Source organism: Propionicimonas sp. T2.31MG-18, from assembly GCF_964266745.1.
In the GTDB taxonomy this organism is placed as follows: domain Bacteria; phylum Actinomycetota; class Actinomycetes; order Propionibacteriales; family Propionibacteriaceae; genus Propionicimonas.
Genome location: NZ_CAXWGX010000001.1, coordinates 55,426 through 113,096, shown reverse-complemented (window position 1 = coordinate 113,096; position 57,671 = coordinate 55,426). Strand labels below are relative to the sequence as shown.

41 protein-coding genes (1 of these 41 running past the window's edge) are annotated in these 57,671 nt (G+C 72.4%); 30 read left to right on the top strand and 11 right to left on the bottom strand.

The window, feature by feature from the left end:
* Positions 1 to 100: 100 nt before the first annotated feature.
* Both sucC and sucD read left to right on the top strand, forming a co-directional pair.
* On the top strand, positions 101 to 1,276 hold the full coding sequence (gene sucC, locus ACFQQJ_RS00475; RefSeq protein ID WP_377103096.1) for an ADP-forming succinate--CoA ligase subunit beta: 1,176 nt from the start codon (positions 101 to 103) through the stop codon (positions 1,274 to 1,276).
* An 11-nt stretch (positions 1,277 to 1,287) separates the two neighbouring features.
* Entirely contained in the window at positions 1,288 to 2,175 is an 888-nt protein-coding gene (sucD, locus tag ACFQQJ_RS00470; RefSeq protein ID WP_377103095.1) for a succinate--CoA ligase subunit alpha, read from the top strand.
* 62 nt (positions 2,176 to 2,237) lie between these two features.
* Here the strand turns inward: sucD and ACFQQJ_RS00465 are convergent, their stop codons facing one another.
* Complete coding sequence (locus ACFQQJ_RS00465; protein ID WP_377103094.1) at positions 2,238 to 4,340, bottom strand: hypothetical protein; 2,103 nt, start codon at positions 4,338 to 4,340, stop codon at positions 2,238 to 2,240.
* Positions 4,341 to 4,447: 107 nt separating this feature from the next.
* Between ACFQQJ_RS00465 and ACFQQJ_RS00460 the strand changes: the two genes are divergently transcribed.
* The 8 genes from ACFQQJ_RS00460 (at position 4,448) to ACFQQJ_RS00425 (ending at position 12,176) form a co-directional block, all read left to right on the top strand.
* Positions 4,448 to 5,680 (top strand): DUF6350 family protein, encoded by a 1,233-nt coding sequence (locus ACFQQJ_RS00460; RefSeq protein ID WP_377103093.1) that lies wholly within the window; start codon positions 4,448 to 4,450, stop codon positions 5,678 to 5,680.
* A gap of 61 nt (positions 5,681 to 5,741) precedes the next feature.
* Positions 5,742 to 6,317, top strand: coding sequence for a phosphoribosylglycinamide formyltransferase (purN, locus tag ACFQQJ_RS00455; protein WP_377103092.1), 576 nt, complete (start codon positions 5,742 to 5,744; stop codon positions 6,315 to 6,317).
* Complete coding sequence (gene purH, locus ACFQQJ_RS00450) at positions 6,314 to 7,873, top strand: bifunctional phosphoribosylaminoimidazolecarboxamide formyltransferase/IMP cyclohydrolase (protein WP_377103091.1); 1,560 nt, start codon at positions 6,314 to 6,316, stop codon at positions 7,871 to 7,873. Before purN ends, purH begins: the two co-directional genes overlap by 4 nt.
* A gap of 7 nt (positions 7,874 to 7,880) precedes the next feature.
* Entirely contained in the window at positions 7,881 to 8,732 is an 852-nt protein-coding gene (locus ACFQQJ_RS00445) for a bifunctional methylenetetrahydrofolate dehydrogenase/methenyltetrahydrofolate cyclohydrolase (protein WP_377103090.1), read from the top strand.
* The gene (locus ACFQQJ_RS00440; RefSeq protein ID WP_377103089.1) at positions 8,729 to 9,031 is read left to right on the top strand and encodes a DUF3017 domain-containing protein; all 303 of its coding nucleotides are present in this window, start codon (positions 8,729 to 8,731) and stop codon (positions 9,029 to 9,031) included. The genes ACFQQJ_RS00445 and ACFQQJ_RS00440 overlap by 4 nt, the downstream gene beginning before the upstream one ends.
* 142 nt (positions 9,032 to 9,173) lie before the next feature.
* A complete protein-coding gene (locus ACFQQJ_RS00435; protein ID WP_377103088.1) occupies positions 9,174 to 10,562 on the top strand; it encodes an aspartate aminotransferase family protein in 1,389 nt (462 codons plus the stop codon).
* Positions 10,563 to 10,668: 106 nt separating this feature from the next.
* Positions 10,669 to 11,268, top strand: a complete 600-nt coding sequence (locus ACFQQJ_RS00430) for a TetR/AcrR family transcriptional regulator (RefSeq protein WP_377103087.1) — start codon at positions 10,669 to 10,671, stop codon at positions 11,266 to 11,268.
* A complete protein-coding gene (locus ACFQQJ_RS00425) occupies positions 11,265 to 12,176 on the top strand; it encodes a hypothetical protein (protein WP_377103086.1) in 912 nt (303 codons plus the stop codon). Before ACFQQJ_RS00430 ends, ACFQQJ_RS00425 begins: the two co-directional genes overlap by 4 nt.
* 18 nt (positions 12,177 to 12,194) lie before the next feature.
* On the opposite strand, the gene ACFQQJ_RS00420 is transcribed toward ACFQQJ_RS00425, so the two are convergent.
* Positions 12,195 to 13,913 (bottom strand): AMP-binding protein, encoded by a 1,719-nt coding sequence (locus ACFQQJ_RS00420; protein WP_377103085.1) that lies wholly within the window; start codon positions 13,911 to 13,913, stop codon positions 12,195 to 12,197.
* 193 nt (positions 13,914 to 14,106) lie between these two features.
* Here ACFQQJ_RS00420 and ACFQQJ_RS00415 point away from each other — a divergent pair, with 193 nt between their 5' ends.
* Positions 14,107 to 17,682 (top strand): hypothetical protein, encoded by a 3,576-nt coding sequence (locus ACFQQJ_RS00415; protein WP_377103084.1) that lies wholly within the window; start codon positions 14,107 to 14,109, stop codon positions 17,680 to 17,682.
* A 6-nt stretch (positions 17,683 to 17,688) separates the two neighbouring features.
* Here the strand turns inward: ACFQQJ_RS00415 and ACFQQJ_RS00410 are convergent, their stop codons facing one another.
* Positions 17,689 to 18,288: a hypothetical protein gene (locus ACFQQJ_RS00410; RefSeq protein WP_377103083.1), complete on the bottom strand. Its 600-nt coding sequence runs from the start codon at positions 18,286 to 18,288 to the stop codon at positions 17,689 to 17,691.
* Between the two features lie 190 nt (positions 18,289 to 18,478).
* On the opposite strand from ACFQQJ_RS00410, the gene ACFQQJ_RS00405 reads away from it, so the two are divergent.
* Positions 18,479 to 21,268, top strand: a complete 2,790-nt coding sequence (locus tag ACFQQJ_RS00405) for a FlgD immunoglobulin-like domain containing protein (protein WP_377103082.1) — start codon at positions 18,479 to 18,481, stop codon at positions 21,266 to 21,268.
* A 63-nt stretch (positions 21,269 to 21,331) separates the two neighbouring features.
* On the opposite strand, the gene ACFQQJ_RS00400 is transcribed toward ACFQQJ_RS00405, so the two are convergent.
* Entirely contained in the window at positions 21,332 to 22,321 is a 990-nt protein-coding gene (locus ACFQQJ_RS00400) for a malate dehydrogenase (RefSeq protein WP_377103081.1), read from the bottom strand.
* A 280-nt stretch (positions 22,322 to 22,601) separates the two neighbouring features.
* On the opposite strand from ACFQQJ_RS00400, the gene ACFQQJ_RS00395 reads away from it, so the two are divergent.
* The 3 genes from ACFQQJ_RS00395 to ACFQQJ_RS00385 all read left to right on the top strand — a co-directional run bounded on the left by ACFQQJ_RS00395 (position 22,602) and on the right by ACFQQJ_RS00385 (position 31,364).
* Positions 22,602 to 25,496 carry a FlgD immunoglobulin-like domain containing protein gene (locus ACFQQJ_RS00395; RefSeq protein ID WP_377103080.1) on the top strand — a complete coding sequence of 965 codons (2,895 nt, stop codon included), beginning with the start codon at positions 22,602 to 22,604 and terminating at the stop codon, positions 25,494 to 25,496.
* Between the two features lie 171 nt (positions 25,497 to 25,667).
* Entirely contained in the window at positions 25,668 to 28,433 is a 2,766-nt protein-coding gene (locus ACFQQJ_RS00390) for a hypothetical protein (RefSeq protein WP_377103079.1), read from the top strand.
* A 108-nt stretch (positions 28,434 to 28,541) separates the two neighbouring features.
* Positions 28,542 to 31,364: a FlgD immunoglobulin-like domain containing protein gene (locus ACFQQJ_RS00385; protein WP_377103078.1), complete on the top strand. Its 2,823-nt coding sequence runs from the start codon at positions 28,542 to 28,544 to the stop codon at positions 31,362 to 31,364.
* Between the two features lie 27 nt (positions 31,365 to 31,391).
* Here the strand turns inward: ACFQQJ_RS00385 and ACFQQJ_RS00380 are convergent, their stop codons facing one another.
* Complete coding sequence (locus ACFQQJ_RS00380) at positions 31,392 to 32,063, bottom strand: hypothetical protein (protein ID WP_377103077.1); 672 nt, start codon at positions 32,061 to 32,063, stop codon at positions 31,392 to 31,394.
* A 221-nt stretch (positions 32,064 to 32,284) separates the two neighbouring features.
* On the opposite strand from ACFQQJ_RS00380, the gene ACFQQJ_RS00375 reads away from it, so the two are divergent.
* Positions 32,285 to 32,938 (top strand): histidine phosphatase family protein, encoded by a 654-nt coding sequence (locus ACFQQJ_RS00375; RefSeq protein WP_377103076.1) that lies wholly within the window; start codon positions 32,285 to 32,287, stop codon positions 32,936 to 32,938.
* 36 nt (positions 32,939 to 32,974) lie between these two features.
* On the opposite strand, the gene purU is transcribed toward ACFQQJ_RS00375, so the two are convergent.
* On the bottom strand, positions 32,975 to 33,826 hold the full coding sequence (gene purU, locus ACFQQJ_RS00370; RefSeq protein ID WP_377103075.1) for a formyltetrahydrofolate deformylase: 852 nt from the start codon (positions 33,824 to 33,826) through the stop codon (positions 32,975 to 32,977).
* Between the two features lie 196 nt (positions 33,827 to 34,022).
* Between purU and ACFQQJ_RS00365 the strand changes: the two genes are divergently transcribed.
* Both ACFQQJ_RS00365 and ACFQQJ_RS00360 read left to right on the top strand, forming a co-directional pair.
* Positions 34,023 to 35,240, top strand: a complete 1,218-nt coding sequence (locus ACFQQJ_RS00365; protein WP_377103074.1) for an NADP-dependent isocitrate dehydrogenase — start codon at positions 34,023 to 34,025, stop codon at positions 35,238 to 35,240.
* A 238-nt stretch (positions 35,241 to 35,478) separates the two neighbouring features.
* Positions 35,479 to 36,546, top strand: coding sequence for a glycosyltransferase family 2 protein (locus tag ACFQQJ_RS00360; protein WP_377103073.1), 1,068 nt, complete (start codon positions 35,479 to 35,481; stop codon positions 36,544 to 36,546).
* Positions 36,547 to 36,762: 216 nt separating this feature from the next.
* Here ACFQQJ_RS00360 and ACFQQJ_RS00355 read toward each other — a convergent pair whose 3' ends face one another.
* On the bottom strand, positions 36,763 to 38,016 hold the full coding sequence (locus ACFQQJ_RS00355; protein WP_377103072.1) for a CDP-glycerol glycerophosphotransferase family protein: 1,254 nt from the start codon (positions 38,014 to 38,016) through the stop codon (positions 36,763 to 36,765).
* Between the two features lie 174 nt (positions 38,017 to 38,190).
* Between ACFQQJ_RS00355 and ACFQQJ_RS00350 the strand changes: the two genes are divergently transcribed.
* Positions 38,191 to 39,522, top strand: a complete 1,332-nt coding sequence (locus ACFQQJ_RS00350; protein ID WP_377103071.1) for a hemolysin family protein — start codon at positions 38,191 to 38,193, stop codon at positions 39,520 to 39,522.
* A 109-nt stretch (positions 39,523 to 39,631) separates the two neighbouring features.
* Positions 39,632 to 40,846, top strand: a complete 1,215-nt coding sequence (locus tag ACFQQJ_RS00345) for a phosphotransferase (RefSeq protein WP_377103070.1) — start codon at positions 39,632 to 39,634, stop codon at positions 40,844 to 40,846.
* A 12-nt stretch (positions 40,847 to 40,858) separates the two neighbouring features.
* On the opposite strand, the gene ACFQQJ_RS00340 is transcribed toward ACFQQJ_RS00345, so the two are convergent.
* Positions 40,859 to 41,176, bottom strand: a complete 318-nt coding sequence (locus ACFQQJ_RS00340; protein WP_377103069.1) for a DUF1905 domain-containing protein — start codon at positions 41,174 to 41,176, stop codon at positions 40,859 to 40,861.
* Positions 41,177 to 41,559: 383 nt separating this feature from the next.
* Between ACFQQJ_RS00340 and ACFQQJ_RS00335 the strand changes: the two genes are divergently transcribed.
* From ACFQQJ_RS00335 to meaB, 4 genes are all read left to right on the top strand, one after another.
* A complete protein-coding gene (locus tag ACFQQJ_RS00335) occupies positions 41,560 to 42,525 on the top strand; it encodes a helix-turn-helix transcriptional regulator (protein WP_377103068.1) in 966 nt (321 codons plus the stop codon).
* 145 nt (positions 42,526 to 42,670) lie between these two features.
* Positions 42,671 to 44,509: a methylmalonyl-CoA mutase small subunit gene (gene mutA, locus ACFQQJ_RS00330; protein ID WP_377103067.1), complete on the top strand. Its 1,839-nt coding sequence runs from the start codon at positions 42,671 to 42,673 to the stop codon at positions 44,507 to 44,509.
* The gene (gene scpA / locus ACFQQJ_RS00325) at positions 44,506 to 46,665 is read left to right on the top strand and encodes a methylmalonyl-CoA mutase (protein WP_377103066.1); all 2,160 of its coding nucleotides are present in this window, start codon (positions 44,506 to 44,508) and stop codon (positions 46,663 to 46,665) included. The genes mutA and scpA overlap by 4 nt, the downstream gene beginning before the upstream one ends.
* Before the next feature lie 108 nt (positions 46,666 to 46,773).
* Entirely contained in the window at positions 46,774 to 47,892 is a 1,119-nt protein-coding gene (meaB, locus tag ACFQQJ_RS00320; RefSeq protein ID WP_377103065.1) for a methylmalonyl Co-A mutase-associated GTPase MeaB, read from the top strand.
* 60 nt (positions 47,893 to 47,952) lie between these two features.
* Here meaB and ACFQQJ_RS00315 read toward each other — a convergent pair whose 3' ends face one another.
* The gene (locus tag ACFQQJ_RS00315) at positions 47,953 to 48,810 is read right to left on the bottom strand and encodes a YjjW family glycine radical enzyme activase (protein WP_377103064.1); all 858 of its coding nucleotides are present in this window, start codon (positions 48,808 to 48,810) and stop codon (positions 47,953 to 47,955) included.
* On the bottom strand, positions 48,807 to 50,348 hold the full coding sequence (locus ACFQQJ_RS00310) for a YjjI family glycine radical enzyme (protein WP_377103920.1): 1,542 nt from the start codon (positions 50,346 to 50,348) through the stop codon (positions 48,807 to 48,809). The genes ACFQQJ_RS00315 and ACFQQJ_RS00310 overlap by 4 nt, the downstream gene beginning before the upstream one ends.
* Positions 50,349 to 50,505: 157 nt before the next feature.
* Between ACFQQJ_RS00310 and ACFQQJ_RS00305 the strand changes: the two genes are divergently transcribed.
* The 6 genes from ACFQQJ_RS00305 to ACFQQJ_RS00280 all read left to right on the top strand — a co-directional run bounded on the left by ACFQQJ_RS00305 (position 50,506) and on the right by ACFQQJ_RS00280 (position 57,113).
* Positions 50,506 to 51,558 carry a BMP family protein gene (locus ACFQQJ_RS00305; protein ID WP_377103063.1) on the top strand — a complete coding sequence of 351 codons (1,053 nt, stop codon included), beginning with the start codon at positions 50,506 to 50,508 and terminating at the stop codon, positions 51,556 to 51,558.
* A gap of 154 nt (positions 51,559 to 51,712) precedes the next feature.
* Positions 51,713 to 53,275, top strand: a complete 1,563-nt coding sequence (locus ACFQQJ_RS00300; RefSeq protein ID WP_377103062.1) for an ABC transporter ATP-binding protein — start codon at positions 51,713 to 51,715, stop codon at positions 53,273 to 53,275.
* Positions 53,272 to 54,387 (top strand): ABC transporter permease, encoded by a 1,116-nt coding sequence (locus ACFQQJ_RS00295; protein WP_377103061.1) that lies wholly within the window; start codon positions 53,272 to 53,274, stop codon positions 54,385 to 54,387. The genes ACFQQJ_RS00300 and ACFQQJ_RS00295 overlap by 4 nt, the downstream gene beginning before the upstream one ends.
* The gene (locus ACFQQJ_RS00290) at positions 54,384 to 55,643 is read left to right on the top strand and encodes an ABC transporter permease (RefSeq protein ID WP_377103059.1); all 1,260 of its coding nucleotides are present in this window, start codon (positions 54,384 to 54,386) and stop codon (positions 55,641 to 55,643) included. The genes ACFQQJ_RS00295 and ACFQQJ_RS00290 overlap by 4 nt, the downstream gene beginning before the upstream one ends.
* Positions 55,639 to 56,052: a cytidine deaminase gene (locus ACFQQJ_RS00285; protein ID WP_377103918.1), complete on the top strand. Its 414-nt coding sequence runs from the start codon at positions 55,639 to 55,641 to the stop codon at positions 56,050 to 56,052. The genes ACFQQJ_RS00290 and ACFQQJ_RS00285 overlap by 5 nt, the downstream gene beginning before the upstream one ends.
* 2 nt (positions 56,053 to 56,054) lie before the next feature.
* The gene (locus tag ACFQQJ_RS00280) at positions 56,055 to 57,113 is read left to right on the top strand and encodes an adenosine deaminase (RefSeq protein ID WP_377103916.1); all 1,059 of its coding nucleotides are present in this window, start codon (positions 56,055 to 56,057) and stop codon (positions 57,111 to 57,113) included.
* Positions 57,114 to 57,139: 26 nt separating this feature from the next.
* Here the strand turns inward: ACFQQJ_RS00280 and pflA are convergent, their stop codons facing one another.
* Positions 57,140 to 57,671: the 3' portion of a pyruvate formate-lyase-activating protein gene (pflA, locus tag ACFQQJ_RS00275; RefSeq protein WP_377103058.1), read on the bottom strand. 341 nt of this gene lie beyond the right edge of the window; 532 of the gene's 873 nt are visible here — the last part of the coding sequence; its start codon lies beyond the right edge, outside the window — the gene reads right to left on this strand; the stop codon is at positions 57,140 to 57,142.

The following is a 57,671-nucleotide window of genomic DNA, read 5'->3' as shown; positions in this document are numbered from 1 at the left end:
TTTCCGGCGGGGGCTGGACGCCCTGCGTGCGCGGTGCTGGCCCTGCCTACTAGGCTCGGGACGGCAGCCGGAGCGGCGATCAACCAGGGACGGAGTCGGAGTGGATCTGTTCGAGTACCAGGCGCGGGACCTGTTCGAGGCGCACGGTGTGCCGGTGCTGGGAGGAATCACGGCGCGCACCCCCGAGGAGGCACGCGCCGCCGCCGAGCAGCTGGGGACCCCGGTCGTCGTGGTGAAGGCGCAGGTGAAGACCGGCGGGCGCGGCAAGGCCGGCGGCGTGAAGCTCGCCCGCTCGCCGCAGGAGGCCGCCGAGCGCGCGTCCGAGATCCTCGGGCTGGACATCAACGGCCACCGCGTCGAGACGGTGATGGTGGCCGAGGGTGCCGACATCGCCGAGGAGTACTACTTCTCCCTGCTGCTCGACCGTTCCACGCGCCACTACCTGGCGATGTGCTCCACCGAGGGGGGCATGGACATCGAGACGCTCGCGCGCGAGCGTCCCGACGCACTGGTGAGGGTCGAGGTCGACCCGCTCGCCGGGCTGGACGAGACCGTCGCCCGCGAGATCGTCGACGCCGCAGGGTTCCGCGAGTCCGACCGCGAGGAGCTGGTCCGCGTCCTCGTACTGCTCGGCGAGGTGTACCGCGAGAACGACGCCACGCTGGTGGAGGTGAACCCGCTGGTGAAGACCGGGGAGGGGCGGATCGTCGCGCTGGACGCGAAGGTGACCCTCGACGACAACTCCGCCTTCCGGCACCCCGACTGGACGGCCTACGCGGACGAGTCCTCCGACGACCCGCTGGAGATCCGCGCGCGGGAGAAGCACCTCAACTACGTCAAGCTCGACGGCTCGGTGGGCATCATCGGCAACGGTGCGGGCCTGGTGATGAGCACCCTCGACGTGGTCGCGGCCGCGGGCGCCGACCTGCCCGGCCAGCCGCGCCCGGCCAACTTCCTCGACATCGGCGGCGGCGCGTCCGCCCAGGTGATGGCCAACGGCCTCGACATCATCCTGTCCGACCCGCAGGTGAAGGTGGTGTTCGTCAACGTGTTCGGGGGCATCACCGCCTGCTCCGAGGTGGCGAAGGGCATCATCGACGCCCTCGGCATGCTGGGGGAGCGGGCCACGAAGCCGATCGTGGTGAGGCTGGACGGCAACGCCGTCGAGATCGGACGACACATGCTGGCCGAGGCGGCCCACCCGCTGGTGCAGGTGTCGGAGACCATGGACGATGCGGCCCGCCGGGCCGCCGAGCTGGCCGCCGCGGCCGAGTAAGGACCCCGCACATGTCGATCTGGTTGGACCAGCGCTCCACCGTCATCGTCCAGGGCATGACCGGCTCGGAGGGACGCAAGCACACACAGCGGATGATCGGTGCCGGCACCCGTGTCGTCGCCGGCGTGACCCCCGGCAAGGGCGGCCAGTCGGTGACCTTCGAGGAGGCGCCGGTGCCGGTGTTCGACACGGTCGCCGAGGCCAGGGAGGCCACGGGCGCGACCACGTCGGTGGTCTTCGTGCCCGCGGCCTACACCCGCCAGGCCGTCGTCGACGCCGTGGACGCCGGGCTCGACCTCACCGTCGTGATCACCGAGGGCGTCCCGGTGCGGGACACAGCGGAGTTCGTCGCGTACGCCCGCCAGTCGGGCCACACGCGCCTGATCGGCCCGAACTGCCCTGGCCTCATCTCCCCCGGGAAGTCGAACGTGGGCATCATCCCGCCCACGATCTCCGGTCCCGGGCGCATCGGCCTGGTGTCCAAGTCGGGGACGCTGACGTACCAGATGATGTTCGAGCTGCGCGACATCGGCTTCTCCACCGCCGTCGGCATCGGCGGCGACCCCGTGAACGGCAGCACCCACATCGACGCGCTCGAGGCGTTCGAGGCCGACCCGGAGACCGAGGCGATCGTGCTCATCGGTGAGATCGGCGGGGACGCGGAGGAGCGCGCCGCCGCCTACATCGCCGACCACATCACCAAGCCGGTGGTCGGCTACGTCGCGGGTTTCACCGCGCCGGTCGGAAAGACCATGGGCCACGCGGGGGCGATCGTCACCGGCTCCGCAGGCACGGCCAAGGCCAAGAAGGCGGCGCTGGAGGCCGCCGGCGTCGCCGTGGGGCGGACGCCGAGCGAGACCGCCTCACTCATGCGCGAGATCGTCGCCGGCCTGGCCTGAGGGCGCTGCCCCGAGCGCGGCGGGAGGACCGCTGCGCGGGTTCCAGCCGGACCGGTGAGGGGTCAGCCCTGCGCGGCCCGCTGGCCGGCGCGCAGCGCGATGGCCTTCCACTGGCTGTCGGTGAAGTCGAAGCTTGAGCTCGGGTTGCCGAGCAGGTAGACGACCTCGTCGTCCACCGTGAGCACGGCCACGCGGTACAGCACGGTGGTGGTCTCGGTCTTCTGGCTGATCAGGAACGTCGAGCCGGCGACGGAGGAGTCGGCGTCCGCGTTCCCCTTCACCGACGGGCCGTCCTTCACGGTGGCGGTCGGCGCGCGGTCGGCGCAGCCGTTGATGTTCTTGGTGAGCTTGGCGGCCAGCTTCGTCGCGGCGTCGGGGCTCGAGAACGCGTAGGTCACCATGTCGACGCCGAAGCCGTTCGGTGCGGCGGTGTCGTCGGCGAGCAACAGCGTCCGCTGGCCCTGGGCGACGGTTCCGGTCACGGCCTCGAGGTTCATCGCCTCGCACTGGCTGCCCGGGATCACGAGGGTCGTGGACGGGTCGGTGGCCCCCCAGCGTCCGGCGCCGGCGGTGATGCGCGGCAGGTCGGCCTCGACCAGCCAGCCCTTCGGCTCGCCGGCCGGAGGCGGGACGTTGGCGGTGGTGATGCTGCTCGGGCAGGTGCCGAGCTCGTTGCCGCACTGGCGGCTGAGCGCCGTCGCGGTGGCCCGGGCCAGGTCGTCGGCCGGAACGGCGGCGTCGGTGGTGGTGATGTCGACCAGGCTCACCGAGCGTCCCGTCCGGCTCAGCAGCAGCGTGTGGAACTGGTCGGGCGTCTCGTGGGCGACGAGCCGGACGGCCATGGCGCTGTCGGCGAGGCCGCTGACGTCGTTCGCTCCGCTGATCCAGGCCGTGCCGTCCTTGCACGTGCCGGCCTGGGTGAGCCGCAGGTCGTAGGCGGTCGTTGCGGCGGCGACGTCGGCGTAGGTGTCGACCACCTGCACGACCGAGGCGGCCGGGTTGGTGGCCGAGGTGGTCTTGCGGGACGCGGTGCGCAGGGCGTTCGGGAGGCCGGCGGCGTTCGTCGGCAGGCAGGTGGGGCGGACGCTGTCCGTCGTCCCGGTGGACTCCGTCCAGGTCTGGCCGGCCAGCGTGCCGAGGTCGGCCGTCGTGAGCAGCGGGTCGAGGGCGGAGGCGGTGGACGGGTTGGCCGTCGTGCCGCTGGGCGCGCCGGAGCGCAGGGTGAGCAGCCAGACCGCCGCGGCGACCAGCACGGCGACGACGGCGACCGAGGCGATGATGATCAGGGCCGGCCGTCCGCTGCGGTCCCGCGGGGCGGCTGCCCGGCCGGGCCGGGTGGGACGTTCCGGGGCGTCGGGGGTGCCGGTCGCCGGCGTCGTGGCGGGGGTCGGCTCCGCGGGAGCTGCGGGGGCTGCGGCGACGGTCGCCGTGGCCGGGGCGGGGCGCGCGGTGTCCTCCCCGGTCGCGGCCGGTCGCGGCTTCCGTCCGAAGAGCCCCTTCTTGCGGGGAGCCGCTGCGGCCGGGGCGTCGTCCGGCTCGGGCGTGGGTTCGGGGGGCGCGGCCGGGGCTGCCAGGGAGGCGTTGGAGGACGCCGGCGTCGCCCAGTCCGACGGCAGTGGCGCGGTGGCCACGGAGCGGGGGCCCTCCTCCGCGGCGCCGGGACGGGGCGGGGTGGGAGTCTTCGCTGGAGCCTCCGGGACGGGTGCGGCCAGGGCGTTGCGACTGGCGGAGGCTGCCGAGGCCGGCGCGGGGATCGTCACCGGCGGCGGAGCGGTCGGCCGCGGCTGGGGAGGGAACCCGTCGATGGGGGAGAGCGGCGACGTGGCGCTCACGGCGGAGCGGCGCGGCACGTAGGTGAACTCGCTCGGCTCCGCGCTCGCGGAGAACCGCCGCCCGGCCGAGGCGGGAAGCGCCGATTCCGGCTGCGGCAGCACGGGAGCCGGCGGCGGTACCGGGGTGGTCGCCGGCACGTCCAGCGGGTCGTCCGGGCTGTCGGGGCTCGACGGGGTGAGGGCGAGCCGGCGCAGGCGGGCGGTCGAGGTCAGGGGAGAGGGCTCGTCGGGGGAGAACGCGCGGGCGAAGCGGCCGCCGGACGGCGCGTCGTCGCCGTCGTCGGGGAGCGGGCCGAGCGCCCTGCGGGGCGTGGGCGAACCCTCGTCTGCCACTGCTCTACCTTGCCGTCGACGCCTGATGACCGGGCCAGTGTAGCGACGGCGGGCGTGTCCCCACGACCTTCGCGGGGCGTGTGGGTGAGCATGGACGCACCATGCCGATGCCCAGATCCAGGGACCGCCGACGGGTGAGGCTCACCGTTTCCACTGCCCGGACGGTCCGCCTGCCCACCACGCCGGACGGCCCGCCGCTGCTGCCGTGGCCCGTCGCCGCGCTCGGCGGGGGGCTCCTCGCGGGGCTCGCCGGCTCGCTGCTGGTGGCCGGCGTCCTGCTGGTCGCCTGGCTCAGCGCGATCGCGATCCCGCTGTCCACGGTGCTCGGCTTCGCCGGGGGCGTCTGGCTGCTGGCCCACGGCGGCGTCCTGGTCGTGGGCACCGACCAACTCACGCTGGTTCCGCTCGGGCTCACCCTCGGCTTCGGCGCGCTGTGCGTCTCGGCGGGCCGGTTCGCCTACCAGCAGGGGCGCCTCGCCCACGCCGGTGAGGTGGACGGCCGGCAGCGCCGCCGCCTGTTGTGGGGGTCGGTCGGCCAGGTCGCCGCCGGCTACACGCTCTTCGCCGCGGTGCTGGCAGCGCTCGTCTCCGGCGCGGCCCAGCTGTGGCGCCCCGCCCTCGGCGCCCTGGTCGTCAGCGCGTGCGGCAGCGCGATCGGCGCCGCGCTCGCCGCGGGCCTGCGTCCCTGGGCCGCCGGGCCGGACTGGCTCCGCAGGGGCGTGCGCGGCACGGCAGTGGGCGCGCTGGGCCTGGTCGCGATCGCCGGCGCGACCCTCGCCCTCGCCGTGCTGTTGGGCGAACAGCGGGTGGCGGCGCTGGAGGACCCGCTCGTCCTCGACCCCGGCGGCGTGTTCGTCTGGTCGGTCCTCGTGCTCGCGTACCTGCCCAACCTGCTGGCCTGGGTGCTGGCCTGGCTGTTGGGCGCCGGCTTCACCGTCGGCAGCGGGTCGCTGGTCTCGCTGTCCACGACCCAGCTGGGCATGCTGCCGTCGCTCCCGGTGCTGGGGGCGCTCCCCCCGGTGGGCGCCGCCGACCCCTGGATGCTGGTCTGGCTCGCCGCGGGGGTGGCCGTCGGCGTCCTCGCCGGTGTCGTGGCGGTGCGCCGCGGCCGCGAGGAGACCGCCGGTGGACTGCTCGCCGCGGCCCTCGCCGGGCTCGGGACGGGACTCGTCGCGCTGGCCTGGGCCGCCGCCAGCCGGGGCGGCCTGGGCAGCCTGCGCCTGGCGGAGCTCGGGCCCCGCCTGCTGGAACTGCTCGCGATCGGCGTCCCGCTGCTGCTCCTGAGCGCCTGCGCAGGTGGCATGGGGGCCTGGCTGGTGGCTCGCCGCGCCGCCGCCTGAGCCGCGTCCGCGGACGACGACCGACGCCGGGCCGGACGTCCGCGTTCGGTAAGGTCTGGCCATGCCGATGCGCCTGGTGGTCCTGGTCTCGGGCTCCGGCACCCTGCTGCAGGCACTCCTCGACGCCGCCGCGTCGGGGGACCTCGACGCGCGCGTGGTCGGCGTCGGCTCCGACCGTGCGGGCGCCCCTGCCCTGGCCCGCGCGGAGGCGGCAGGCGTCCCCACCTTCGTCCACCCGCTGGCCCCCGGCGCCGACCGCGCCGCCTGGGACGCGGAACTCACGCGGCTGGTGGTCGCCTTCGAGCCGGACCTGGTGGTGAGCGCCGGCTTCATGAAGCTGGTGGGCGCGGCGTTCCTCGCCCGGTTCGGCGGGCACATGATCAACACCCACCCGGCGCTGCTCCCGGCCTTCCCGGGCACCCACGCCGTGCGCGACGCGCTCGCCCACGGGGTGCTCGTGACGGGCTGCACGGTGTTCCAGGTCGACGCCGGCGTCGACTCCGGCGAGATCCTCGCCCAGGAACCCGTCCGCGTCCTCCCCGGAGACGACGAGGACGTCCTGCACGAACGCATCAAGACCGTCGAGCGGCGCCTGCTGGTCGACACCGTGAACCGACTGAGCCGAGGGGACAGATGACCGACCTGCTACCGATCCGCCGCGCGCTGGTGTCCGTGTACGACAAGACCGGGCTGGTCGAGCTCGGCCGGGCGCTGGCCGACGCCGGTGTCGAGATGGTGTCGACCGGGTCGACCGCGGCCACCCTGGCCGGCGCCGGGCTCGCGGTGACCCCGGTGGAACAGGTGACCGGCTTCCCCGAGTGCCTGGACGGGCGCGTCAAGACCCTGCACCCCCACATCCACGCCGGCCTGCTCGCCGACCGGCGGCTGGCGTCGCACCGCGCGCAGCTGGACGAGCTCGGCATCGCCCCGTTCGACCTGGTGGTGTCGAACCTGTACCCGTTCACGCAGACCGTGGCCTCCGGCGCCGGCCCCGACGAGTGCGTCGAGCAGATCGACATCGGCGGCCCGTCGATGGTGCGGGCCGCGGCGAAGAACCACCCGTCGGTGGCGATCATCACCTCGCCCGCCCAGTACCCGCAGCTCGTGGACGCCCTTGCGGCCGGGGGCTTCACCCTCGCCCACCGGCAGGCGCTGGCCGCCGCTGCGTTCGTGCACACCGCCACCTACGACGTCGCGGTCGCGTCCTGGATGGGCAACGTGCTCACCGACTCCTCCGGTGGCGACGGGTTCCCGGCCTGGGTGGGTGCCACCTGGGACAAGCTCGGCACGCTGCGCTACGGCGAGAACTCCCACCAGCGCGCCGCGCTGTACCGCAGCGGGTACGGCCCCGGCGGCCTGGCGACCGCCCGCCAGCTGCACGGCAAGGAGATGAGCTACAACAACTACACCGACGGCGATGCCGCCTATCGGGCGGCCTACGACTTCGCCGAACCTGCCGTCGCGGTGATCAAGCACGCCAACCCGTGCGGGATCGCGGTCGGTGCCGACATCGCGGAGGCGCACCGCAAGGCCCACGCCTGCGACCCGGTGTCGGCCTACGGCGGGGTGATCGCTGCCAACCGTCCGGTCAGCGTCGAGGCGGCACGACAGATCGCGGAGATCTTCACCGAGGTCGTGATCGCGCCCGGCTACGAGGACGGTGCCCTGGAGGTGCTCCAGGCGAAGAAGAACGTGCGCGTCCTCGAGGCGGGGCCCTACCCCGGCGGCGGCGTCGAGTTCCGTCCGGTCAGCGGGGGCCTGCTCCTGCAGGCGGCGGACCGCATCGACGCCGACGGCGACGACCCGCAGAACTGGCAGCTCGTCTCCGGGGAGCCCGCGGACGCCGCGACGCTGGCCGACCTCGTCTTCGCCTGGCGGGCGTGCCGCGCGGTGAAGTCCAACGCGATCCTGCTCGCCTCCGGCGGCGCCTCGGTCGGCGTGGGCATGGGCCAGGTCAACCGGGTGGACTCGTGCCGGCTGGCGGTCGAACGGGCCGGTGCCCGTGCGGCCGGTTCCGTGGCCGCCTCGGACGCGTTCTTCCCGTTCAACGACGGGCCGGCGATCCTCATCGAGGCCGGGGTGAAGGCCATCGTCCAGCCGGGCGGGTCGGTGCGCGACGCGGACACGATTGCCGCGGCCCAGGCCGCCGGTGTCACCATGTACCTCACCGGAACCCGCCACTTCTTCCACTGAGGACCCGATGACCGCGCAGATCCTGGACGGCAGGGCCGTCGCCGATGCCATCAAGGGGGAGCTCGCCGTCCGCGTCCGGGCGCTCGCCGCGCGCGGCGTCCGTCCGGGGCTGGGGACGGTGCTCGTCGGGGACGACCCGGGCAGCCGCAGCTACGTCGCCATGAAGCACCGCGACTGCGCGGAGGTGGGCATCGAGTCGATCCGGGTGGACCTCCCGGCGGACGCGACTGCGGAGCGGGTGGCCGAGGCCGTCACCGGGCTGAACGAGGACCCCGCGTGCACCGGCTACATCGTCCAGCTGCCGCTGCCGCGCCACCTCGACGAGAACGCGATGCTCGCCCTGATCGACCCCGCCAAGGACGCCGACGGCCTGCACCCGATCAACCTGGGCCGGCTGGTGCTCAACGAGCCGGGCCCGCTGCCGTGCACGCCGCGCGGCATCGTGGAGCTGCTGCGGCGGCACGGTGTGCCGCTGGCCGGCGCGGAGGTGTGCGTGATCGGACGCGGCGTCACCGTCGGCCGTCCCCTCGGGCTCATCCTCACCCGCCGCAGCGAGAACTGCACGGTCACGCTGTGCCACACGGGGACCCGTGACCTCGCCGCCCACACGCGCGCGGCGGACATCGTCGTGGCCGCGGCCGGTGTGCCGCACATGCTCACCGCCGACATGATCGCCGAGGGTGCCGTGGTGCTCGACGTCGGCGTCAGCCGCGTGGACGGCAGGCTCACCGGCGACGTCGCGCCCGACGTGGCGGCGAAGGCGTCCTGGGTGGCCCCGAACCCCGGCGGGGTGGGGCCGATGACCCGGGCCATGCTGTTGTCGAACGTCGTCGACCGGGCAGAAGAGCTCGGCCGATGACCGCGCCGGCGGACGAGCGTCCCCCCAAGAGCTTCCTCCAGCAGGTGCTGGGGCAGTGGCCGCTGGCCTCGGTGCTCGCCGGCGTCACCGCCGGGCTGGTGATCGTGGCGATGAGCCACTGGCGTGCCGGCAGCACCCTGATCGGCCTGTCGATCACGGCGGGCGGGCTGCTGCGGCTGATGCCCCAGCGGCGGGTCGGGCTGCTGGCGGTGCGCAACCGTGCGCTGGACGCCGTCGTGCTGCTCGGCATCGGCATCGGCATCACCGTGCTGGCCTGGTGGGTCCCGCCCAGCCGCTGACGTCCGGCGGTCCCCGGGCCCGGCAGAACCGGCTGCCGCCGCCGGGCGCCCGGCGCTAGGATCGGACTGGCTCGCGTCGCCAGGCCGGTCGCGGCCCCGATCACACGACACCCGGTGCCAGGCCGACCGGTTCGGGGATCCCATGACCACGTCCACCACAGCCCGTCCCATCGACCGCGCGCGCATCGCCGAGCTCACCGAGGCCGAGCAGGCCCGCCTCGACCAGCGCACCAGTGCCTCCCGCGACCTCTACGCCCGCGCCCGCGCCCACCTGTCCGGCGGCGTCGCGTCGTCCTACCAGGGACGCGACCCGTGGCCCATCTACATCGACCGCGGCGAGGGCCCGCGCATCTGGGACATCGACGGCACCGAGTACTTCGACTTCCACAACGGCTTCGGCTCGATGGTGCAGGGCCACGCCCACCCGGCGATCGGCGCGGCCATCGCCGCGCGCTACCCGCAGGGCACCCACTTCGGCTGCGCGACGCCGGACAGCATCGCCGTGGCCGCGGAGCTCTCCCGGCGCTGGGGGCTGCCGCAGTGGCGGTTCACCAACTCCGGCTCGGAGTCCACGATGGACGCCATCCGCATCGCCCGCGCCTACACGGGCCGCGACACGGTGATGAAGATCTTCGGCTCCTACCACGGCCACCACGACACGGTGATGGTGTCGATCGGCGTCGCCTACGACGCCATCGGCGACCGCGAGAACCTGGCGTCGCTGCCGTACGGTGCCGGCATCCCGCAGTCCGTGGTCGACATGACCGTGGCCGTGCCGTTCAACGACGCCCCGGCCATGGAGCGGCGCATCCAGCGGCTCGCGGCCGAGGGGCGCCTGCCCGCCTGCGTGATCATGGAGGCGGCCATGATGAACCTGGGCGTGGTGCTGCCCGACCCCGGCTACCTCGAGGCCGTCCGCGAGATCACCCGCCGCTACGGCATCGTGCTGATCTTCGACGAGGTCAAGACCGGCCTGTGCGTGGCGCCGGGCGGCGCCACCGAGCGGTTCGGCGTCGTCCCCGACCTGGTCACGCTGGCCAAGGCGCTGGGCGGCGGCCTGCCGTCCGGTGCCATCGGCGGCACGGCAGAGGTGATGGCGGTCGTCGAGGACGGCTCGGTCTACCAGGTCGGCACCTACAACGGGAACCCGCTGTCGATGGCGGCCGCGCGGGCCTCGCTGGAGGAGGTGCTGACGCCGGCGGCGTATGCCCACCTCGCCCGCCTCAACGACCGCATCCTCGCCGGCACCCGCGACGTGATCGCCCGCTACGACCTGCCGGGCTACGCGGTCGGCATCGGCTCCAAGGGCTGCGTGACCTTCTCGTCGTCCCCGGTGCGCGACTACGAGACGTTCAAGGCCAACCAGGACGTCGACCTGACCACGCTGACCTGGCTGTGGAACATGAACCGCGGCATCTTCGCGACGCCCGGCCGCGAGGAGGAGTGGACGCTGTCGGTGACCCACACCGACGAGGCGATCGACCACTACGTGGCCGTCTTCGACGAGCTGGCGGCCGCGCTCCGCGCCTGACCCTGGCCTCCGGCCGGGTCACCTCCGGGTGGCCCGGCGTCGTCGTCTTGCGCTCAGGATCGCGCATCCCTAAGATGCAAGCAAGTACTTGCATACAGGAGTGGAGATGGTGACAGGAGCGGCCTCGAAGGTGCTCGACGCGGCGTCCCGGCTGTTCGCCGAGCGCGGCTACCAGGCGACGACGACCCGGGCGATCGCGGACGCGGCCGGGGTGAACGAGGTGACGGTGTTCCGCGCGTTCGGCAACAAGCAGGGCATCCTGCGGGCGATCGGGGAACGGCTGGCCGCGGCGCAGGCCGGACACGTCGCGCGCGACCTCGGTGGCACCGACGTGCGCTCCACGCTGCGCGAGCTGGCCCGTCAGGAGGTGGCGAACGGCCTGGCCGAGGGCGCCCTGGTGACCCGCCTCGCCTTCGAGGCGGGCTCGGTGGCCGAGGTGGCGGAGGTGTTCGCGGACGGCCCGAGCTCGAACCTCGACGGGCTGGCGGGCTACCTCGCCGAGGCGCAGGCCGCCGGGCGGCTGCGGGACGACGTCCCCGCCCGGACCATCGCGGAGGCCTTCTTCGCGCTGACCTCCAGCTTCGTGATCACCCGGACGGTGCTCGGCGGTGCCGTCGAGGACCCGGAGGTGCTGGACGCGACCGTGGGCGACCTGTTCGAGCTGTTCTGGAGCGGCGCTGCGCCGCGGAGCGAGGGGGAGAAGTGAGCACCACGCGCGTCCGGCTGCTGGCCGGCTACAGCGTCCTCGTGGCCCTGCTCGCCGGCACGGCCGCGGCGATCGGCATCACCCAGCGGGGCAGCGGAGCGACGGCAGAGGCGACCAGCATCCTCGGTGAGCGGTACAGCTACGCCATCGACGGCGTCTACGCGCACAACGCCGTCCGGGTCGTCGCCGAGGGCGTCGGCTGGGACGCGGTGACGTTGTTCCTCGCCGTCCCCGCCCTTCTGGTGGCAGCCGTCTTCGTGGCCCGCGGGTCGCTGCGCGCACGCCTGGCCGCGCTCGGCCTGTTCGGCTACCTGGCCTACCAGTACCTGATGTACGCGATGTTCTGGGCGGTCGGGCCGCTCTTCCCGCTGTTCGTGGTGCTCTACCCGTCCGCGCTGCTGGGGATCGCCTGGATCGTCGGGACGCTCGACACCCGGGCGCTGGCAGCGGCGGTGGGTCGGGGGTTCCCCCGGCGGACGCTCGCGGTCTTCGCCGCGGTGATGTCGGCGATGCTCGCGGCGATGTGGGTGCCCCGGATCGCCGCCGGGATCGCCGGGGACCCGGTCGGGGCCAACCTGCTGGGCACGCCGACGCTCACCGTCCAGGCCCTCGACCTGGGGCTGGTGGTGCCGCTCTCCCTCGCCACCGCCGTGCTCGTGTGGCGCCGTCACCGGGCCGGCTACGTGCTGGGTGCGCTGTTCACGGTGAAGGCGGTGACGATGGCCGGCGCGATCGTCGCCATGCTGGTCTCCGCCTGGATGGTCGAGGGGACCCTCGAGGTCGTCCCGTTCGCGATCTTCGGTGCCGCCACCACCTTCGCCGGCGTCCTCGCTGCCCGGGTGCTGCTTGCCGTCCCCGACCGCCTCGCCGCCGTGCCGCCCGTCCCGGAACCCGTCAGCGGCCGGTGAGCTGCGAGGCGGAGCCGGTCAGCGGAAGTCGCGTTCGTGGAACTGGCCCTCGGACGCGTCCCCGGCCACCCGGTGGGCCTCGCGCTCGCGCAGCTCGACCCGGCGGATCTTGCCCGAGATGGTCTTGGGCAGCTCGTTGACGAATTCGACGATCCGCACCCGCTGGTAGGCCGACAGGCGCTCGCGGGCGTGGGCGAAGATCTCCGCGGCCGCGTCGTGCGGACGGGCCGCGATGTCCTGCACCAGGCAGATGAACGCCTTCGGGACCGCGGCGCGCAGCGGGTCCGGGCTGGGCACGATCGCGACCTCGGTCACGTAGGGGTGCTCCAGCAGGATGGACTCCAGCTCGAAGGGGGAGATCTTGTAGTCGGAGGCCTTGAACACGTCGTCCGCCCGCCCGACGTAGGTGAGGTAGCCCTCGTCATCGGCCGAGGCGATGTCGCCGGTGTGGTAGAAGCCGTTGCGGCAGGCGTCAGCGGTCATCTCCGCGTCGTTGTGGTACCCCGCCATCAGCCCGAGGATCGGCCGGGACAGGTCGAGGCAGATCTCGCCCTCGTCCGTCCGCTGCTCCCCGGTCACCGGGTCGAGCAGGACCACCGGGTACCCGGGCATCGGGCGTCCCATCGAGCCGTCCTTGACCACCTGGCCGGGGGAGTTGCCCACGCAGCAGGTCATCTCGGTCTGGCCGAAGCCGTCGCGGATCGTCGCCCCCCACGCGCGGCGGACCTGCGTGATCACCTCCGGGTTCAGCGGCTCGCCGGCGCCGAGGAGTTCCCGCGGCGGCGTGCCGAGCTGGGTGAGGTCGGCCTGGATGAGCATCCGCCACACGGTCGGCGGGGCGCAGAAGGTGGTGACGTCGTGGGTGTCCATCACGCGCATCAGCGCGCCGGCGTCGAAGCGCTCGTAGTTGAAGACGAACACGGTCGCCTGGGCGAGGAAGGGGGAGAAGAAGTTGCTCCAGGCGTGCTTGCCCCAGCCGGGGGAGGAGATGTTCAGGTGGACGTCTCCGGGGCGGACGCCCAGCCACCACATCGTCGACAGGTGGCCCACGGGGTAGGAGACGTGGGTGTGCGCCACGAGCTTGGGGCGTGACGTGGTGCCGGAGGTGAAGTACAGCAGGCTGAGGTCGGACGCCTTCGTCGGTGCGCTCGGCGTGTACGCGGTGGGCGCCTTCTCCGACTCCGCCATCGAGACCCAGCCGGACGGGGTGCCGTCGCCCACGCCGATGCGGAGCACCTGGCGGGGCAGTCCGGCCAGGCGCGACTTCAGCGCCGTGGGAGCCACCACGACGGACGCGCCGCCGTGCTCGACGCGGTAGCCGAGGTCGGCCGATGACAGCAGGGTCGAGGTGGGGATCGCGACCGCACGGATCTTCAGCAGCGCCAGCAGCAGCTCCCACAGCTCGATGGTGTTGTTGAGCATCACGATCACCCGGTCGCCGGCCCCCACACCGAGGCTGCGCAGCCAGCGGGCGACCTGGTCGGAGCGCAGGGAGAGGTCGGCGTAGGTCCACGACCGGGCGGTGAGGTCCGCGGAGACGATCGTCACCGCGGGACGGTCGGGGTGCTCGCCGGCGACCACGTCGAACCACTCGGTGGCGAAGTTGAACTCGGTCAGCTCCGGCCAGCGGAAGCCGTCGACCGCGCCGCGGTAGTCGGTGGCGTGGGCGAGCAGGAAGTCGCGCGCCTCACGGACGGTCTGGGTGGCGGCGGTGGCCGGGCGTCCGACGGGTGGCATGGGGATCACATCGCTTCTGCTGGAGAGGTCGCCCCCAAGCCTAAACTGCGCCTACGTAACCGTAAGTAGGTTTCCACGGCTGAACGAGGGCGTACGGGCTTCCCGGTTCTGCCACGGGCGAGCCGTGCGGGCCGATAGTGTCCGGACGGTTTGCCCACAGGCCCGCCCCCGCGGGCCCAGCCGAGGAGTAGAAGTGAAGCGGTCGTTGTCGCGTCGGATGTGCGTCGTCCTGGCATTGGCGGTGACTCTCCCCGGCTTCGCGCCAACGGTCGCCCGTGCTGCCGAGGACGTGTTGCGCACGCCCCTCGCCGTGTCCCCGGTGAAGACCGGCGTGATCGCGGCGTCCGGACAGAGCCTCCTCGCCTACGCGACCTCGGCCCAGCTCAGCACGGACCGTGGGAAGACCTGGGAGCCGGCGGCCTTCGAGGACCGTGATGACCTCTGGCTCGACTCCGTCCACTCCACCAAGGCGGTGCTCACCGACTACGGCCAGCTGGTCGATGTGTTCGACCTGGCCACCAACCGGAACGTCGAGTACTCCGTACCGGACGAGGTGGGCGAGGTGTTCGGCGCCAGCGCAACGGTCGCCCTCACCGGTCTCTGGGACGACGGCATCAAGGGCTACTGGTACTCGGCGATCGACCTCGCCACCGGCGAGGTGACCGAACTCCTCGACGACTGGTTCGACGACTGGCCGTCGGGCTACGACAGCAACGACCAGTCCCTGATCTACGGCATCGTGGGCGAACAGGGTGCTGTCCTGCAGACCAACTACATCTACGACAACGTGCAGGTCGCCACGGACATCGACCCGCTGCTCCTCGACGGAGGGATGGGCGGGGACATCTTCCGGGTGAAGGGGTACGTCCCCTACGTCGGCATCGTGGGCGATCGCGTGGAGTACGTGAAGCGGGTCGACAAGGCGGTGTCGGTCTGCTCGCGCCCCCTCGACGGGATCGGGGAGACGTGCGCTCTGGTCGCCACGCTGGGTAGCGCATCGCACAGTGTCATGGCCGACCGGTCCGGTGCTGCGATCCGCCTGGAGCTCAACGGCGTCGAGTACCTCTGGGAGAACTCCCAGCTGACGCGTGTGTCCTACGTCGGTTCCTCCGCCGTCTGGACGGGCATCGGCGACCCGGACCGACCGCTGTTGCGCGTGTCCACCACCTCCTCGGGGAGCATCCAGGAGGTGGCAGCCGACGGGGCGTCCACCAAGCTGTTCGACGACTTCGGCGACCCGATCACGCCGCACTACCTCGACCTCGCAGCCGACCGGGTGGCCGGCTTCGACAAGCGACTGAGCGCGTGGAGCCGTTCGCTGTCCGCCGAGGCGATCGGCCCTGAGTCGGTCTTCGGGGCCCACACCTCGACCGTGGCGCTCTCTTCCGGTCGCACCGTCGTTGAGGGCGAGACCGCGCTGACCTTCTACGACCGCGGCACGAAGAAGTCGACCTTCGCGACCACGGGGTCCCTTGTCGACGCCAGCGGCCCGTACGCGTTGGTGAACGTGGCTGGCAAGGGCTCCATCCGCACCTCCTCCGGCGCGGTCGCTGCCACCAACCCGGTCGGCATCTTCGGCAGCCGGTACGTCAGCAAGGTCGATGCCAGCCACTTCAGGGTTCTGGATGTGGCAGACCCGCAGTACGCGGTCGGCCCCATCGAGTTGACCGCCGGCATGGGTACGTGGACTCCCTTCCAGACTCGAATGTGGGGCGATTGGGCCAGCTTCGACATGGAGGTGGGCGACGCGATCAACACCCACGTCTACAACGTCGCCGACAACGAGTGGGGCGGCCTTTACGAGAACGGTTCTGTGATCTCCCTCGGCGACGGTGTAGCCGTCGTCTGGGACCACATCGCGGAGAAGCTCGTGTTGTGGAACTACGTCACCGACGAACGGGTCGACATCGAAGGTGACATCGCGGCGCTCGACGATGCCAACCACCTCGTCTATGCCGACGACGACGAGCTGATCGTCACCACCGTTCCGGGTGCCGGTGCTTCGGCGCCGCGCATCCTCGGCATGGTGGCGCCGTCCACGAGCTTCAACCCCAACGCGGGACCGTGGAAGGTGGACTTCGACGCCACCAAGCCGCTGGCCGAGTCCGTGCTGGAGATCAGCCACGGCACCGGAGAGGACAAGGTGATCGACAGGGTGATCACCGTCCCGGCGTCCACCGACGGCTCCCTCCGCGGCGTGAGCTGGGACGGCCGCAACGACGACGGCGAGTGGCTGGCCGACGGTGACTACGCCTGGACGCTGCGCACCGCTGTGGTCAGCGACGAATCCCCGGCGCTGGTTGCGATCGACGGCACCTCGCCGGTGACCGGCATCGTGACGGTGAAGGCGGCGAACCTGGGCACGGCGACGGGCCCGACGCCGAAGATCTCCGACACGACCCCGACGGTCGCCCAGACCCTGACCGCGACCCCGGGTGCCTGGACGCCGGCGAACGTGCAGCTGGCCTACCAGTGGTACCGCGGCACGACCGCGATCCCGGGGGCGACCGCGTCGACCTACGCCGTGCAGCCGGCCGACGCCGGGCAGGCACTCAAGGTGAAGGTCACCGGCAGCTGCCCGGGGACGGAGTCGTTCTGCCGGGGGTACGCGACAGCGTCGAAGACCTCTGCTGCCACCTCGACGGTGGCGAAGGCGACCATCACCCCTGCGCCGGTGCCGACTCTGGACGCCACCTCCGCGGTGGTCGACACCCCGCTCACGGCGACCACCGGGGTCTGGGGGCCCGATCCGGTCACCCTGTCCTTCCAGTGGTACAAGGTGAACTCGAAGGGCACGTCCTCGGCGATCAAGGGCGCCACGGCGACCACCTTCACCCCGACCGGCGCCGAGGTCGGCTACAAGCTGAAGCTCAAGGTCACGGGCACCAAGCCGGGCTACACCACCAAGGGGGTGTACTCGGCGTTGACCGGCAGGGTGGCCACGGCGAACTTCACCTCGGTGGCGGACCCGACGGTGACCGGCTCGGTCAAGGTCGGCATGCCGCTGACCGCTGTTCCTGGCGCCTCCGACCCGGCCGCGAGCTACTCCTACCAGTGGTACCGCGGAACGAGCACCATCAGTGGCGCGACCGCGGCCACGTACCGCACGACGGCGACCGACCTCGGCAAGCAGATCCGGGTTCGGGTCACGTACAAGCGCTCCGGCTACGTCAGCGTCTCCCGCTACTCGGCGTTCACCGGCGCGATCGAGCCGGGGATCATCGCGGTCACGCCGAAGCTGGATGACACGACTCCGGTGGTGGGCCAGGTGCTGAAGATCACCGACGCGACCTCGATCGGGTCCTGGAATCCGTCCGATGCCACGGCGGCCTACCAGTGGTACCGCGACACCACCGCGATCCCGGGTGCGACCGAGGCGACCTACGAGGTGCAGTCCGCGGACGTCGGCAAGGCGATCAAGGTGAGGGTGACCGGGTCGAAGGACGGCTACTCCTCGGTGGCCAAGACCTCGGCGGCGTCCAGCGACGTGGCCAAGGGCACGTTCACCACGAAGCCGGTCCCGACGATCGAGGGCGAGCTGACGGTCGGCTCCACGCTGACAGCGGTGCACGGCGACTGGTCACCGGCGCCGACCTCGTTCACCTACGCCTGGTACCGGTCCGGTACCGCGATCACCGGCCAGGCCGCCAGCACCTACACGGTGGTGGCTGCCGACGCCGGCAGGACGATCACGGTGAAGGTGACCGCCGTCCGCAGCGGCTTCACGTCGGCGAGCGCGACCTCGGCGGGCGCGCTGATCCCGGCCTGATCCGGGTCAGCCGCAGGCCGGCGTGCCCCCACCGATCGTGCGGGCGCGCTGGTCGGTGCTGCCCAACCGGTAGGTGAACCCGTCGGCGAGGGTGACCACGAGGTCGTCGCCGGACGTCGACGTCGTCGCGTCCTCCCGGTCGAGGAGCGACTCTCGCTCGGGGCGCCACTCCGTCCCCCGCGGCAACCTCAGGCCGGCGGTGCCGGCCTCGGGCTCGACCTGCCACTGCCGGGCAACGGCCGGCCGGCCGGCGAAGGTGATCTGCAGCGCTCCCCAGCTCAGCACGGTCGCCGCGCCCTCGCAGGACGGGGCGCTCGAGGGGGCGCCCAGCGCGGTGGCGAGGGACTCCCTCGCCTCGGCGGGGGAGGTGCGGCCGAGCACCACCCCACCCACGCGATCAGGGAGGACCGTCACGGATCGGCTGGGCGGCCGGGGTGCCTGGCCGGACGGGCGCGGCCGGGTCGTGGTCGGGGTCGCGTCGGCGGCCGGCGTGGACCACGACAGCGTCGGCGTGACGGTCGTGGACGACGGCAGGGGGGTGCCGGGCTGCGTGCATCCGCCGAGGGTGAGCAGGACCGACACCGCCACCACGGATCTGGTTGGCACTCCCACCGGTCGTCCTCTCCTCGCTCGATCGTCATGGTAGGGCCTCGGCGAGGAGCGCCCTGCCACCCCGGGGAGCGTCGGGTGGCAAAGGACCGTGCAAGTGCCCCCGACCTTTCCCTACACGCTGAGATCGGCGGGCGGTAGCCTTCGCTTGTCGGCGGTCGATGGGGATGCGCTCGCCGGTGGGGGAATGATGCTCGCGAGCCAGCCCAACCGCTCGGGATTCGGACGCCGCTGGGTCGCCGTGGGCGTCGGCCTCGTCCTGGCCGCCGGCGCGATGGTGCCGCTGGCGACGCCGGCCGCCGCGGAGGAGGACGGCGTGCCGGTGGCGACCGGTCCGCGTCCCACCCGGGTCCTCGCGGCCTCAGGCACCGACCTGGTGATCAGCGACGTGGACGTCACGGCCGGCACCGGCCGGACGCTCATCTCGCACGACAACGGCCTGACCACCGAAGCCGTCGAGGACGTCCCGACCCGTCCGGCCGACGTGGTCGCGCGAGGGGCGGCCGCCTGGCGTGAGGGCAACACCGTCCGGCTGCTCAACCTCGCCACGGGGGACGCCGGCCAGGTGACCCTGACCGGGACGCTGTCCGGCGTCAGCACCACCCACGCCGTGGTGGACGCCTCCGGCTTCCGCCTGGTCGACCTGGGGACGCTCGAGGAGGCGCCGCTCTCGCTGGACAATGCGCTCCGGCCCCCGTCGAACGCGATCTACCCGGGGGAGTCCTGGGTGGTCGGCGACGACGCCCTGCTGCGGCTGATCCGCTACACGTCCTCCCGCAACGGCGCCTACTCCCGCTACCTCGACGTCGACCCGGTCCCGGTCGCCGGCGGCATCGGTGCCGCCCCGTTCCGGATCAGCGGCTGGGTGCCGTACCTGGGCCTCACCCGGGTGCTGGTGAACGCCGTGTCCACCCCCGCCATCGAGTACGTCGTGCACTCGGGCAGCTCGGTGAGCTACTGCACGCGCCTGCTCACCGACGCCCGGACCCTGCCGAAGGCCTCGTGCAGGAAGCTGCTCTCCACGTCGTCGTCGGTCACGACCGCGGCCGTCGGTGCCGCCCGCTACGGCGAGGTGATCGGGCTCTCGGTCAAGCGGAAGCCGTTGCTGTTCCAGGCCGGCAAGGTGGTCAAGGTCAGGACGCCCGCCGGCGCCACCGTCAACGAGTTCACCGGGGTGGGCGATCCGGCCCGTCCGCTGGTGCGGTCGGGGAACGACCTGGCCGCCAGCACCTACGCCGTCGACACCGCCGGTGTCCTCTCGCTGCTCTACGCCGACCTGACCGGGCCCAAGCCGCCGTCCGGCCTCGACCTGTCGGCCACCCGGCTGACGGGCCTCGACGGGCGCGAGCGGGCGCAGGGCTGGTACCGCCCGGTTGACGGGGCCGGGGTCGGCGACGAGACCCTGCTCGCCGGGGCGACCCGGGCGCTCAGGACCTCCGCTGGACGCATGGTGGCCGACACCGCCTCCGGCCTGCGCTTCTACGACCGCGACGCCCTCACCGGCACCGCGAAGGCGGTCTCCTCGCTGCAGGACGTCAGCGGGCCCTACACCTGGGTGAAGAAGGGGTCGGCGTCGACGGTCCTGCTCCCGGGCGGGACGTCGGTGGGCACGCGGGTCGCGGCGATCTTCGGCAGCCGGGTGGTGGAGTTCAACGCCTCCCGCACCGGCGGCACGCTGCGCGACCTGGTCACCGGTGTCTCGTTCAACCTCCCACCGGTCGCGGAGGACTACGCCTACGGTGCCGCGATGCTGTTCGGTGACTTCCTCGTGCTCGCCTCGACGGCCGGGGAGGCCCAGCTCGTCGAGGCGTGGCAGGTCACCCCGGACCACCTCGGTGACCTGATCGGGTCGGCGCAGTCCGCCTGGCCGGTGGCGATGGGCGACGGCGTCGTCGTCCTGTTCAACTCCAACACCGGGTACTACCACCCCTGGCCGCTGACCGACGACTTCAACGCCGCGCAGGACGGCTCCCAGCCGATCCTGGACGCCGCCGCAGACGTGGCGCCGGCCGTGGACGGCGACGCCACCCTGGTCTACTCCACAGGCACCCGGCTGCTGACCGTCGACCTGACCAGCTACCACGACGTGGCGCTGGTCGCCGACACCGAGGCCCGCGTCCTCGGCTCCGTGGCGCCGGCCCGGTTCGAGGTCAACGCCACCTGGACCCTCGACCTCGACCTCACCAAGGCCGTCGACGCGGGGAAGGTCGAGATCCTGGACGGCACCGGCGCGGTCGTGCGGACGATCGCCACCCCGGCCTCCACGGACGGGTCGCTGCGCGCCATCTCCTGGGACGCGATGACGGACCTGGCCGAAGTGGCCCCCGACGGGATGTACACCTGGCGCTACGTCGCCGACTCCGCCGACGGCACCGGTGCGGTCACCACCGTCGCCGGCGACGCCACCCCCACCGGCACGGTCACCCTGTTCACCACCCCGGTGAAGGCCGGTACGCAGAAGGTCGCCGGCACGCTGCGGGTGGGGGCCACGGTCAGCGCGTCGGGCACGTGGACACCCCCGCTGCTCACGATGGGCTACCGCTGGTTCCGCTCCGGCGTCCCGATCGACGGGGCGACCGCTGCCCGCTACACGATCGTCCCGGACGACCTCGGCAAGACCCTCGCGGTCGAGGTCGCCGGCACGAGCCGCCGGGGCAGCATCGTCACGGTGATGTCGACGAACAGCGCCAGGGTGGCCGCCGGCCGGTTCGCGATTCCCACGCCGAAGCTGACCGGGACCGCAGCCGTCGGCCAGTCGCTGGTCCTGGTGCGCGGTGACTGGAGCCCCGAACCCGCCTACGCCTACGAGTGGTACCGCGGGACCACCCGGATCACCGGCCTGGACCCCCTCGCCACGTCCTACGAGCTGACCGCGGCGGACAAGGGCAGGAAGATCCGGGTGAAGGTGGTCGGCAGCGCGCCCGGCTACACCACGGCCTCCGCCTACACCGCCTACTCAGCGACGGTGGTCGCCTGATCCGGAGAAACGACGTGGGCGCCGGCACCCCCGAGAGGTGCCGGCGCCCACGGGCGTTCAGGCTCAGATCAGGCCGAGTTCCTTCACGGCGTCCCGCTCGTCGACCAGCTCGGCGACAGAGGCGTCGATCTTCGCGCGGCTGAACTCGTTGAGCTCCAGGCCCTGGACGATCTCGTACGTGCCGTTCTTGACCACGCACGGGAACGAGGAGATGAGGCCCTCGGGCACGCCGTAGGAGCCGTCCGACGGCACCGACATCGACACCCAGTCGCCCTCGGGCGTGCCGAGCACCCAGTCGTGCATGTGCTCGACGGTGGCGTTCGCGGCGGAGGCGGCCGAGGAGGAGCCCCGGGCGGCGATGATCGCTGCGCCCCGCTTGGCCACGGTCGGGATGAAGTCGTTCTCGAGCCAGGCCTGGTCGTTGATCAGCTCGGCGGCGTTCCGGCCGTCGACGTCGGCGTGGAACAGGTCGGGGTACTGGCTGGCGGAGTGGTTGCCCCAGATCGTCATGTGCTTCACCGAAGTCACCGCGACGCCGGTCTTCTTGGCCACCTGGCTGATCGCGCGGTTGTGGTCGAGCCGGGTGAGGGCGTTGAAGCGGTCGTTGGGGATGTCGGGGGCGTTGTTCATCGCGATCAGCGCGTTGGTGTTCGCCGGGTTCCCGGTGATCAGCACCTTGATGTCGTCCGCGGCGACCTTGTTCAGGGCCTTGCCCTGGGCGGTGAAGATGGCGCCGTTGGCGCTGAGCAGGTCGGCCCGCTCCATGCCGGCGGTGCGGGGACGGGCGCCGACGAGCATGGCGAGGTTGACGCCGTCGAAGACCTTCTCCGCGTCGTCGCCGATCTCGACCTTGCTCAGCAGCGGGAACGCGCAGTCGTCCAGCTCCATCACGACGCCCTCGAGCGCCTTCAGGGCCGGGGTGATCTCGAGCAGGCGGAGCTCGACGGGCTGGTCGGGCCCGAGCAGCGCGCCGCTGGCGATGCGGAACAGCAGGCTGTAGCAGATCTGGCCGGCTGCGCCGGTGACAGCTACCTTGACGGGGGTCTGGCTCACGATGGGCTCCTCGATGAGTGTGATGCAGGGTACGAGTCGCATCCGACGCTAGCAGTTGGCGACGCGTCCGGGAGCACGCTTCCAGCCCCTGCCACGGCCGCTGGGAATTGGTGCAGTCAGCCGGTGCGCCGCGGGAGCCTGCGCGCCCGGGCGGGTGCGCCCGCGTGCGCGGGGAACGGGCGAGCAGCCGCCGGGCGCGCGACCCGGCGGGGTGCGGGATGGTACGGTCGCGGAAGGTTGACCGTGTCCGCCCAGGCGGCCACGACAGACGGGAGCGGGAATGGCGCGAGCGCCCCACGCCAGGACGCGCGGGCGGCGGCACGCCGCCCGGATCACGGCTGCGCTCGGCGTCCTCACGCTCGCCCTCACCGGGCTGGTGCCGGCGCCCGCCGCCTCCGCCGAGGACGGGACGGACCTCCGCGTCAACCTGCCGGAGACCACGTCGCTGCCCGTCGTCGTCGCCGCGTCCGGCGAGGGAGTGCTGCTGGACGTCAGCCAGGGCGCCACGCCGCGCTACCGGGCCACCACCGACGACGGCGCCACCTTCACCACCCCGGACGACCGCGGGCTCACCGACGGCCGCCTCACCACCGCGCGGGACGGCCGGCTCGTCAGTGTCGTCCCCGGTGACGGGGACGGGACGACCTCGAGCATCTACACCTACGACTTCGCCACCGGCACCACCGCCGACCCGGTGACCGTGCCCGCGGCCGACCTGCTGACGGCCGACGACCGCACGGCGGTGTTCACCGACGACACCGGCGCCTACGAGGCCTTCGACCTGGCCACCGGCGAACAGCGGGCGCTGGCCTACGCCCCGCAGTTGCCCGAGGAGGACGTGGCGGTGTCCCTCGGCGGGGGCACGACCGCGCTGATGGTCCAGACGATGTCCACCGCGTCCGGCCTGGCCGCGACCGGCTACCTCGACCTCGTCCCGCTCGACGGCAGCGCCGGCCCGGGCCGGGTCGCCGTCCCCGGGCTCGTCGCCGCCGCCGTCCGCGGCGACCAGGTCGTGTACGCCCAGGCCGCGACGACGTCCACCGGCTCGCAGAGCCTGTGCTTCCGTGCCCTCGGGACGTGGCTGGACGCGCCGTCGTGCCGCACGCTCAAGGTGGCCGGCCTGCGCGACCAGCGCTACGTCGGCGTCGACCTGGCAGCCGGCCCGGACTGGGCCCTCTGGTCCATCTCCTCCGACGCCGGGACAGCGTCCTGGGTCGTGGCCGGCACGACGAGCGCGGCCGGGCCTGTGGCGGTGCAGGCGACGGAGGAGACCGAGCTGTCCTGGATCGGCGACCCCGGGCGTCCGGTGGCCGTGGTGCCCGACGGCGACCCCGGCTTCGTCGGGTCGGTCGCGGACGACGGGTTCATCAGCAAGCGCTTCGGGTTCCCGGGCACGCCGGTGGTGGAGAGCGTGCTCGAACTCACCCCCGACCGGGTCACCGGCCTCGACAACCGCCCTACCGTGACCACGGAGGACTACCAGGCCTGGCAGCGCAGCGTGTCGGCCACCGCGATCGGTGAGGAGCAGACGCCGTTCCCGCGCGGGCTCGACGTCGGCACCTCCGGGGCGCGGACGCTGCTCGACGACGGCACCAAGCTGCGGCTCTACGACCGCGGCGACTACGTGCGCAGCCTGTCCCCGGGCACGTACGGGTCGCTGCCGGGCCTGATCAGCGGCCCCTACTTCCCGGCCTACGCGCTGTCGTACCAGCAGGCCCTGTCGGTGGACGGGAAGGTGCTCAAGACCGCCACCCTGCGTGGCCTGTTCGGCTCGCTCGTCCTCGTCCGCACCAACGCCAAGCTGGGCCGCTACGACGTGGTGGACCTCGCCGGCGGCCCGTCGGTGCGGGTGAACGTCCCGGTCGCCTACCGCGTGCAGGGGTTCAGCCTGGGCGGCCTGTGGGGCGACTGGGCGTTCGGGTACACCTTCGACTCCAGCGGCGTGCCCTGGACGCTGGCGATCAACTACCGCACCGACGAGGTGCACAGCCGCTACGGGCTGCCGGTCGACTACGGCAACGGCTTCGTCGTGGTGAAGTACGCCGACACCGCGGAGGACGGCTCGGACGTGCTGGGCCTCGAGGTGTGGAACCCGGCAACCGGCCAGGCAGAGTCGATCCCCGACACCGACTGGGACCAGGTCGTCACCGACGGCACCGCACGGCTGGCGTACTCCACCTCTTCCGAGCTGGTGCTGCGCACCCTCGACGTGGTTCCGACCTCCGCCCCCCGTCTGCTCGGGGCCTTCGCCCCGGCCAGCCTGAACCTGATCACGGCCGCCCGGTCGTGGCCGCTCGAACTCGACACCACCAAGGCCGTGGAGGCCGGCACGCTGACCATCACCGACGCGGACGGCGAGGTCGTCCGCACCCTCACCACCGAGGCCGGACCCGACGGCTCCGTCCGCGGCATCGCCTGGGACGGCCGTGACGAGGACGGCGAGGACGTGCCGGTCGGCGACTACACGTGGCAGCTGGTCGCGGCGGCCACCGACGGCAGCGGCAACGTCGTGGGCGTGGACGGGGCGTCCGACGTCGGGGAGGAGGCCGACGGGACCAACGGCGTGACCGGGACGGTCCACGTCATCCGCGAGTACCTCGGCACGATCGCCGGCGCGACCCCCACGATCTCCGGTACGGCGAAGGTCGACCGGACGCTGACCGCCCGGCCGGGCACCTGGACGCCGGGGGGCACGTCCCTGGGCTACCAGTGGTACCGCACGACCAGCAAGGGCACGACCGCCATCGACGCGGCCGTGACGGCCACCTACAAGGTGACGTCGACCGACGTCGGCGCCCGGCTCAGCGTGAAGGTCACCGGCCAGCTCGAGGGCTGGAAGCCGACGGCGAAGACGTCCGCGAAGACCTCCACCGTGGTGAAGGCGAGCTTCACCCAGACGCCGACCCCGACCATCGACGACCGGACCCCGACGGTCGGCGACACCGTCAGCGCGTTCGCCGGCACCTGGGAGCCGGCTCCGGTCGGGCTCTCCTACACCTGGTACAAGGTGTCGTCCTCGGGCAAGTCGTACGTCCTGCCCGGCAGCGGGCCGTCCTACGAGGTGAAGGCGACAGACGCGAAGTACCGGCTGAAGGTGAAGGTGACCGGGACGAAGGCCGGCTACACGACCACCAGCCGTACCTCGAAGCTCACCTCCGCGGTGGCGAAGGCCTGAGCCGGACGCCCGAGGGGCGGGACGTCCCCGGGCGAAGGACTGCGCGGGCCGTCCCCGCGGTGGTACCTTTCGCGCCAGGACCGTGCGCTGGGGGTGTGCACGGCACGGGGGGACAACGCCATGGCACTGGAGCGTGCAGTCAGGCAGCATTCACGAACTCACGGCCGCAGGGTGGCCGCGGCGATCGGCGCGTTTGCGCTCGCCGTGGCCGGGCTCGCGGTCTCCGCGGCCCCGGCCAGGGCCGAGGGCCCGACGAAGGTCCCGCTGACGACCCACTCCGTCCCGGCCGCCCTGATGGGGCTGGTCGACGGGGTGCTGGTGACCGCGAGCGACGAGGGCGGGACGCACGTCCGTGCCCCGGGAGGTGGCTGGGACACCACTGACCTCGACCGCTCGCTGCGCCCTGCGGACGTCACCTACCTCGACCACGGGACGCTCGTGGCGCTGGCCGGGGACACCGTCGAGGTGCTCGACACGGCGAACAACCTGGTGAACCCGATCGAGGTGGGCGAGGGACTGTGGACGGCCAACGCCACCACCGCCGTCCGGGTCGCCGGCTGGGAGAACGGGAACGTCGAGGCGTGGGGAGTGGACCTGGCCACGTGGGACGCACGAGCCCTCGACTGGCCGCTGAACGGCGGCCTGCCGACCGGCGCCCTCGAGGACACCAGCGGCCTCGGCCAGGGCTGGATCTCCGACGACGCCTGGGTCGCGCCGATGATCTACCTGACCGCTGCCAACAAGCTCGTCGCCACCGACCTGGACGTGATCCCGCTGGTCGAGGGCCTGGACGCCTACTCCGTGCGGCTCACCGGGGCCACGGTGCTGTGGGCGGACCAGACGGCCGGGCAGCCGCTGCGCTACGTCGCGCTCGCGGGCACCACCCTGCGCTCGTGCACGGTGGCGACGCCCACGGCGACGCCGTCCTGCGTGACCATGAAGACGAAGGTGAAGACGCGTCCGTCCGTGCACGCCTTCGGCAGCGTGCTGGGCCTCACGATCGGCTCGACGTCCTACCTGTGGCAGGCGGGCAAGCTGGTCACCGTGACCGGGATCCCCCGCGGGACCACGGCGGCGTTCACCGGCGGCGGCGTCGGCGACGCCACCCTGCGCCCGATGCTGGCGGCCCGCGGCTCCAGGCCCGGCTTCTACACCGTGAGCACGAAGGGCAGGGCGACCCGGACGGTGACCGCCGTTGTCGAGGCCGTCACCGAGCGCAGCCTCGACCTCGGTGCCGGCTGGCTGGTGGGCACGGACAACGCGGGCAGCGAGCGGGCGTGGATGCGCTCGCTGGCGGGGGGCACGATCGGCACCGAGAAGGTGCTGACCACCAAGGGCAGGCAGGTGCGCACCAGCGGCGACCGCGTGGCGGTCAACGGCAAGGACGGGCTGTGGTTCTACCGCGGTGGCACCCGGACGGCGACGTTCAAGGCCGTGCCGGCCCTGCTCTCGCTGAGCGGCCCGTACGCCCTGGTCAGGGAGAAGAACGGCACGGCGACGCTGCGCACCGAGTCGCGGGTCGTCGCCACCGGCATCACCGGGGCGGTCGCGCAGTTCGGCAGCTACGTCGCCCAGCTCGACGAGGCCGCCGGGACGGTCACCGTGCGTGACTGGGCCGGTGGCACCGGCGTCCCGGTCGGCGACCCGCTGCCCTTCGAGCCCGCGTACGGCGACCTGGTGGCCGCCGGGCTGTGGGGGGACTGGCTGATGCTGGGCTACGAGGACTACGACCTCGACACCGACACCACCACGCCCCGGGTCGTGGTCTCCAGCGTCCTCGAGCCAGACGTCAGCTACGGGCCGAGGAACTACTACGCGCCGGTGCTGGGCGACCACGTGGTCGCGGCCGTCGACGAGACCGGTCACGGCGTGGTCTGGGACTTCCGGTTCGGTGGGACGTCGCCGTCGTTCGCCCCGATCGGCGGCCCGGCGATCAGCTCGTCGGGTTTCCTCTCCTACACCACCGAGTACGACGAGCTCTGGGTCACCTCCCTCGGCGGCTCCGCCGGCGGACTGGGCCAGGCACGGGCGCTGGCGGTGAGCGCCGGTCCGGCCTCCGGCGCGGCCAGCTTCCGCGCCTACGACGGATGGCGCGTCCCGTGGAAGGTCTCGGTCGAGGCGACGAAGGCCCTCGACGCCGGCACTCTCCGGATCCGCCTCAACGGCACGGTGATCGCCGAGCGTCCCACCGTGGCCTCGGCGACCGGCACCATCACCGGCACCTGGGACGGGATCGACGACACCCAGGGCAGGCCCGCCGACACCTCTGCTCCCGACCTTGCCTACACCTGGGAGCTGGACGTCGATGCCACCGACCAGACGGGCCCGCTGACGTCGATCAGCGGCGACGCGATCGGTGGTGACCTCACGGTGGAGAACGACACGATCCCCTACCCGCTGGCGACGCCGAAGATCACCGACACGACGCCCGTCGTGGGGCAGGAACTGGGGATCGTGGCGGTGCCGCACGCGCCGGATGCGGTGTTCGGCTACACGTGGCGGCGCGGGAGCACCGTCGTCGGGCACGACGCCACCTACGTGGTCACCCCGGCCGACCTGGGCAAGAAGCTCAGCGTTCGGGTGGTCGCGATCGGCGACATCTACACCGAGGTCGTCAAGACCTCCGCGTCGACCTCGGCCGTCGGCAAGGGCACGATGACCCGCGCCACGGTGAGTATCGACGCCGCGCCCCAGGTCGGTGCCCTCCTCACGGCCAGCACGGCGGGCTGGGTGCCGGCCTCTCCCGCCGAGACCTTCCGGTGGTACCGCCTGGGCGCACCGGGCTCCACGCCGAAGCTCGTCCACACCGGACCGACCTACACCCCCGTCCCGGCCGACTTCGGCCGTCTGCTGAAGGTGGTGGTCACGGCCAGGGCGCCCGGCTACAAGGACGCGACGGCCAGCGCCGTCACCTCCGGACCGGTGACCGCCGGGTAGCCCGTCCGGGGACTGCCCACGGCACGCCTTCCGCCGTAGCCTTGTTGACTGGGGGAACCGCTCGTCGCAGCACACCACCGGCCTGGCGGGGTCGAGAAGGGAGCGACGATGCGGTCTTCGGCGTACCTGCGAACGGGTGCCGCCCTGGCGGCGTCCGTGCTGGTTGTCGGCCTGCTGCCGTCCGCGTCCGTGCAGGCCGAGGAAGTCTCGGAGTGGCGGACCCCGCTGACGCGGGTCCCCCAGCCCACACAGGTGGTGGCCGCCTCCGGTGACTCCGTCCTGGCCTGGGTGCACCACTCCTACCGGCTCTCCACCGACGGCGGCGCGACCTGGAGCGAGGTCGACCCCGGGCTGGACCCCTGGTTCGCCGGCACCGCGGACTTCGTCGAGGACGGCCATGCCGCGGTGGCCACGGACGAGGGCGTGACCGTCGTCGACCTGGCCACCGGTACCGGCACCACCGCGAGCCTCGCGCCCCTGGCCCTCGCCGCCGCCGCGCAGCCGGTCGCGGCCACGTCCGACCGCGACGCCCTGCTGCGCGACGGCGACCGGGTCGTGGTCAGTCACCTCGAGGGCGGGTCGTTCGGGCCCCCCGTCGCCGTCGTCCCGCAGGACCTCCCCACCCCGTCCGCGTCGGCCTCGCAGGAGGTCGGCTGGTCGATCGACCACCAATTCGGCTACCGCACCGTGATCCACCGGACGCGTGGCGCGAAGGTCACCGCCACCGACATCGACGCGTTCGCCCTCGGCGGCGAGGCAGGCCCGTCGGCGTTCCGGGTGACCGGGGCGCTGCTCCACCTGCGCGCGCTGGACGGGACGCGGCTGGAGTACGTCACCCGCAGTGGCACCGCCGTGTCGCGCTGCGTCCGCGACGTCGCCCGCGGGACGAGTTCCTGCCGCGTCCTGCGGCGCGTCCCCACCTCCCACGCTCCCGTGATCGTGCAGAAGCAGGGGACGGTGCTCCTGCTCCAGGACCGCAAGGCCTGGTACACCTGCGACACGGCGTCCGGGGGCTGCACGCTGAAGTCCATCCCGCTGAAGGGGAGGGTGCTCAGCACCCAGTACGACGCGGTCGGCGACCCGACCCGGCCGCTGGTGAGCGTGGCGGCCGGAGGGCTCGACCCGTTCTACGCGGTCGCCCCCGGGCCGGTGCTCGTCAAGCGGTTCGACCCGCTGGTCGCGAAGGCGTCCGTGGTCGGGCTGAGCATGGGCGTGAACCGGTTGGTCGGCTGGGACGACCGCCTCGGCGGCGCGGTCTGGCAACGTCCGCTCGGGGACGGCATCGGGGCGGAGAAGCGCCTCGCCGACCGGGCGGAGGCCGCGCTCGCCTCCGCCGGACGGACCGCGGTGGCCACCGCCTCGGGGGTCGCCTTCTACGACCGCTCGACCGCCGTCTCCCGCGGCTCGGCGGTGAACGCCCTGCTCGGGTTCAGCGGGCCGTACGCCCTGCTCGACCGGGGGTCCGGCTGGTTCGACCTCACCGGCTACGCCGGCGTCCCCATGGGCAGCTACGTCCGCGCGCCCGGGCACGTGCGGGCGATCTTCGGCACGCGCGTGCTGGGAGGCACCGACTGCCTCCAGGGCTCGGCGATGTGCACCGGCAGCGGGGACGGGGAGACCACCCTCGTCGTCACCGACCTGCTCGACGCCACCTATCGCCGCCCGATCCCGCTCCCCGACGGCGTCGACGCCCGCACCAGCCACGTGCAGGCGGCGTTCCTGTGGGGCGACCGCGTCGCGGCGAGCTTCACCTCCGCTGATCCCGGCACCGGCGAGACCACCGTTCGGTCGGCGGTGTACGACCTGGTCGCCGGCACCTGGGGAGACCTCCAGGACGCGCGGCTGCTCGGCCTCGGCGACGGCTACGCCGTGCGGGAGGACGGTGACGGGCTGAGCGCCTGGGACTACGTCACCGGCGAGACCTACCGGCTCTCCGACACCGACGGCGGCACGACCGTGACCGCCGGCGCCGACACCCTCGCCTACGCCAACGACGACGAGATCGTGGTGCGGCGGGTCCCCGGCGCAGGGGCGTCGGCTCCGCGGGTGCTCGGCGTCGTCGGCCCGGCGGGCTGCAACGCGTGGGACTGCGCGTGGGCGCCCCAGTTCGACCTCACGAAGGCGCTCGACGCGGGGCAGGTGGTGATCCGCGATCCCCAGGGCGAGGTGGTCCGGACGCTGCGCACCGCGGCGACCACGGACGGGTCCGTCCGCGGCGTCACCTGGGACGGCCGGTCCGACACCGGCGGGTTCGTGGCCGCCGGTGACTACCGGTGGCAGCTGGTCGTCGCAGCGGCGGACGGCAGCGGCACCGCCACCGGTGTCGACGGCACCTCCGTGCCGGGCGGCACGATCGCGGTCACCCGGACCCACCTCGGCACGGTGGCCCTCAGCAAGGTCGCCGTCTCCGACACGACGCCCGCCGTCGACCAGGAACTGACCGCCGACGTGGTCCTGCGTCCCGCCGACGCCGACCTCACCTACACGTGGTACTCCGGCTCGGCGGTGGTCAGCACGGGGGCGGGCGAGGCGTACGCGTCCTACCGCGTGCAGCCGACCGACCTGGGCCGCCGCCTGAAGGTCGTGGTGTCGGCCGAGCGGGAGGGCACGTACCCCGCCACCCGGGGGTCGGCGAGAACGAAACCGGTCGCGGCAGCGCGGTTCACCGACGTGGCCGCCCCGGTGCTCGCCGTCGACGGCAACAGCGTGCGTGCCACCGTCCCGGACTGGGCACCGGCGGCCACCCTCGCACTGCAGTGGTACCGCCTCGTCCCGGGCAGGGCGTCGGTGAAGATCGGCACCGGGCCGGACTACACCCTCCTCGCCGCCGACAACGGGGCACGACTGAAGCTGGTGGTCACGGGCAGCCGTCCCGGCTACCGGACGGCGACCGCGTCCGCGACGACCGGGCCCGTGTCCTTCGTGCCGTAGCCGTCGCTCCGTTGCCGTCCCGGGGCGTCACCCCTGGGCGCAGGCCAGGATCGCGCCGCCGGAGAGCGTGTCGGGACGGGTCGCACCCACCGGTCCCGACCAGGACAGGTGGCGGCGGGTCAGCGTCACCGTCCGCCGCCCGTCCGCGGTGTCGGTCTCCACGTCCGGCAGGCGCTCCAGGGTGGCGAAGGCCGGACGCCAGGCCAGGCCGTCGGCCAGCCGCACGCCGTCGGGGATCCGGGCGAGGTCGACCGTCCATCCCACCGCCACCGCTGCGCCACCGCTGCTGCCGTAGCGCACGGTGAGCCCGGGCCACGAGTGGTCCACGACGGCCAGCTGGCTGCGATCGTCCGCGGACTCGCACAGCTGGGGGTCGGCCACCTTGGCCCTGCCCAGCTCGGCGACCAGCATCGGGTTCACCTCCGCAACCCCGGCGCGTCCGAGCTGCCGGCCGCCGATGGAGGTGCCGCTGAGCACGATCGGGCCCTGCGAGGTGGCGCCACCCGAGGGCGACGGTGACCCCGTGGCTGCCGTCGGGGAGGGCGTCGTGGGCGTGGCGGTGGCAGCAGGGGCAGTGGTGCCCGCGGGCGCCGTCCCCGTCCCCACGGTGGCACCGGGCGCGGGGGTCGGGGCCGGCGTCGTGCAGCCGGCCAGCGTCCACACCCCGGCCAGGGCCAGGGCGACGATCCGGTTCCTCATGGTCCTCCACGGTGCGTCCCGGCGCTGCGACCGCCGGTGCCGCCCACCGTAGCCGGTGGGTCGCAACGTTCGGCGCATTCGTGGGCGGGTCGTGCAGCGCAGGGCGGGCGGCGCAGGGGTTCGCTGTGGCGCGAGTCCGGGGGCCGCGTCGATGCCGGGCCAAGTGACCGTCGCGGAGTCGGCGGACGGGGTGGGCCGGCTGCCGGGCTAGTCTGGCCGACATGCGCCTGATCCTCGTCCGCCACGGCCGCACGGCCTCCAACGTCGACTTCCTCCTGGACACCGCCGAGCCCGGCGCCGACCTCGACGAGGGCGGGCTGGCCCAGGCCGCGGCCCTGGTGGAGCGCCTGTCCCACCACGAGATCGAGGCGGTCTTCACCTCCACCCTGGTGCGCACGCAGCAGACCGCCCGCCCGGTGGCCGCGGCGCGCGGGCTCGAGCTCGAGGTGCTGCCCGGACTGCGTGAGATCTCGGCCGGTGACGACGAGCTGTCCGCCGACGCGACCCGCTACATCACCACGCTGATCGCGTGGGGCAAGGGCGACCCGGACGCGCGCATTCCCGGCGGGGAGAACGCCCACGAGTTCTTCGCCCGCTTCGACGACGCGATCGGCCGGATCGCCGCCGCGGGCCGCGAGGTGGTGATGGTCGTCAGCCACGGCGCAGCCCTGCGCGTGTGGTCGATGGCCCGCGTGGCGGGCTTCGCCGAGGCCCTCGGACGCGCACACCTGGACAACACGGGCGTGATCGTCGTCGACGGGTCCCCCGAGGACGGCTGGCAGCTGGCAGAGCTGATCGGCGTCCGGCACTTCGAGGACCCGGCGACCGGCGAGGTCGTCGAGCTCACGGCCGAGAGGATCGACCCCGTCGAGTGAGGCGCGCCACTGCCGTGGCCTTCGTTGCGGCGGCGGTCAGCTGAAGATGACCGTGCGGCCGCCGTCCAGCAGGACGCGGTGCTCGGCGAACAGCTTCACGGCCTCGGTGAGCGTCCGGCTCTCCTGCTCCTGGCCCATGGACACGAGCTCCGGCACCTCCATCGTGTGATCCACGCGTCGCACGTTCTGCTCGATGATCGGGCCCTCGTCCAGGTCGGACGTCACGAAGTGGGCGGTCGCGCCGATCAGCTTCACACCCCGGGAGTGCGCCTGCCGGTAGGGGTTGGCGCCCTTGAAGCCGGGCAGAAACGAGTGGTGGATGTTGATCGCGCGGCCCTCGAGCGCTTCGCACAGCTCCGGGGAGAGGATCTGCATGTAGCGGGCGAGCACCACCAGTTCGATGTCGTGCTCGGCCACCACGTCGAGGATGTGCTTCTCGACGGCGGCCTTGGTGTCGGCGTTCACGGCGTGCACCTCGAACGGGACGCCGTAGAACTTGGCGAGGTCGCCCAGGTCGGGGTGGTTGGCGATGATCAGCGGGATGGTGATCGGCAGGTGCCCCGAGCGGGTCCGGAAAAGCAGGTCGTTGAGGCAGTGACCAGCCCGGGAGGCGAGGACGAGCGTGCGCCGGCGGCGTCCCACGTAGTCGAGCACCCATTCCGCACCCAGGGAGTCCGCGATCGCCGTGAAGTCGCGCTCGAAGTGCGAGCGGTCGAAGCCGGACTGGACCTGCACCCGCATGAAGAAGCGGCCGGACTCGGTGGAGGTGAACTGCTGCAGCTCGGTGATGTTGCCCCGGGCCTCGACGATCGCACCGGTCACCTGGTGCACGATCCCGGGACGGTCCGGGCACGACAGGGTGAGCAGCCAGTGGGTCGAGTCGATCACGGCTGACAGGGTAGCGTCCCGCGTCCCCGCCCCGGCGTCGTCGTCCGCCGCGTCCTGGCCGGCTCCCTACGTGACGTTCGTTTCGCTGCGCGAGTTCAGGCAGCGGGCTGAACCACGCGTAGCGAGGCGGACGGCGGGACGCCCCGGGCGGGACGGTATGTTTTGCGGCAACGTCGCAACGCAGGAGGTTGTTCGGATGGCGAAGATCAAGGTCGTCGGCACGGTCGTGGAGCTGGACGGGGACGAGATGACCCGGATCATCTGGCAGTTCATCAAGGACCGCCTGATCCACCCCTACCTCGACGTGAACCTCGACTACTACGACCTGAGCATCGAGCACCGGGATGCCACCGACGACCAGGTGACGATCGACGCGGCGAACGCGATCAAGCGCGAGGGCGTCGGCGTGAAGTGCGCGACGATCACCCCCGACGAGGCCCGGGTCGAGGAGTTCGGCCTGAAGAAGATGTGGGTCTCGCCGAACGGCACGATCCGCAACATCCTGGGCGGCGTGGTGTTCCGCGAGCCGATCATCATCTCCAACATCCCGCGGCTGGTGCCGGGCTGGACCAAGCCGATCGTCATCGGCCGTCACGCCCACGGCGACCAGTACAAGGCGACCAACTTCAAGGTGCCCGGCGCCGGCCGGCTGACCATCACCTTCACCCCGGAGGACGGCTCCGAGCCGATCCAGCACGTCGTGGCCAACTACGGGCCCGACGGCGGCGTCGCGATGGGCATGTACAACTTCAACAAGTCCATCGAGGACTTCGCCCGGGCGTCCTTCAGCTACGGGCTGATGCGCAACTACCCGGTGTACCTGTCCACGAAGAACACGATCCTCAAGGCCTACGACGGCGCGTTCAAGGACATCTTCGCCGACGTGTTCGCCAACGAGTTCAAGGCCGAGTTCGACGCGAAGGGCCTCACCTACGAGCACCGCCTGATCGACGACATGGTCGCGTCCGCCATGAAGTGGGAGGGCGGCTACGTCTGGGCGTGCAAGAACTACGACGGCGACGTGCAGAGCGACACCGTGGCGCAGGGCTTCGGTTCTCTGGGCCTGATGACGTCGGTGCTGATGACCCCCGACGGCAAGACCGTCGAGGCGGAGGCCGCGCACGGCACGGTGACCCGGCACTACCGGATGCACCAGCAGGGCAAGCCGACCTCCACGAACCCGATCGCCTCGATCTTCGCCTGGACCGGCGGCCTGAAGCACCGCGGCAAGCTGGACGGCACCCCAGAGGTCACCGCCTTCGCCGAGACCCTCGAGCAGGTCTGCGTCGAGACCGTCGAGGCCGGGTTGATGACCAAGGACCTCGCCCTCCTCGTCGGCCCCGACCAGGCCTGGCTCACCACCGAGGAGTTCCTCGCCGCCCTCGACGAGAACCTCGCCGCCCGCCTCGGCTGAGCGTCGTCCCCTTCGAACCGCCCTGGCCCAACCCGTGTGGCGGCGGCCATCCTCCCGTCGAGGGCCAGCCTTCTCGCCGAGGGCTCGTCCCCTGGTGCTGGTCCTCGGCATCAAGGCTGGCCCTCGACCGTGGACGCTGGCCCTCGACCGTGGACGCGGCCCTCGATCGGCGTGGGTGGCGCCCACTGGCGAGGCGCGGGGGACGGGGGAGCGGTCGGGGATCTGCGAGAATGACCGCGTGACTTCAGGCCCGGCAGCAACGGCGCGCCCCGTCCTCGCACCCCTGCCCGAGCACCCGGCGGTCTCCTACGTGATGCCGGTGCTGAACGAGGCGGCCCACCTGGCCGAAGCGGTGGGCGCGGTGCTCTCCCAGGCGTACGACGGCGAACAGGAACTCGTGCTCGCCCTCGGTGCGTCGAGCGACGGCACGGACGAGGTCGCAGAGCGGCTGGCCGCGTCCGATCCCCGCGTCCGGTTGGTCGCCAACCCGCTCAACGACATCCCGATCGGCCTCAACCTCGCCATTGCGGCGAGCCGGCACCCGGTCGTCGTCCGGGTGGACGCCCATGCCGAACTGCCGCCGGGGTACACCGCGGCCGCCGTGGAGATCCTCCAGCGGACGGGCGCCGCCAACGTGGGCGGCGTGATGGAGGCCCGGGGACGCGGACGCTTCCAGCGCGCGGTCGCCCGCGCGTACAACTCCCCGTTCGGCCTGGGCGGTGGCTCGTGGCACCACGGCGAGGACGAGGCGGAGTGCGACTCGGCCTATCTCGGTGTGTTCCGCCGCGAGGTGCTCGATGAGGTCGGCGGCTACGACGAGACCCTCCGCCGCGCGGAGGACTGGGAGCTCAACCACCGCATCCGGGCCGCCGGCCACCTGATCCTGTTCACCCCCCGGCTGCGGGTGACCTACTGGCCGCGCGCAAGCTGGGACGCGCTCCGCCGCCAGATGTACGCCACCGGGGTGTGGCGGGGACACCTCGTCCGCCGCCACCAGTCGACGCCCTGGCGTTACCTGCCGCCGCCGGCCGTGGCGGTGCTGGTGGCGATCAGCCTTGCCGTCGCGCTGTTGCAGCTCCTCGGGATCGCCCGCGGCGCCGGATGGGCACTGGCCCACGTCCCGTCGCTCGGCTACCTGGCGGGCGTGACGGCCGTCGGACTCACCCGCCTCGGCGGGGACGGCCTGGTCGACCGGCTCCTCAACGTCGTCGTGCTGGCGACCATGCACCTGGGCTGGGGATCCGGCTTCATCCGCGGCTGGCTCGCCGGCGCCGAGTCCACGGTCGACCGGTCCCGCGTCCGCTGACGCCCGCCCGCCTGCTCGAGGCCCAGCCTCCACGTCGAGGCGAGCCCCCACTGTCGAGGCCAGCCCCCACGTCGAGGGCCAGCCTTCCGCGCCGAGGGCCAGCCATCTCGCCGAGGGCCAGCACCGGCGTCCTGGCCCTCGGCGTTAGCGCTGGCCCTCGGCGGGGGAGCGGGGCGAGGGCGCGACAAGCGGGACGCGACAAGCGGAGGGAGCGACTCAGCGGCTGCGACGGCGGACGAGGTCGGCGGCGGCGCGGGCGACGCGCGTGGCGCTGCCGCCGTCGGTCCACTCGTGGAAGGTGGACGCCAGGTCCCGGCTGTGGGCGGACGCGGACACCGCGGCCCCCGGATCGGTGAGGACGGCCTCCAGGCGATCGAGCACCTGGTCCCAGTCGGTGCTCCAGCTGCCACCGGCGAGCCACGAATAGTCCACGTAGAGCCCGCGCGAGGCCCGGTAGGACTCCAGGTCGGGCGCGAGGAGCAGCAGCGGGCGGCCGGTCACCGCGAAGTCGACCAGCATCGAGGAGTAGTCGGTGATCAGGGCGTCCAGGCCCCACAACAGCGGCATCGACTCCGGCTGCTGCTCCGCGGTGAGCAGGCGCACCCTGGGCGAGGCGTGGTTGTACTCGCCCACGCCGAGCGGGTGGGGGCGCACCAGCAGCACGAGGTCGAGCCGCTCACACAGCTCCTCGATCCGCAGCCACTGCTGCTCGGTCGGCACGCCGGGGTCGGGGTCCCCGTCGCGCCAGGTGGGGGCGTAGAGCACCACCCGGCTGTCGGTGAACCCGCCCCGGTGCGGGGCGAGGACCGCGCGCGCGGCCGCGATCCGCTCCGCCTCCGTCCCGGTGAACAGGACGTCGCCGCGGGGCTCCCCGAGCACCTGCACCTGCCCGTTGGTCAGGTCGAAGGCCGTGGCGAGGAACGGGGCGAAGAAGCCCGAACAGGTGGGCAGCAACGAGATCCGGCGGGTGCCGCGCCGGTAGGCGGCGCGCATCAGTCGCGGCACCCCGGGGACGCGTCCCAGCGGGCCGAGGCTGGTGACGGCGGGGGAGTCGGCGTGCAGCTTCTTCAGCGGCGCCCCGTGCCACAGCTGGACGATGACCGCCCCGGACAGCGCGTACCGGTTGACGTCGCCGAACCCGTGGGTGACCGCGGCGAGGCCGGCGCGCAGGGTCAGCTGGTAGCCCTCCCGCGAGTCCTTGTCGACCACCCGGTCGATGCCGGCGGCCCTGGCCCGCTCCGCCTCCTCGGGGGAGCGGCTCAGCCAGACCAGGTGCGGCGGGTCGGGCAGCGCGGCGGACGCGCGCAGGAAGGCCAGCGCGCCGTCCGCGGGACCGAAGGCGCTGCCGACCACCCACAGCCCCGGATCGCGTCGCACCGAGCGGGCGTGCAGCGCGCCCAGCACGTAGCGCGGGAGGGCGAGCAGCTTGCCCAGGTTTCCCCGGTCGAACCGGAACCCCGTACTCGCCATGGCCGGGAGGCTACACCGGCCCGGGGGCGCGCGGCCGCTCGCGGCGCAGGGGCGGGCCGGGACCACTCGATACAATCGCCGCGTGGACGACCCTGACCCTGCGACGGGTAGCATGAGCACCCCACGGAGTTCTCCTCCGCCGCGCTCCCCTGAACAACCCTGTGGGGGCCCCGCATGAGCCCGATCGTCGGGGACATCCTGCTGATCTTCCTGTTCATCATCATCGGCGGCGTCTTCGCAGCCGCCGAGATGGCCCTGGTCTCGCTGCGTGAGTCGCAGGTCAAGCAGCTCGCCACGCGCGGCAAGCGCGGCCAGACCGTCGCCCACCTCACCGCCGACCCGAACCGCTTCCTCTCCGCCGTGCAGATTGGCGTGACGCTGGCCGGCTTCCTGTCCGCGGCGTTCGGCGGGGCGACCCTCGCGGACAGCTTCGGCCTCGTCCTCGGCGGTTGGGGCGTGCCGGACGGGGTGGCGCAGACTCTGGCGCTCGTGCTGATCACGATTGCGATCTCCTACTTCTCGATCGTCCTCGGCGAGCTCACCGCCAAGCGGCTGGCCATGCAGAGTGCCGAGTCCTTCGCGCTCACCCTCGGGCCGCTGGTGAATGCCATCGCCCGGCTCGCCACCCCGGTGATCTGGTTCCTCGGCAAGTCGACCGACCTGGTCGTGCGCATCCTCGGCGGCGACCCCAACGCCTCCCGCGAGGAGGTCACCGACGAGGAACTGCGGGCGATGGTGGGCAGCTCGCTCACCCTCGGCGACGAGGAGCGCCAGATCGTGGACGAGGTGTTCGCCGCGGGCGAGGTGAGCCTTCGTGAGGCGATGATCCCGCGCACGGAGGTGGACTTCCTCGACGGCTCGATGCCCGCCTACAAGGCGTTCCGGGAGGTGCAGGAGGCGCCGCACAGCCGCTACCCCGTGGTCGGGGAGGACCTGGACGACGTGATCGGCTTCGTGCACATCCGCGACCTCGCCGACCTCGACCCGGCCGAGCGCAACGCCCCGGTGAGCCAGTTGGTGCGCCCGGTGGCGTCGCTGCCGCAGACGGTGAAGATCCTCAGGGCCCTCACCGAGATGCGCCAGACCCGCCAGCACCTGGTGATCGTGCGCGACGAGTACGGCGGCACCGCGGGGATCGTGACCATCGAGGACCTCATCGAGGAGCTGATCGGCGACATCACCGACGAGTTCGACGTCGAGTCCGCCCCGTCCGGCGCAAACCGGGACGCCACGACCGACCTCGACGGCCTGGTGACGCTGGAGGACTTCGGCCAGCAGGTCGGGTACGTGCTGCCCGAGGGCCCCTACGACACCGTCGCCGGCTTCGTGATGGCGCAGCTGGGCACGCTGCCGCAGGTGGGCGACGCGTGCACGGTCGAGCTCGCGCCGCAGGACGAGCAGGCCGAGGCCCGCACCTTCGAACTGCGGGTCACCGAGCTCGACGGACGCCGTGCCGCGCGGCTGCGGCTGACCGACCTCGGCCCGGTCTCCGTCCCCGAGGCCTGACTCCGCCGCGACCCGGCCGGCGTCCGGGTCGACGGATGGCCCGTCGTTGTAGGAGAGCGGAGCGTGTCACCAGTAGTGTTCTGCCAGCCAGCGCTGACAAGGAGGTGAGGTGCCCGCGTCCGATCCCGACGGTTCGGTCCTGCTCACGTCCGACGATGTGGGCGCCCTGCTCGCCGCAGCCGTCCAGCACGCCGGCGGGACGCTCGTCTCCTGGGCCCTCGACCACGTGGACGCCAACCCGGCCCAGTCCACCACCGCCACCTACTCCGCGCTCGTCGACTGGCCCTACGGCCGCCGGGAGGAACTGCTCGGCGTCAGCGCCCGGGCCTCGGGCCCCGCGGACACCGACACCGCGGCCGAGATCTTCGCCGACGGCCAGCGCGAGGTCGCGGTGTGGATCTACCCGCAGGACCCCGACCTGCCCGGGCTGGCCCGCGCGGCCTACGCCGAGTCGATGGCGGAGGTGGCCAACAGCCACCACGTGTTCTCGCGCCCCGTCCAGCCCGACGACCTGAACCTGCAGATGATCGGCTACCGGCCCAGACGCCGCGCGGTGGTCAGGGTCGGACTCGGCGACCAGGTCGTCTATGTGAAGGTCCTCCGCGCCCGCCTCTTCGACGACGTGCTGGCGCGCCACCGGCTGCTGGAGCAGGCCGGTGTCCCTGTCGCCGAGGTGGCGGCCACCACCGACGACCACCTGCTGATCCTGCGCGAACTTCCCGGCCAGCCGCTGGCCCGGGCGATCTTCGGCACCACGGAGCCGTGCACGGCGGAGGGCCTGATCGAGCTGCTCGACTCCATGCCCGCCTCCGTCGCCCGGCTGGAGCGGCGTCCGCCGTGGTCGGACGCGGTGCGCCACTACGCGCGCATGGTGTCGGCCGCGATGCCGAGCCTCGAGCCCAAGCTCAACCGCCTGGTCGACCTCATCGGACAGGGCCTCGCGCCGATCCCGCCGGGGAACGAGCCCACCCACGGCGACTTCCACGAGGGCCAGGTGCACGTCGCGGGGGGACGGGTGTGCGGCCTGCTCGACACCGACACCGTCGGGCCCGGCCGGCGCGCGGACGACCTCGCATGCCTGGTGGCGCACCTGTCGACCATCCAGCGCATGAACGCCAGCCAGGAGGCGCGCGTGCACCAGCTCATCCGGCGCTGGGTCCCGGTCTTCGACACCCGGGTCGACCCCGCCGAGCTGCGGTTGCGCTCGGCGGCGGTGATCATCTCCCTGGCCACCGGCCCGTTCCGCGGCCAGGAGCCCGACTGGGAGCGGGAGACCGCCACCATGATCGGCTCGGCGGAGGCGCTGGTCCGCCAGGTCAGCTGAGCGGACGCCCCCTCAGGCCTGGGTGCCGACGGCGACGGTGACCGCCACGGGCTCGCCCGGACGGATCCCCTCCGCGGAGCGCACCGCGTCCTTCACGGGCAGCAGGTAGCCACCCTCGCGGGGGAACAGCGAGGTGGTGAACCGCGTGCGGCCGATCGTCGCCGTCACCGGGATCACCCCCCAGCCGTAGGTGAGCGCTCCGGCCACCTCGCCGATGGCCTCGCTCGCCCCCTCGGGCAGCGGCAGGAAGTGGTAGGGCGCCGGCCCGCGCCACTCCACCAGCGCGGCGGAGAAGCTGAACTCCATGCCGATGTCGGCTCCGGGCGCCATCCGCGTCCCCCTGTCCGGGTCGTCGGTTCCGTCGTCAGTACAGGCGCACCCCCAGCCGCGCGTCAAGGCGGTTCAGCTCCCACCGTGCGGCGACGCCCGGGGACCGGCGACCCGGCGCGACGTCGTCGACGAGGGAGTCCGGCAGTTCGGGGAGCCAGCGGGGCCACCACCGCTAGGCCGCGCGCGCGGCGGCGCGGGCGCGTTCGAGGACGCCACTCGCCGGAACGCCGTCACCGACCACGGGGGCGGGCCGCGCCGGTCGACGGAGGTCGGCAGCAGGGGTGCGGAGGGTGATTCCTTGTGTCATGGATCGACCGTAGAGTTGATACCGGACGTTCTACTTCCGGATTGTTCCGGACCATCGCGACGAATCCGGAGGAACCTTGGCCGCTCGGACGCAGGAGAGCAGCCCGACGGCCCGCGCGCTGCTCGTCCTCGAACTGCTCCAGAACCAGCCCGGGACGACCGCCGGCCAGCTCGCCCGCGAGCTCGGGGTCTCCGAGCGCGCCGCACGACGCTACGTCGGGATCCTGCGCGAGGCCGAGATCCCCGTCCTGTCCGAGCGGGGCCGCCACGGCGGCTACCGGGTGGGGCGGGGCGTCCGCCTGCCGCCTCTGGTGTTCAGCGCCACCGAGGCCCTCGGCGTCGTGATGGCGGTGCTGGAGGGCCACCACGAGACCTCCGACAGCGCGGACCCGGTGGCGAACGCGCTGCGCAAGATCATGCGCGCGCTGCCCGAGGCCGTGGCCGCCCAGGCCGAACTGGTGCGACGGACCGCCCGCCCGGTGCCCGACCGGCACGCCGCACCCGCGGACCCGTCGGTGACCGCCCGGCTCGTGCACGCCTGCTCGCTGCGGCGGCAGGTGCGGATCGGCTACCGCCACGAGGACGGCACCGAGTGGTCGAGCCGGGTGGAGCCGTGGTCCGTGGTGGTCCGGCAGGGCCGCTGGTACCTGCTCTCCCGGCGTGTCAGCAACGCGGCCCTGCGCACGTACCGGCTCGACCGGATCCGCAGCGTCGAGCTGCTCGAGGACGCGTTCGAGCCGCCCGCGGACCTCGACCCGGTCGCCCTGCTCGAGCGCAACTTCGCCCTCGGCTGGGCGTACCCCACCGAGGTGGTGATCGAGGCGCCGGCGGAACGGGCGTCCGCCTGGGTGCCGGCGACCATCGGACGGATCGAGCCCGTCGACGACGCCTCCTGCCTGCTCCTGGGCAGCACGAACGACCCCGACTGGTACGCCGAGATGCTCGCCGGCATCCCGGCTCCGTTCCGGATCGTCGGCGGGCCAGAGCTGAGGGACGCGGCCAGGGCGCTCGCTGGCCGGCTGCTCGCCGCCTGCCGGACCTGACCCGTCCCCGGCCGAGGTACCCCGGACCGGCCTCCCGGAGGCTGTTCCGCGCACGTTGTCCACCATGTGGCGGGGGGTCTTGCGCACCCGTCCCGAATTGGTCAGGCCGGAACGGTGCCGGGGGTGGCGGCGATAGGGTGAGGCCATGACCGACACGCCCCTTCAGCTTGCCGGCGATTTCGCTGCTCCCAGCCGTGACGACTGGGAGGTCGAGGTCCTGAAGGTCCTCAACCGGCGACGTCCCGAAGGCAAGGAACTGACCATCGATCAGGCCATGTCGCGGCTGCGCACCAGCACGGTCGACGGCCTGACCATCGAGCCCCTGTACACCGAACCTGTCGGGCCGCTCGGAGTGCCGGGCGCGATGCCCTTCACCCGTGGCGCCTCCGTCCACGGCACCGCGTGGGACGTCCGCGCGCTGCACGAGGACCCCGACGTCGCGTTCACGAACGCCGAGGTGCTGGCCGACCTCCAGCGCGGGGCCACGTCGTTGTGGCTGCGCGTGGGCGAGGGTGCCATCGCCGCGGACGACCTCCCCGCAGCCCTCGCCGGCGTGAAGCCCGCGCTGGCCCCGGTCTCGGTCTCCAGCTCCACCGACCAGGTCGCGGCGGCGAAGGCGCTGGCCGCGTTCTGGACGGGGACGGGTGCCACCGGCGCCAAGGGCAACCTCGGCCTCGACGCCCTGGCCCTGGCCGCCCGCACCGGCGAGAAGGCCGACCTGGCCCCGCATGCCGAGTGGGTGCAGGCCGTGCTGGCAGAACTGCCCGGCGTCCGCGCGCTCACCGTCGACGTGCTGCCCTACGACGATGCCGGCGCCGGCGACGTCGACCAGCTCGCCTTCGCCATCGCCACCGGCGTCGCCTACCTGCGCGACCTCGAGGCGGCGGGGGTCTCCCCGTCCGCGGCCTTCGGCCAGATCTGCTTCCGGGTCTCCGCCAACGCCGACGAGTTCCTGACGATCGCCCGCCTGCGCGCGCTGCGGCGCCTGTGGGCACGGATCGGCGAGGTCTCCGGCGTACCGTCGGCGTCCCGCGGCGCGGTGCAGCACGCGGTCACCTCCTGGCGGATGATCACCAGGGACGACCCCTACGTGAACCTGCTGCGCGGCACGATCGCCACGTTCTCCGCCGCCGTCGGCGGGGCCGAGGCGATCACCACGCTGCCGTTCGACACCGCCGTCGGCCTGCCGGACGACTTCAGCCGCCGGATGGCCCGCAACACCCAGCTGCTCGCCGCGGAGGAGTCGAACATCGGTCGGGTCAACGACCCGGCCGGTGGCTCCTGGTACGTCGAGAGCCTCACCGACCAGCTCGCAGCGAAGGCCTGGGACGCGTTCCAGGCGATCGAGGCGGCCGGCGGCATGGTCTCCGCGCTCGAGTCCGGCATGGTCGCCGAGCGGATCGCCGGTACCACCGCCGAGCGTCGCACGCGGCTGGCCACCCGCAAGCAGCCGATCACCGGCGTGAGCATGTTCCCGATGAAGGACGAGAAGCCGATCACCGCGCGTCCCCGCCCGGCAGCCCCCGCGGCCGCCGGCCTCGCGCCGGTGCGCGACTCCGAGGTCTTCGAGGCGCTGCGCGACCGCGTCACCGCTGCGGTGGAGAAGCCGAAGGTCTTCCTCGCCTGCCTCGGCGCCCGCCGCGACTTCGGTGGCCGCGAGATGTTCACCTCGAACGTCCTGCTGGTCGCCGGCATCGACTTCCCCGGTTCGGAGGGCGGCAGCCCCGAGGAGATCGCGGCGCAGGCCGCGGCGTCCGGGGCGAAGATGGCGATCCTGTGCTCGTCGGCGAAGGTGTACGCCGGCCAGGCCATCGCCGTCGCCACCGCGCTGAAGGGCGCGGGTATCGAAACCGTCTACATCGCCGGCCGCAGGACAGAGACCGGCGCAGAGGACACGTCCGTCATCGACGGCGAAGTGTTCGACGGAATGGACGTGGTCGCCTTCCTTGAGGGCACCCTTGACCGGATTGGAGTGGCCCAGTGAGCGCCATCCCCGATTTCGCTGGCATCGAGCTCGGTGCCCCGTCCGTCGAGGACGCCAGCCCGGCGCTCGCCGAGGGCTGGCTGACCCCCGAGCACATCCTGGTGCCGCCGCTGTTCGACGACTCCGCCTACGAGGGCCTGGACTTCCTCAAGACGTACCCCGGCATCCCGCCGTTCCTGCGCGGGCCCTACGCCACCATGTACGTCAACCAGCCCTGGACCATCCGGCAGTACGCCGGGTTCTCCACCGCGGAGGAGTCCAACGCGTTCTACCGGCGCAACCTGGCCGCCGGCCAGAAGGGCCTGTCGATCGCGTTCGACCTGGCCACCCACCGCGGCTACGACTCCGACCACCCGCGGGTGACCGGTGACGTCGGCATGGCGGGTGTGGCCGTGGACTCGATCCTGGACATGCGGCAGCTGTTCGACGGCATCCCGCTGGACCAGATGTCGGTCTCGATGACCATGAACGGCGCGGTGCTGCCGATCCTGGCGCTCTACGTCGTCGCGGCAGAGGAGCAGGGGGTGAAGCTGGAGCAGCTCGCGGGCACGATCCAGAACGACATCCTCAAGGAGTTCATGGTCCGCAACACCTACATCTACCCGCCGGCGCCGTCGATGCGGATCATCGCCGACATCTTCGCGTTCACCTCGGCCCACATGCCGAAGTTCAACTCGATCTCGATCTCCGGCTACCACATGCAGGAGGCCGGGGCGACCGCCGACATCGAGATGGCCTACACCCTGGCCGACGGCGTGGAGTACATCCGCGCCGGCGAGTCCGTGGGCCTGAAGGTCGACCAGTTCGCCCCACGGCTGAGCTTCTTCTGGGCCGTCGGCATGAACTTCTTCATGGAGGTCGCCAAGTTCCGCGCGGCCCGCCTGCTGTGGGCCCGCCTGGTGCGCCAGTTCGAGCCGAAGAACCCGAAGTCGATGAGCCTGCGGACGCACAGCCAGACCTCCGGCTGGTCGCTCACCGCCCAGGACGTGTTCAACAACGTGGGCCGCACCTGCCTGGAGGCCATGGCCGCCACGCAGGGCCACACCCAGTCGCTGCACACCAACGCCCTGGACGAGGCCATCGCCCTGCCGACCGACTTCTCGGCGCGCATCGCCCGCAACACCCAGCTGTTCATCCAGCAGGAGTCGGGCACCTGCCGGGTCATCGACCCGTGGGCCGGCAGCGCGTACGTGGAGCGGCTCACCTACGAGCTGGCCCGCAAGGGCTGGGACCTCATCCAGGAGGTCGAGCTCGCCGGTGGCATGGCCAAGGCGATCGAGGCGGGCATCCCCAAGATGCGCATCGAGGAGGCCGCGGCCCGCACCCAGGCCCGGATCGACTCCGGTCGCCAGCCGCTGATCGGCGTCAACAAGTACACGGTCGAGAACGACGTGATGCCCGAGGTGCTGAAGGTCGACAACGCCAAGGTGCGCGAGGAGCAGGTCGCCAAGCTGCAGCGGCTGCGCGCCGAGCGCGACCAGGCGGCCACCGACGCCGCGCTGGAGAAGCTCACCTGGGCCGCGTCCAACCCCGACTCGACCGACCCCGAGCGGAACCTGCTCAAGCTCGCCATCGACGCCGCGCGCGCCAAGGCCAGCGTGGGCGAGATCTCCGACGCGCTGGAGAAGGTGTTCGGCCGCTACACCGCCAACATCCGTACGATCTCCGGTGTGTACAACTCCGAGTCGGGTTCCACCGAGGCCGTGGCCAGGGCCCGCGCCCTGGTGGACGAGTTCGAGAAGGTCGAGGGACGCCGTCCCCGCATCCTGGTCGCCAAGATGGGCCAGGACGGGCACGACCGCGGCCAGAAGGTGATCTCGACGGCGTTCGCCGACCTCGGCTTCACCGTCGACGTCGGCCCGCTGTTCCAGACCCCGGAGGAGACCGCCCGCCAGGCGGTGGAGTCCGACGTCCACGTGGTCGGTGTCTCGTCGCTCGCCGCCGGCCACCTCACGCTGGTGCCGGCGCTGCGCAAGGCACTGGACGAGCTCGGCCGTCCGGACATGATGATCGTGGTCGGCGGGGTCATCCCGCCGCAGGACTTCGACGAGCTGTACGCCGCCGGGGCCGACGCGATCTACCCGCCCGGCACCGTCATCCCGGAGTCGGCGATCGAGCTGCTCGCGAAGCTGCGCGAGCGCCTCGACGCTGCGTGACCAGCAGCTAGACGGGCCGAGCCTGCCGGAGTCCCGGCAGGCTCGACCCTTCTCCCCGGAACGCTGGTGGGTCCCGTCCGGACCGCCGGCGTGGAATGAGGAAGCGCAATGACTGAGGAACGGCCGCCACTGTGGCTGGAGTCCGACCCGACACCGGGTCGCCAGTATGGGGACACCGCGCCGCCGCGGCGTGACCCGGCGCTCGTGCGCCGTCCGAACCTCGACCCCGAGCTGCTCGCCGACCAGGTGCTCTCGGGCCAGCGCGGCGGCATCGCCCGGGCGATCACGCTGGTGGAGTCCAGCAAGCCCTCCCACCACGCCGTCGCTGCCGACCTGCTGCGCATCCTGCGCCCGCACACCGGCAGGGCGGTGCGCGTCGGCATCACCGGCGTCCCCGGCGCGGGCAAGTCGACGTTCATCGACGCCCTCGGCCGGCGGCTCATCGACCAGGGCCACCGGATCGCCGTGCTGGCCGTCGACCCGACGTCGGCGAAGACCGGCGGCTCGATCCTGGGTGACCGGACGCGCATGGGCGAGCTCGCGCAGAGCGAGCGGGCCTTCATCCGTCCCTCTCCTGCCGGCAGCCACCTCGGCGGCGTGGCCCGCACCACGCGGGAGTCGATGCTGGTGCTCGAGGCGGCGGGCTACGACGTCGTGCTGGTGGAGACCGTCGGCGTCGGCCAGTCCGAGGTGGCCGTCTCCGGCATGGTGGACACCTTCCTGCTGATCACCCTGGCGCGCGCGGGCGACCAGCTGCAGGGGATCAAGCGGGGCATCCTCGAGATGGCCGACGTGATCACCGTGAACAAGGCCGACGGCGAGCACGAGGGCGAGGCCCGGGTCACCGCGCGCGAGCTCTCGATCGCGATGAAGCTGATCAACTCCGACCCGAAGGCGCCGCGACCGCCGGTGCTCACGTCGAGTTCCCTCACCGGCAAGGGGCTGGACGAGGTGTGGCAGGCGATCCTCGCCCATCGCGCAGCCCTGGAGGAGGCCGGCGAGCTCGACGCGCGCCGGGCCCGCCAGCAGCGGGAGTGGCTGTGGGCGCTGGTGCGGGGCGAGCTGGAGGACGCGCTGCGCGCTTCACCGGGGGTGAGTGCGATCCGCGCCGGCCTCGAGGCGGACGTGGAGAGCGGCGAGCTGTCGGCCCTCGAGGCCTCCGACGCCATCCTGCGCGCGTTCGCGGTGGACGCCCCTGGCCTCTGGCCGCCCCACCGCAGGCACTGAGGGCTGGCCCGGCTCGGGCGACGTGCTCCCGCGCTGGCGGGTCGATCCGGCCTGACCCCGCTACACGACCACCAGGTCGAAGTCGCCGACGCCCCGCAACACGTCGGCGTAGTGGGCGCGCTGGGCTGCGGTCGGCTCGCGCAGCGGCACGGGCGAGGGACGCACGCCGTGGTGGCGGAACCCGATCACCTTCACCCGCATCCGCGGGTCGACGGACGCCAGCCACGCCCCGGTGCGCTCGAGGACGGCGTCGTCGTCGTTCACGCCGGCCAGCATCAGCAGCCGCACCTCGAACAGCTTCCCGCGCGCGGCGAGCAGGCGGATCGAGTCGAGCACCCGGGCGTTGGACGCGCCGGCGATGCGCCGGTGGAGGTCGTCGTCGAGGCACTTGAGGTCGATCATCGCGGCGTCGAGCACCGGGTCGAGCAGGTCCCAGGTCGCCACGTCGGCGTCGCCGTTGGAGTCCACGAAGCAGGTGAGCGCGGGGAAGCGGGCCTTCACCTGCGCGAACAGCGCGTGCAGGAACGCCGGCTGGGCCGTCGCCTCGCCGCCCGAGACGGTCACGCCGGCCAGGAACGGCACGGCCGGACGCAGGCGTTCGACCAGGTCGGCCACCTCAAGGGTGCGGGCCTTCGGGGTGGAGTCGTACTCGCAGACGTCCAGGCAGGTGTCCCCGCCGGTGCAGGTCGCGGCGTCCCAGACGACCTTGCCCGCCCGGTCGACCGACAGCGCCCCCGACGGGCAGGACGCGACGCAGTCCCCGCAGTCGATGCAGGGGTTGATCGTGTACGGGTTGTGGCAGGCCAGGCAGTCGAAGGTGCACCCCTGGAGGAAGACCACGAACCGGTTGCCCGGGCCGTCCACCGCGGAGAACTCGATGACGTCGGTGACCAGCCCGGTGCCTGCGCCCGTCGTCACCCCCGGGGGCTGAGCTCTGCAGCGATCACGCGCTTGACCGCTCGGGTGGTCACCGTGTGGTTGATCTCCGCGGTCGCGGCCAGATAGTCGCTGGAGTGGCGGGCACCGTGCTCCTCGACGCCCACCAGGTCGGACTTGCGGACGAGGTACCCGGTGATCCGGATGAACTCGTTGGAGTCGAGGTTGAACGTGAAGTCGCGCATGCCGACCTCGAGGGCACCCCGGATGACGTTGACCATGGCCTGCGGGTTGGCCGTCACGGTCTCGTCGACGTGGAAGATGTCGGAGATCCCGGCGGGGAACAGCGCGTGGTGCGGCGCGCAGGCCGCGATGTGCTCCCGCAGCCCGGGTTCGTCGCCGATCGGGATCCGGGTACCGGCGGTGGTGTCCAGGTCGAGGTCGATGCCGCTCTGGCTGTGCAGGTAGGCGAAGCCGTTCCCGCCGCCGCAGTAGGGCAGGGGACGGGCGGCGACGAGGTCGGAGATCCGGCGCGTGATCGTCCAGGCCGCGACGTTCGCCCGCTCGTCGTGCCCGTAGCGGGCGTCGGTGCCCTCGCGGGCCATCAGCTCGTTCACGCACTCGGCCAGCCCGAAGACGCCGAACATCAGCGAGAACCGGTCGAGGTCGACCAGTCCCTCGGTGGCCAGGAAGTTGCTCGCGAAGAACCCCTGGTCCTCCACCAGCGAGCGGATCCGCGCCTCGCCCAGCTCGCAGGTCAGCTCTACCCAGTGCGGCAGGGACTCCGCGCAGAACGCGTCCAGCCCGCCCGCGTGCCGGGCGACGGCCTCCTTCAGGTTCAGCCGGACGAGGCTGTGCGCGCCGCCGCGGGTCTTCAGCGAGTTGTAGCAGCTGACGACCGCGTAGTCGGTGCCGTGGTCGGCGACCATCATCGGGTGGTTCACGAAGTGGGGCTTGCCGGTGACGAACACCGTGCGGACCGCGTCCTCGATGAGGTCGTCCGGGGTCAGCTCCGGGTCCACCTTGAGCGTGAGGTTGGGCACGACCTGGCGCAGCGACCGCTCGACGCGCCAGATGGAGCGGACCACCCGGGAGTCGCCCGGGCCGACGTTGGCGTGCACGAACGCGTCGGGCAGCAGGCGGTCCAGCTGGATCCAGAAGCGGCGCAGCTTCGCGTCCAGCTCCGCGTCCGGCAGGTCGGCGGGGACGAACGGCTCGAGCAGCGCGTCCAGGTCGCCCAGGTACACGGGGTAGGTGGTGACCGACGGCACCTGGCTGTAGAGGATGGTGAGGAACGACAGGGCGTCGTCCAGCGTCCTGGGCGGCTCGAGTTCGAGGTGTGCGACGCCGTTGCGCAGCGCCTTCGCGTAGTCGGGCAGCACGTAGCGGGGGGTGATCGGGCGGTTGCCCTCGTACATGTCGCAGATCACCCGCGCCTCGAGCGCCTCCGCGCAGAGCGGTGAAAGGGGCGGGTAGTCCAGGGCGTTCCCGGCGAGGGAGGCGAGCCGCCGCAGCTTCTGGTCGTAGCCGAGCGCGCGGCTGGTCACGAGGTTCTCCGCCTCGGCGCGGAAGGTGTCCATCTCCACCACCCCATGCTATCGCCGGGAGCGGTTGCTTACTTTTCGGTAACGGTTCGTCACAGGTCTCGCCGTCGTGGCAGAGCGCCGCCTCCGGGAGCACTAGAGTCACCAAATGGGTCGCCATCTAGCGACCCGGGAAATTCCAAAAGGAGACACCGTGCGACAGGTGATGAAGATCGTCATCGCGGCAACCGCCGCGGCCACCCTGACTCTCACAGCGTGCAGCAGCGGCGGCGCGGCAACCCCGTCCGCCAGCGGCTCCGCGAGTTCTGAGGCCCCCAAGATCAAGGTGGGTATGGCCTACGACGTGGGCGGGCGTGGGGACCAGTCCTTCAACGACTCCGCCGCCGCGGGCCTGGACAAGGCCGCCGCGGAGTTCGGCGTGGAGACCAAGGAGGCCGCGGCCACCAACGGTGAGGCCGAGTCGGCTCGCGAGGAGCGCCTCAACCAGCTGATCGACGCCGGCTACAACAACATCGTCGCCGTGGGCTTCGCCTACGCCGGTGCTGTCGGCAAGGTCGCCAAGGAGAACCCGGACGTCAAGTTCGCGATCGTCGACGACGCGTCCGAGGCCTCGACCGGCGCCAACATCATGAACATCACGTTCGCCGAGAACGAGGGCTCGTTCCTCGTCGGCGCGGCTGCCGCGCTGAAGAGCGAGGCCGGCCACATCGGCTTCGTCGGCGGCGTCGAGACCGACCTGATCAAGAAGTTCGAGGCGGGCTACGTGGCCGGCGCGAAGGCGGTCAAGGCCGACATCAAGATCGACTCCAAGTACCTCACCCAGCCGCCGGACTTCTCCGGCTTCGGTGACGTCGCCAAGGGCAAGGCTGCCGCTGAGGGCATGTACCAGAACGGCGCGGACGTGGTCTACCACGCAGCCGGCGGTTCCGGTGGTGGCGTCTTCACCGCGGCCAAGGCGGCCGGCAAGTGGGCCATCGGCGTCGACTCCGACCAGGCCAAGACCGCTGCCGAGGACGTCCGCGACGTCATCCTGACCTCCATGCTCAAGCGCGTGGACGTGGGCGTGTACACCTTCATCAAGTCCGTTCACGAAGGTTCCTTCAAGGCCGGCAACACCGTGTTCGACCTGAAGGCCGATGGCGTCGGCTACTCCACCACCGGTGGCCACATCGACGACATCACCGCGAAGCTGGACGAGTACAAGAAGCAGATCATCGACGGCACCATCACGGTCCCCGCGAAGTGATCTGAGCCCCACCAGAGGCTGAACACCGCGTCGGCCCGGGTCGCACCCACAGGTGTGGCCCGGGCCGACCCTTTTCCCACTAGAGTGCCGGGAGTCGGACGTGAGGGGTCGCCCCGCCTCCCCGTCCCACCGGGAAGCGACGAGGAGCGTACGCATGTCCACTGACGTGGAGTTCGAGCAACAACCTCCGGCGGCCGGTGCCGCGCTGGCCGTCGAGCTGAAGGGGATCACCAAGCGGTTCCCCGGCGTGGTGGCCAACCGCGACATCGCCCTCAGCGTCCGCAAGGGCACCATCCACGCCATCGTGGGCGAGAACGGTGCCGGCAAGTCGACGCTGATGAAGATCCTCTACGGCGTGCAGCAGCCGGACGAGGGCACGATCGCGATCAACGGCGAGCAGGTCGTGCTGAAGAGCCCCACGGAGGCGATCCGCACCGGCATCGGCATGGTGTTCCAGCACTTCATGCTGGCCGACAACCTGACCGTGCTCGAGAACGTGGTCCTCGGCGCGGAGAAGCTGCACGGCATCGGCGACGCCGCACGGGAGACCATCCGGCGCATCTCCGCCGACTACGGCCTGCGCGTGGAGCCCGACTCCCTGGTGGCCGACCTCGGCGTCGGCGACCGGCAGCGCATCGAGATCCTGAAGGTCCTCTACCGCGGCGCGCGGATCCTGATCCTCGACGAGCCCACCGCCGTGCTCGTGCCGCAGGAGGTCACCGAGCTGTTCGACCACCTGCGCGAACTCAAGGCCGAGGGCCTCACCGTGATCTTCATCTCCCACAAGCTCGACGAGGTGCTCTCGGTCGCCGACGACATCACCGTGATCCGCCGCGGCACCACGGTCGCTGCGGTCGACCCGACGCAGGTCACCGCGCGCCAGCTGGCCGAGCTGATGGTCGGCTCCGAGCTGCCCTCGCCGCAGACGGAGGAGTCCACCGTCACCGACACCGTGGTGCTGCGGCTGGACGGCGTCGAGCTGGCCGGGGTGGGCAACGCCAAGCTGCTGGACGGGATCACCCTCGACATCCACGCCGGCGAGATCGTCGGCATCGCCGGCGTCGAGGGCAACGGCCAGGCCGAGCTGGTCGAGGTGGTCATGGGCATGCGGCGCCCCACGGCGGGCCGGGTGTTCCTCTCCGACACCGACATCACCGAGGCCGGCGTGCGGGAGATCCGCGAGGCGGGCGTCGGCTACATCCCCGAGGACCGCCACCGGCACGGCCTGCTGCTCGAGGCCCCGCTGTGGGAGAACATGATCCTCGGCCACCAGACCCAGGCGCCGAACGTGAAGGGCGCCCTGATCGACGCCCGGGCGGCGAAGGCCGACACCGAACGGGTCGTCCGCGACTTCGACGTGCGCACCCCGTCCATCCTGGTGACCGCCGCGTCGCTGTCCGGCGGCAACCAGCAGAAGCTGATCGTCGGGCGCGAGATGAGCCACAAGCCGCGCGTCCTGCTCGCCGCCCACCCCACCCGCGGCGTCGACGTCGGCGCGCAGGCCGCGATCTGGGACCTGATCAAGTCGGCCCGGAGGGACGGCCTCGGCGTGCTGCTGATCTCGGCCGACCTGGAGGAGCTCGTCGGGCTCTCCGACACCATCCGGGTCATCCTGCGCGGCCGGCTGTCCGGTGAGTTCGACCCGGACGTGGTGACCAAGGAGCAGCTCGGCTCGGCCATGACCGGCGCTGACGGCGCGGAGGGGGACCTGCGATGAAGCTCGACGTGCGCAAGCTCGGCCTGGGGCTGGCGGCCCCTGTGCTCGCGATCGTGGTGGCGCTGCTGCTGACCACCCTGATCCTGCTGGCCGCCGGCGACCCGGTGCTCGCGGTGTGGCAGGTGCTGTTCAAGGCGCCCCTGCCCCGCCAGATGGTGGCGATCCTGAACGAGGCGACCGTGCTGTACCTGTCCGCGGTGGCGGTGGCGATCGGGTTCAAGATGAACCTGTTCAACATCGGCGTCGACGGCCAGTACCGGATCGCGTCCTTCGCCGCGGCGGTCTTCGCCGGGGCGCACTTCCTGCCCGGCTGGCTGAACATCATCGTCTCGATCATCGTGGCCATGGTGACCGGCGCCGTCTGGGCCGGTATCGCCGGCCTGCTGAAGGTCGGACGCGGTGTGTCCGAGGTCATCGCCACGATCATGCTGAACTACATCGCCACCTACCTGGTCGCCTTCATGCTGAAGAGCGCTGCGGTGAAGGTGGAGGGCTCCAACGCCACCAGTACACGGGTGCTGGCGGAGGACTCCCGCGTCCCCGGGATCAACCTCGAGGCGTTGCTGGGCACCGGGCGCGAGGTCTACGGCCTGGTGTTCCTCTCGATCGCCATCGGCGTCGCGTTCTGGTTCGTGCTGAACAAGACCAGGTTCGGTTTCGACCTGCGCGCGACCGGCCAGTCCGAGACCGCCGCCGTGGCCAGTGGCGTGAACGTGAAGCGGATGGTCGTGATCTCGATGCTGCTGTCCGGAGCGGTGGCCGGCCTGGTCGGCATGCCGCTGCTCTTCGGGCAGGACTTCGCCTACGGCGACACCGTGCAGGCGGGCCTCGGCTTCGCCGGCATCTCGGTGGCGCTGCTCGGGCGCAACAACCCGATCGGCATGGGCGTGGCCGCGCTGCTGTGGGGCTACCTCAACCAGCTGAGCAACGGCCTCCAGATCGGAGCCGGCGTCTCCGACAAGCTCGTCCTCATCATCCAGGGCATCATCGTGCTCTCGGTCGTCGTGGCCTACGAGGTCGTGCGCCGGGCCGGGCTGCGCATGGAGCAACGCCGGGTGGCACGTGAACTCGCCGCCCAGGCCCCCACCCAGGTGAAGGAGGTGGCGGCATGAGCGCCACGGCGACCCAGCCGCTCCAGGCGGCCCTGCCCACGGGGCGTCCCCGCTGGTACTGGCCGGCGCTGATCGGCGGGGCGATCGTCGTGATCGCCACCGTCCGGGTGCTCACCGGCGCCAACGACATCGACTCCTCCGGCGCGCTCGCCGCGGCGATCGGGCTGGCCATGCCGCTCGCCCTGGCCGGCCTCGGCGGCCTGTGGTCCGAGCGCTCGGGCGTGGTCAACATCGGCCTCGAGGGCATGATGATCCTCGGCACCTGGGGTGCCGCCTTCTTCGGGTTCCACTACGGGCCCTGGGCGGGCATCCTCGGCGCGGTGATGATGGGCGTCCTCGGCGGCGCCGTGCACGCCCTGGCCACGGTCATCTTCGGCGTCGACCACATCGTGTCCGGCGTCGCGGTGAACCTGCTGGGCCTGGGCGCGGGCTCCTACCTCGCCGTCCGCACCTTCTCCGGGCTGCCCGGCGGAGGCCCCACCCAGTCGCCGCCGCTGGACCAGCTGCCGTTCCTGTCCATCCCCGGGCTGGGCGACGCCCTGCTCCAGCTGGAGCAGTCGCGGACGTGGCTGGTGGCGGACCTGGCCGGCATCCTGCGCGCGGTGACCACCAACGTGAACGTGCTCACGGTGATCTCGGTCGGGCTGCTCGTGCTGACGTGGTGGCTGCTGTGGCGCACGCCCTTCGGCCTGCGGCTGCGGTCCTGCGGCGAGGCGCCGCAGGCGGCGGAGACCCTGGGCGTGAACGTGCTGCGCTACAAGTTCCTCGCCGTGCTGGTCTCCGGCGGCCTGGCCGGCCTGGCCGGCGGGTTCCTGGTGCTGGTGGCGTCCAACCTCTACCGCGAGGGCCAGACCGGTGGACGCGGCTACATCGGCCTCGCCGCGATGATCTTCGGCAACTGGCGCCCGGGTGGCCTGGCCGCCGGCGCGATGCTCTTCGGGTACGCGGACGCGATCCAGCTGCGCGGCCGGGGCGACGTGATCCACGCCTACCTGCTGCCGATCGGCCTGCTGCTGCTCGGCTGGGCGATCTGGCAGTACATCCGCCACCGCCACGGCCAGCCGATCCTCGGCCTGTGGCGCATCGCCCTCGCGCTCGGCGTGCTCGCCTGGTACGCGCTCACCGACGAGGTGCCGGCGGAGTTCACCAACATGACGCCGTACATCGCGACCCTGCTCGTGCTGGCCTTCTCGGCGCAGAGGCTGCGAATGCCCGCGGCGGACGGGCAGGTCTACCGGAAGGGCGAGGGCCATTAGCGTCGGCGTCGACTGGGACGGCCTGCGGGCCCGCGCCGCGGCGATGCTCGGGCGCGCGTACGTGCCGTACTCCCGGTTCCCGGTGGGTGCCGCCGCGCTGGTGGACGACGGCCGCGTCGTCACCGGGTGCAACGTCGAGAACGCCGCCTACGGCGTGGCGCTGTGCGCGGAGTGCGGCCTCGTGTCCGAGCTCGTCGCCACTGGCGGCGGCCGGCTGGTGGCCTTCACCTGCGCGAACGCGCTGGGGGAGCGCCTGATGCCCTGCGGCCGGTGCCGCCAGCTCCTGTGGGAGCACGGGGGGCCCGCCCTGCTGGTGGACACCCCCGCCGGCGTGCTGACGATGGATCAGGTGCTGCCGCAGGCGTTCGGTCCCGAGCAGATCACCCACGTGACCGGGGAGGACCTGTAGTGGTGGTGCCGATCGAGGTCTGCCGGGCGATGCCGAAGGTCGCCCTGCACGACCACCTGGACGGTGGGCTGCGCCCGGCGACGATCCTCGAGGAGGCTCGGGCGATCGGGCACCCGCTGCCGGCCGACTCCCCGCAGGCGCTCGCCGACTGGTTCTACGGCGCGGCCGACTCCGGCTCCCTCGAGCGCTACCTGGAGACCTTCACCCACACCATCGCGGTGATGCAGACCGCGGACCAGCTCCGGCGGGTGGCGCGCGAGTTCGTCGAGGACCAGGCCACGGACGGCGTCGTGTACGCCGAGGCCCGCTGGGCCCCCGAGCAGCACCTCGCCGGCGGGCTGAGCCTGCCCGCGGCGGTCGAGGCCGTGCGCGACGGCCTCGCCGAGGGCATGGCCGCGTGCGCCGACGCGGGGCGTCCCGTGATCGCCCGGCAGATCCTCACTTCGATGCGGCACGCCACCCCGAGCACCGACATCGCCGAGCTGGCCGTGGCCTACCGGCACGACTCGGTCTGCGGCTTCGACATCGCCGGCGCTGAGGACGGCTTCCCGCCCAGCCGCTTCGCCGCGGCGTTCGACTACCTCAAGCGCCGCAACATGGAGTTCACCATCCACGCCGGAGAGGCGTTCGGGCTGCCGTCGATCTGGGAGGCCGTCCAGCTCTGCGGCGCGTCCCGGCTCGGGCACGGCGTCCGGCTGGTGGAGGACATCGCCGCTGACGGCACGCTGGGAGAACTGGCCGGGTACGTGCGCGACCGCCGGATCGCCCTCGAGGTGTGCCCGTCCTCGAACCTCCAGACCGGCATCTGCGACACCATCGCCGAGCATCCGTTCGGGCTGCTCGCCCGGCTGCGGTTCCGAGTGACGGTGAGCTGCGACAACCGGTTGATGAGCCGCACCACGCTGAGCCGGGAGTTCGCCCTGCTCAGCGAGGCGTTCGGGTACGGCCTGGACGACCTGCGTCGCTTCAGCCTGAACGCGGCCAAGAGTGCGTTCCTGCCCTGGGACCGGCGACTGGAGCTCATCGACCAGGTGAAGGACGGCTTCGCGGCGCTGGCCTGAGCCGGCGTGCCGGCGGCCGTCCGGGTTCAGTAGGTGACCAGGCCCCGGTCGCGGAAGATCGCGCGGGTGGTGGCCAGCTGCTCCGGCGTGGGCGGCGGCGTCGCGGCCAGCGCGTAGTCCAGGCCGAGCTCGGTCCACTTGTCGCGGCCCAGCTGGTGGAACGGCAGCACCTCCACCCGGCTCACCGTGCCCAGGGACGCCGCGTAGTCGGCGACCGGGGAGATCGTGGACGGGTCGTCGGTGAGCCCGGGCACCAGCACGTAGCGGACCCACGTCTCGATCCCGGCCGTGGCGAGCCGGCGTCCGAACGCCAGCGTCGGCGCGAGCGCCCGTCCGGTCACCCTGCGGTAGGTGTCCTCGTCGCCGGCCTTCACGTCCAGCAGGACGAGGTCGACGTCGGCGAGCATCGCGTCGTCGGCGTTGCCGCCCAGGAAGCCGGAGGTGTCGATCGCGGTGTGCACGCCCAGTTCCTTCGCGCCCCGCAGCACCCGGCGCGCGAAGGCGGGCTGCGCGAGCACCTCGCCGCCGGAGAGGGTGATGCCGCCGCCGCTCGCCCGG

Coding starts and splice junctions, on each gene's coding strand:
- ACFQQJ_RS00295 (WP_377103061.1), top strand. CDS start 53,272: ATGAAGCTCGACGTGCGCAAGCTCGGCCTGGGGCTGGCGGCCCCTGTG.
- ACFQQJ_RS00340 (WP_377103069.1), bottom strand. CDS start 41,176: ATGGCGCCCGGAGCCGACATCGGCATGGAGTTCAGCTTCTCCGCCGCG.
- ACFQQJ_RS00405 (WP_377103082.1), top strand. CDS start 18,479: ATGATGCTCGCGAGCCAGCCCAACCGCTCGGGATTCGGACGCCGCTGG.
- sucD (WP_377103095.1), top strand. CDS start 1,288: ATGTCGATCTGGTTGGACCAGCGCTCCACCGTCATCGTCCAGGGCATG.
- mutA (WP_377103067.1), top strand. CDS start 42,671: ATGACCGACACGCCCCTTCAGCTTGCCGGCGATTTCGCTGCTCCCAGC.
- meaB (WP_377103065.1), top strand. CDS start 46,774: ATGACTGAGGAACGGCCGCCACTGTGGCTGGAGTCCGACCCGACACCG.
- ACFQQJ_RS00310 (WP_377103920.1), bottom strand. CDS start 50,348: ATGGACACCTTCCGCGCCGAGGCGGAGAACCTCGTGACCAGCCGCGCG.
- ACFQQJ_RS00460 (WP_377103093.1), top strand. CDS start 4,448: ATGCCCAGATCCAGGGACCGCCGACGGGTGAGGCTCACCGTTTCCACT.
- ACFQQJ_RS00355 (WP_377103072.1), bottom strand. CDS start 38,016: ATGGCGAGTACGGGGTTCCGGTTCGACCGGGGAAACCTGGGCAAGCTG.
- ACFQQJ_RS00385 (WP_377103078.1), top strand. CDS start 28,542: ATGCGGTCTTCGGCGTACCTGCGAACGGGTGCCGCCCTGGCGGCGTCC.
- ACFQQJ_RS00365 (WP_377103074.1), top strand. CDS start 34,023: ATGGCGAAGATCAAGGTCGTCGGCACGGTCGTGGAGCTGGACGGGGAC.
- ACFQQJ_RS00380 (WP_377103077.1), bottom strand. CDS start 32,063: ATGAGGAACCGGATCGTCGCCCTGGCCCTGGCCGGGGTGTGGACGCTG.
- ACFQQJ_RS00350 (WP_377103071.1), top strand. CDS start 38,191: ATGAGCCCGATCGTCGGGGACATCCTGCTGATCTTCCTGTTCATCATC.
- ACFQQJ_RS00420 (WP_377103085.1), bottom strand. CDS start 13,913: ATGCCACCCGTCGGACGCCCGGCCACCGCCGCCACCCAGACCGTCCGT.
- ACFQQJ_RS00430 (WP_377103087.1), top strand. CDS start 10,669: ATGGTGACAGGAGCGGCCTCGAAGGTGCTCGACGCGGCGTCCCGGCTG.
- ACFQQJ_RS00375 (WP_377103076.1), top strand. CDS start 32,285: ATGCGCCTGATCCTCGTCCGCCACGGCCGCACGGCCTCCAACGTCGAC.
- ACFQQJ_RS00395 (WP_377103080.1), top strand. CDS start 22,602: ATGGCGCGAGCGCCCCACGCCAGGACGCGCGGGCGGCGGCACGCCGCC.
- ACFQQJ_RS00300 (WP_377103062.1), top strand. CDS start 51,713: ATGTCCACTGACGTGGAGTTCGAGCAACAACCTCCGGCGGCCGGTGCC.
- ACFQQJ_RS00435 (WP_377103088.1), top strand. CDS start 9,174: ATGACCACGTCCACCACAGCCCGTCCCATCGACCGCGCGCGCATCGCC.
- ACFQQJ_RS00290 (WP_377103059.1), top strand. CDS start 54,384: ATGAGCGCCACGGCGACCCAGCCGCTCCAGGCGGCCCTGCCCACGGGG.
- purH (WP_377103091.1), top strand. CDS start 6,314: ATGACCGACCTGCTACCGATCCGCCGCGCGCTGGTGTCCGTGTACGAC.
- purN (WP_377103092.1), top strand. CDS start 5,742: ATGCCGATGCGCCTGGTGGTCCTGGTCTCGGGCTCCGGCACCCTGCTG.
- ACFQQJ_RS00445 (WP_377103090.1), top strand. CDS start 7,881: ATGACCGCGCAGATCCTGGACGGCAGGGCCGTCGCCGATGCCATCAAG.
- ACFQQJ_RS00440 (WP_377103089.1), top strand. CDS start 8,729: ATGACCGCGCCGGCGGACGAGCGTCCCCCCAAGAGCTTCCTCCAGCAG.